The 49,399-nt window shown below is 62.7% G+C and carries 49 protein-coding genes and 1 pseudogene; 19 read left to right on the top strand and 31 right to left on the bottom strand.

Annotated elements, in window-relative coordinates:
* Positions 1-96: pseudogene (locus tag HKD27_RS14845) on the top strand (IS5/IS1182 family transposase); the annotation flags it as partial.
* 31 nt (positions 97-127) lie between these two features.
* Here HKD27_RS14845 and HKD27_RS14850 read toward each other — a convergent pair.
* A complete protein-coding gene (locus HKD27_RS14850) occupies positions 128-1,147 on the bottom strand; it encodes a ribonucleotide-diphosphate reductase subunit beta (RefSeq protein WP_194690031.1) in 1,020 nt (339 codons plus the stop codon).
* Positions 1,148-1,172: 25 nt separating this feature from the next.
* Positions 1,173-3,026: a ribonucleoside-diphosphate reductase subunit alpha gene (locus HKD27_RS14855; RefSeq protein WP_228119209.1), complete on the bottom strand. Its 1,854-nt coding sequence runs from the start codon at positions 3,024-3,026 to the stop codon at positions 1,173-1,175.
* A 461-nt stretch (positions 3,027-3,487) separates the two neighbouring features.
* Here HKD27_RS14855 and HKD27_RS14860 point away from each other — a divergent pair, with 461 nt between their 5' ends.
* Entirely contained in the window at positions 3,488-3,919 is a 432-nt protein-coding gene (locus HKD27_RS14860) for an OsmC family protein (protein WP_194690032.1), read from the top strand.
* Positions 3,920-3,944: 25 nt separating this feature from the next.
* Here HKD27_RS14860 and aroC read toward each other — a convergent pair whose 3' ends face one another.
* On the bottom strand, positions 3,945-5,027 hold the full coding sequence (gene aroC / locus HKD27_RS14865; protein ID WP_194690033.1) for a chorismate synthase: 1,083 nt from the start codon (positions 5,025-5,027) through the stop codon (positions 3,945-3,947).
* A gap of 1 nt (position 5,028) precedes the next feature.
* Entirely contained in the window at positions 5,029-5,880 is an 852-nt protein-coding gene (gene fabI / locus HKD27_RS14870) for an enoyl-ACP reductase FabI (protein WP_194690034.1), read from the bottom strand.
* Between the two features lie 144 nt (positions 5,881-6,024).
* Here fabI and HKD27_RS14875 point away from each other — a divergent pair, with 144 nt between their 5' ends.
* The 8 genes from HKD27_RS14875 (at position 6,025) to HKD27_RS14910 (ending at position 13,394) form a co-directional block, all read left to right on the top strand.
* The gene (locus tag HKD27_RS14875) at positions 6,025-6,567 is read left to right on the top strand and encodes a hypothetical protein (RefSeq protein ID WP_194690035.1); all 543 of its coding nucleotides are present in this window, start codon (positions 6,025-6,027) and stop codon (positions 6,565-6,567) included.
* 115 nt (positions 6,568-6,682) lie between these two features.
* On the top strand, positions 6,683-7,300 hold the full coding sequence (gene pdxH / locus HKD27_RS14880; RefSeq protein WP_194690036.1) for a pyridoxamine 5'-phosphate oxidase: 618 nt from the start codon (positions 6,683-6,685) through the stop codon (positions 7,298-7,300).
* Positions 7,301-7,348: 48 nt separating this feature from the next.
* Complete coding sequence (locus tag HKD27_RS14885; RefSeq protein ID WP_194690037.1) at positions 7,349-8,233, top strand: universal stress protein; 885 nt, start codon at positions 7,349-7,351, stop codon at positions 8,231-8,233.
* 41 nt (positions 8,234-8,274) lie between these two features.
* Positions 8,275-9,000 carry a polysaccharide lyase family 7 protein gene (locus HKD27_RS14890; RefSeq protein ID WP_194690038.1) on the top strand — a complete coding sequence of 242 codons (726 nt, stop codon included), beginning with the start codon at positions 8,275-8,277 and terminating at the stop codon, positions 8,998-9,000.
* A 73-nt stretch (positions 9,001-9,073) separates the two neighbouring features.
* Entirely contained in the window at positions 9,074-10,954 is a 1,881-nt protein-coding gene (locus tag HKD27_RS14895; protein ID WP_194690039.1) for a glycosyltransferase N-terminal domain-containing protein, read from the top strand.
* Complete coding sequence (gene lpxK / locus HKD27_RS14900; RefSeq protein WP_194690040.1) at positions 10,951-11,934, top strand: tetraacyldisaccharide 4'-kinase; 984 nt, start codon at positions 10,951-10,953, stop codon at positions 11,932-11,934. The genes HKD27_RS14895 and lpxK overlap by 4 nt, the downstream gene beginning before the upstream one ends.
* Positions 11,931-12,845: a lysophospholipid acyltransferase family protein gene (locus HKD27_RS14905; RefSeq protein WP_194690063.1), complete on the top strand. Its 915-nt coding sequence runs from the start codon at positions 11,931-11,933 to the stop codon at positions 12,843-12,845. The genes lpxK and HKD27_RS14905 overlap by 4 nt, the downstream gene beginning before the upstream one ends.
* A 165-nt stretch (positions 12,846-13,010) precedes the next feature.
* Positions 13,011-13,394 carry a hypothetical protein gene (locus HKD27_RS14910; protein ID WP_062496840.1) on the top strand — a complete coding sequence of 128 codons (384 nt, stop codon included), beginning with the start codon at positions 13,011-13,013 and terminating at the stop codon, positions 13,392-13,394.
* A gap of 86 nt (positions 13,395-13,480) precedes the next feature.
* On the opposite strand, the gene HKD27_RS14915 is transcribed toward HKD27_RS14910, so the two are convergent.
* Positions 13,481-14,803 (bottom strand): penicillin-binding protein activator, encoded by a 1,323-nt coding sequence (locus HKD27_RS14915; protein ID WP_194690041.1) that lies wholly within the window; start codon positions 14,801-14,803, stop codon positions 13,481-13,483.
* 149 nt (positions 14,804-14,952) lie between these two features.
* Here HKD27_RS14915 and rsmI point away from each other — a divergent pair, with 149 nt between their 5' ends.
* Positions 14,953-15,786: a 16S rRNA (cytidine(1402)-2'-O)-methyltransferase gene (gene rsmI, locus HKD27_RS14920; protein ID WP_194690064.1), complete on the top strand. Its 834-nt coding sequence runs from the start codon at positions 14,953-14,955 to the stop codon at positions 15,784-15,786.
* A gap of 4 nt (positions 15,787-15,790) precedes the next feature.
* Here the strand turns inward: rsmI and HKD27_RS14925 are convergent, their stop codons facing one another.
* From HKD27_RS14925 to HKD27_RS14940, 4 genes are all read right to left on the bottom strand, one after another.
* Positions 15,791-16,417: an outer membrane lipoprotein carrier protein LolA gene (locus tag HKD27_RS14925; protein WP_194264782.1), complete on the bottom strand. Its 627-nt coding sequence runs from the start codon at positions 16,415-16,417 to the stop codon at positions 15,791-15,793.
* Positions 16,418-16,420: 3 nt separating this feature from the next.
* Complete coding sequence (gene mbfA / locus HKD27_RS14930; RefSeq protein WP_062509296.1) at positions 16,421-17,377, bottom strand: iron exporter MbfA; 957 nt, start codon at positions 17,375-17,377, stop codon at positions 16,421-16,423.
* A 27-nt stretch (positions 17,378-17,404) separates the two neighbouring features.
* A complete protein-coding gene (locus HKD27_RS14935) occupies positions 17,405-18,781 on the bottom strand; it encodes a glutamate--cysteine ligase (protein ID WP_194690042.1) in 1,377 nt (458 codons plus the stop codon).
* A 67-nt stretch (positions 18,782-18,848) separates the two neighbouring features.
* Positions 18,849-19,601, bottom strand: a complete 753-nt coding sequence (locus HKD27_RS14940; protein WP_194690065.1) for a 16S rRNA (uracil(1498)-N(3))-methyltransferase — start codon at positions 19,599-19,601, stop codon at positions 18,849-18,851.
* Between the two features lie 35 nt (positions 19,602-19,636).
* On the opposite strand from HKD27_RS14940, the gene ubiA reads away from it, so the two are divergent.
* Entirely contained in the window at positions 19,637-20,554 is a 918-nt protein-coding gene (ubiA, locus tag HKD27_RS14945; protein ID WP_194690043.1) for a 4-hydroxybenzoate octaprenyltransferase, read from the top strand.
* Positions 20,551-21,219, top strand: coding sequence for a methyltransferase (locus HKD27_RS14950; protein ID WP_194690044.1), 669 nt, complete (start codon positions 20,551-20,553; stop codon positions 21,217-21,219). Before ubiA ends, HKD27_RS14950 begins: the two co-directional genes overlap by 4 nt.
* On the opposite strand, the gene HKD27_RS14955 is transcribed toward HKD27_RS14950, so the two are convergent.
* From HKD27_RS14955 to HKD27_RS14975, 5 genes are all read right to left on the bottom strand, one after another.
* Entirely contained in the window at positions 21,188-22,567 is a 1,380-nt protein-coding gene (locus HKD27_RS14955) for an MFS transporter (RefSeq protein WP_194690066.1), read from the bottom strand. The two genes, HKD27_RS14950 and HKD27_RS14955, sit on opposite strands and share 32 nt — an antisense overlap.
* A gap of 4 nt (positions 22,568-22,571) precedes the next feature.
* Positions 22,572-23,984 carry a sugar porter family MFS transporter gene (locus HKD27_RS14960; protein WP_194690045.1) on the bottom strand — a complete coding sequence of 471 codons (1,413 nt, stop codon included), beginning with the start codon at positions 23,982-23,984 and terminating at the stop codon, positions 22,572-22,574.
* Positions 23,985-24,114: 130 nt separating this feature from the next.
* Positions 24,115-25,494: a ribosome biogenesis GTPase Der gene (der, locus tag HKD27_RS14965; RefSeq protein ID WP_034953656.1), complete on the bottom strand. Its 1,380-nt coding sequence runs from the start codon at positions 25,492-25,494 to the stop codon at positions 24,115-24,117.
* 4 nt (positions 25,495-25,498) lie between these two features.
* Positions 25,499-26,911: a PQQ-binding-like beta-propeller repeat protein gene (locus HKD27_RS14970; protein WP_062496858.1), complete on the bottom strand. Its 1,413-nt coding sequence runs from the start codon at positions 26,909-26,911 to the stop codon at positions 25,499-25,501.
* A complete protein-coding gene (locus HKD27_RS14975) occupies positions 26,911-27,591 on the bottom strand; it encodes a tetratricopeptide repeat protein (RefSeq protein WP_370544284.1) in 681 nt (226 codons plus the stop codon). Before HKD27_RS14975 ends, HKD27_RS14970 begins: the two co-directional genes overlap by 1 nt.
* A 187-nt stretch (positions 27,592-27,778) precedes the next feature.
* On the opposite strand from HKD27_RS14975, the gene HKD27_RS14980 reads away from it, so the two are divergent.
* A complete protein-coding gene (locus HKD27_RS14980) occupies positions 27,779-28,081 on the top strand; it encodes a hypothetical protein (RefSeq protein WP_194690047.1) in 303 nt (100 codons plus the stop codon).
* A 25-nt stretch (positions 28,082-28,106) separates the two neighbouring features.
* Here the strand turns inward: HKD27_RS14980 and HKD27_RS14985 are convergent, their stop codons facing one another.
* The 12 genes from HKD27_RS14985 to HKD27_RS15040 are packed head-to-tail and all read right to left on the bottom strand — an operon-like array spanning position 28,107 to position 38,449.
* Positions 28,107-28,502, bottom strand: a complete 396-nt coding sequence (locus HKD27_RS14985; RefSeq protein ID WP_228518575.1) for a hypothetical protein — start codon at positions 28,500-28,502, stop codon at positions 28,107-28,109.
* Positions 28,503-28,547: 45 nt separating this feature from the next.
* Entirely contained in the window at positions 28,548-29,867 is a 1,320-nt protein-coding gene (locus tag HKD27_RS14990; RefSeq protein WP_194690048.1) for a dihydroorotase, read from the bottom strand.
* 28 nt (positions 29,868-29,895) lie between these two features.
* On the bottom strand, positions 29,896-31,656 hold the full coding sequence (gene asnB, locus HKD27_RS14995) for an asparagine synthase (glutamine-hydrolyzing) (protein WP_194690068.1): 1,761 nt from the start codon (positions 31,654-31,656) through the stop codon (positions 29,896-29,898).
* On the bottom strand, positions 31,656-32,705 hold the full coding sequence (locus HKD27_RS15000) for a glycosyltransferase (RefSeq protein WP_194690049.1): 1,050 nt from the start codon (positions 32,703-32,705) through the stop codon (positions 31,656-31,658). The genes asnB and HKD27_RS15000 overlap by 1 nt, the downstream gene beginning before the upstream one ends.
* 36 nt (positions 32,706-32,741) lie before the next feature.
* Positions 32,742-33,662 carry a glycosyltransferase family 9 protein gene (locus HKD27_RS15005; protein ID WP_194690069.1) on the bottom strand — a complete coding sequence of 307 codons (921 nt, stop codon included), beginning with the start codon at positions 33,660-33,662 and terminating at the stop codon, positions 32,742-32,744.
* Positions 33,662-34,348: a DNA polymerase III subunit epsilon gene (gene dnaQ / locus HKD27_RS15010; protein ID WP_194690050.1), complete on the bottom strand. Its 687-nt coding sequence runs from the start codon at positions 34,346-34,348 to the stop codon at positions 33,662-33,664. The genes HKD27_RS15005 and dnaQ overlap by 1 nt, the downstream gene beginning before the upstream one ends.
* A complete protein-coding gene (gene coaE / locus HKD27_RS15015; protein WP_194690051.1) occupies positions 34,345-34,950 on the bottom strand; it encodes a dephospho-CoA kinase in 606 nt (201 codons plus the stop codon). The genes dnaQ and coaE overlap by 4 nt, the downstream gene beginning before the upstream one ends.
* Positions 34,947-35,786, bottom strand: a complete 840-nt coding sequence (locus HKD27_RS15020; RefSeq protein WP_194690052.1) for a shikimate dehydrogenase — start codon at positions 35,784-35,786, stop codon at positions 34,947-34,949. Before HKD27_RS15020 ends, coaE begins: the two co-directional genes overlap by 4 nt.
* Complete coding sequence (locus tag HKD27_RS15025; protein ID WP_041112177.1) at positions 35,783-36,559, bottom strand: N-formylglutamate amidohydrolase; 777 nt, start codon at positions 36,557-36,559, stop codon at positions 35,783-35,785. Before HKD27_RS15025 ends, HKD27_RS15020 begins: the two co-directional genes overlap by 4 nt.
* Positions 36,560-36,577: 18 nt before the next feature.
* The gene (locus tag HKD27_RS15030; RefSeq protein ID WP_194690053.1) at positions 36,578-37,225 is read right to left on the bottom strand and encodes a TlpA disulfide reductase family protein; all 648 of its coding nucleotides are present in this window, start codon (positions 37,223-37,225) and stop codon (positions 36,578-36,580) included.
* A 46-nt stretch (positions 37,226-37,271) separates the two neighbouring features.
* Positions 37,272-37,853: a TlpA disulfide reductase family protein gene (locus tag HKD27_RS15035; protein WP_194690054.1), complete on the bottom strand. Its 582-nt coding sequence runs from the start codon at positions 37,851-37,853 to the stop codon at positions 37,272-37,274.
* On the bottom strand, positions 37,850-38,449 hold the full coding sequence (locus HKD27_RS15040; protein WP_194690055.1) for a TlpA disulfide reductase family protein: 600 nt from the start codon (positions 38,447-38,449) through the stop codon (positions 37,850-37,852). The genes HKD27_RS15035 and HKD27_RS15040 overlap by 4 nt, the downstream gene beginning before the upstream one ends.
* A 15-nt stretch (positions 38,450-38,464) precedes the next feature.
* On the opposite strand from HKD27_RS15040, the gene argH reads away from it, so the two are divergent.
* Both argH and HKD27_RS16535 read left to right on the top strand, forming a co-directional pair.
* Positions 38,465-39,910: an argininosuccinate lyase gene (argH, locus tag HKD27_RS15045; RefSeq protein ID WP_194690056.1), complete on the top strand. Its 1,446-nt coding sequence runs from the start codon at positions 38,465-38,467 to the stop codon at positions 39,908-39,910.
* On the top strand, positions 39,907-40,038 hold the full coding sequence (locus tag HKD27_RS16535) for a lipoprotein (RefSeq protein ID WP_228119200.1): 132 nt from the start codon (positions 39,907-39,909) through the stop codon (positions 40,036-40,038). Before argH ends, HKD27_RS16535 begins: the two co-directional genes overlap by 4 nt.
* Here the strand turns inward: HKD27_RS16535 and gluQRS are convergent.
* Entirely contained in the window at positions 40,023-40,886 is an 864-nt protein-coding gene (gene gluQRS, locus HKD27_RS15050; RefSeq protein WP_194690057.1) for a tRNA glutamyl-Q(34) synthetase GluQRS, read from the bottom strand. The genes HKD27_RS16535 and gluQRS overlap by 16 nt on opposite strands.
* Before the next feature lie 144 nt (positions 40,887-41,030).
* Here gluQRS and HKD27_RS15055 point away from each other — a divergent pair, with 144 nt between their 5' ends.
* Together HKD27_RS15055 and HKD27_RS15060 are read left to right on the top strand one after the other, a co-directional pair.
* Entirely contained in the window at positions 41,031-41,603 is a 573-nt protein-coding gene (locus HKD27_RS15055; RefSeq protein ID WP_194690058.1) for an HNH endonuclease, read from the top strand.
* A gap of 42 nt (positions 41,604-41,645) precedes the next feature.
* On the top strand, positions 41,646-42,092 hold the full coding sequence (locus tag HKD27_RS15060; protein WP_041112172.1) for a CHRD domain-containing protein: 447 nt from the start codon (positions 41,646-41,648) through the stop codon (positions 42,090-42,092).
* A 71-nt stretch (positions 42,093-42,163) separates the two neighbouring features.
* On the opposite strand, the gene HKD27_RS15065 is transcribed toward HKD27_RS15060, so the two are convergent.
* The gene (locus HKD27_RS15065; protein ID WP_194690059.1) at positions 42,164-42,577 is read right to left on the bottom strand and encodes a hypothetical protein; all 414 of its coding nucleotides are present in this window, start codon (positions 42,575-42,577) and stop codon (positions 42,164-42,166) included.
* 908 nt (positions 42,578-43,485) lie between these two features.
* Here HKD27_RS15065 and HKD27_RS15070 point away from each other — a divergent pair.
* On the top strand, positions 43,486-45,780 hold the full coding sequence (locus tag HKD27_RS15070) for an AAA family ATPase (protein ID WP_194690060.1): 2,295 nt from the start codon (positions 43,486-43,488) through the stop codon (positions 45,778-45,780).
* 204 nt (positions 45,781-45,984) lie between these two features.
* Here HKD27_RS15070 and HKD27_RS15075 read toward each other — a convergent pair whose 3' ends face one another.
* From HKD27_RS15075 to HKD27_RS15085, 3 genes are read right to left on the bottom strand one after another with little or no spacing between them, the layout of a single operon-like run.
* On the bottom strand, positions 45,985-47,049 hold the full coding sequence (locus tag HKD27_RS15075) for a BsuBI/PstI family type II restriction endonuclease (RefSeq protein WP_194690061.1): 1,065 nt from the start codon (positions 47,047-47,049) through the stop codon (positions 45,985-45,987).
* Complete coding sequence (locus HKD27_RS15080; RefSeq protein WP_197436623.1) at positions 47,046-48,842, bottom strand: Eco57I restriction-modification methylase domain-containing protein; 1,797 nt, start codon at positions 48,840-48,842, stop codon at positions 47,046-47,048. Before HKD27_RS15080 ends, HKD27_RS15075 begins: the two co-directional genes overlap by 4 nt.
* Positions 48,839-49,168, bottom strand: a complete 330-nt coding sequence (locus HKD27_RS15085; RefSeq protein ID WP_194690062.1) for a HigA family addiction module antitoxin — start codon at positions 49,166-49,168, stop codon at positions 48,839-48,841. The genes HKD27_RS15080 and HKD27_RS15085 overlap by 4 nt, the downstream gene beginning before the upstream one ends.
* Positions 49,169-49,399: the final 231 nt, after the last annotated feature.

Below are 49,399 nucleotides of genomic sequence, written 5' to 3' on the forward strand. Positions count from 1 at the left end.
AAGCAGTTCCGCGCTATTGCAACCCGCTACGACAAACTGAAATCCACCTTCCTCGCGGCGGTTCAGTTCGCCTCAATCATCATCCTGCTTAACTGACGACACGCCGTAGGATTCTCCGTCTCAGATCTCAGCTGAAGACGTTGCCTTCGAACGCCTCTTCCCAAGTCCCGGACGTGGACGCACGGGAATATTCGGTCGAACGGTTCTCGAAGAAGTTGGCATGTTCGACAGCATTCAGCATGTCGTCGATCCACGGCAGCGGGTTGTTTTCCTGCCCATAGATCGGGTCCAGGCCCAGCTGCGTCAGGCGGCGATCCGCGATGAAGCGGATGTACTTCTTCACGTCTTCGGACGACATGCCCTCGACCGGCCCCATCTCGAACGCCAGATCGATGAACGCATCTTCATGCTCGACCGTCGTGCGGCAGACCTGCGTCAGTTCCTCACGGAAGTCAGCGGTCCACAGTTCCGGATTCTCACGGATGAACGTCCGGAACAGTCGAATCATGGACAGGCAGTGCAGCGTCTCGTCACGCACCGACCAGGACACGATCTGCCCCATGCCCTTGAGCTTGTTGAAGCGCGGGAAGTTCAGCAGGATCGCAAAGGATGCGAAAAGCTGGAGCCCTTCCATGAACGCCCCGAAAGCCGCCATGGTCTTGGCGATTTCACGCTTGTTGTCGATGTTGAACGACTGCATGAAATCGTATTTGTCCTTCATCTCCTTGTATTTCAGGAAGGCCGAATACTCGGTCTCGGGCATCCCGATGGTATCAAGAAGATGGGAATACGCGGCGATGTGGATCGTCTCGATATTCGAGAACGCGGACAGCATCATCAGCACTTCGGTCGGTTTGAAAACCTGGCTGTAATACTTCATATACGCGGAATTCACTTCCACGTCGGCCTGCGTAAAGAAGCGGAAAATCTGCGTCACCAGATGCTGTTCGGCTTCCGTCAGCGTCCGGTGCCAGTCCTTCACGTCATCGGCCAGCGGCACTTCCTCGGGCAGCCAGTGGACGCGCTGCTGCGTCAGCCAGGCGTCATAGGCCCAGGGGTAGCGGAAGGGCTTGTAGACCGGGTTGGCGGTCATCAGGTCGAAATGCTGCTCGCCCTGATGACCGGTGGTCGGGGTCGTGTCGCTCATGATTGCGTCCTTTCACATCCCGCCATTACTGGCAGGACAGGCACTCTTCGTAATCGCCGCTGCTCATCTCACCGCGCGGAGCGGCCTGAGCCGTGGCTTCGTATTTTTCGTCTTCCAGAATGTCGCTCTTTACCGCGAGATTGGACACGGCATCCGCGCGCTGCACGGACAGGGAGCGGCAGTAATAGAGGGACTTCAGGCCCTTCTTCCACGCCTGGAAATGGATCTGATGCAGGTCGCGCTTGTGAACGTCGGCCGGCAGGAACAGGTTCACCGACTGCGCCTGACAAATGAACGGCGCACGGTCGGCGGCATGTTCGACGACCCAGCGCTGGTCGAGTTCGAACGCCGTCTTGAACACGTCCTTCTCGTCCTGCGTCAGGAAGTCGAGGTTCTGCACGGAGCCCTTGTTCAGCGTGATCGCCGACCAGACTTCGTCCGTATCATAGCCGCGCTCTTCCAGAATCTTCTTCAGATGGCGGTTGCGGACCGAGAACGAACCCGAAAGCGTCTTCTGCAGGAACACATTCGCGCTGATCGGCTCGATGCCGGGGCTGGCATTGCCCGTGATGATGGAGATCGAGGCCGTCGGGGCAATGGCGAGCTTATGCGAGAAGCGCTCCATGAAGCCATATTCCGCGGCATCCGGGCACGGACCGCGCACTTCCGCCAGATGCTTGGACGCAGCATCGGCCTGCTTGCGGATATGTTCGAAAATTTTCCGGTTCCAGACCTTCGCCATCACGGACTCGAATGGAATCATCCGGGCCTGAAGGAAGGAATGGAAGCCCATCACGCCCAGACCAACCGAACGCTCACGCGCAGCGGCATACTTCGCCCGCGCCATATCGTCCGGCGCGCGGTCAATGAAGTCCTGCAGCACGTTGTCGAGGAACAGCATCACGTCCTCGATGAACTGCGGATCATCCTTCCACTCGTCCCAGGTCTCAAGATTGAGCGAAGACAGACAGCAAACGGCCGTACGGTTCTTGCCGTGATGGTCAATGCCGGTTGGCAGCGTGATCTCGGCGCAGAGATTGGAGGTCTTCACTTCCAGCCCGGCCAGCTTGTGATGCTCCGGACGGGCGCGGTTCACATGATCGGAATAGATGATGTAGGGCTCGCCCTGCTCCATCCGCGCCGTCAGGATCCGGATCCACAGACCACGCGCCGAAACCTTGCGGATCGTGCTGTGATCCTTCGGGGACAGCAGCGCCCATTCCTCGTCATTCTCGACCGCACGCATGAACGCGTCCGTCACGAGCACGCCGTGATGCAGGTTCAGAGCCTTGCGGTTCGGATCGCCACCTGTCGGGCGGCGCATTTCGACGAACTCTTCCACTTCCGGATGCCAGACCGGCAGATACACCGCAGCCGAGCCACGACGCAGGGAGCCCTGCGAAATCGCCAGCGTCAGGCTGTCCATAACGCGGATGAAGGGAATGACGCCGGATGTCTTGCCGTTGCGGCCGATATTTTCGCCGATGGAGCGCAGATTGCCCCAGTAGGAGCCAATGCCACCGCCCTTGGAGGCCAGCCACACGTTCTCGTTCCACAGTCCCACGATTCCCGAGAGACTGTCCTCGGCCTCATTCAGGAAGCAGGAGATCGGCAGACCGCGCTCGGTGCCACCATTGGACAGAACGGGCGTGGCCGGCATGAACCAGTGGCGGGAAATGTAGTCGTAGATCCGCTGGGCATGGCCCGCATCGGCGCCGTAATAGGAGGCCACACGCGCAAAAAGAGCCTGATAGTCCTCACCCGGAAGCAGGTAGCGGTTGTTCAGCGTCGCCTTGCCGAAATCCGTCAGCAGGGAGTCGCGCGAACGGTCCACCCGCACGGCATGATGGCCCGGAAGCTGCACGACATCGTCGAACATATCTGCGGAATCGGCATCACCCGGTAGCGGCGCTTCACCGATGGGATGATCGACAGGCGGACGCACATCATGGGCGCGATCAGCCTTGTCGGACACGTCCATTGTCACGTCATGAAGGGTCATCGCTCTCTCCGCCGGGCATCTATTTCTGGTATCTCGAGCACTCATTTCCATCACTCCGAACCCGATCGCAAGCACGAAGTTCGCTTGCAATCTCGGAAGAGCTGTGAATTGGAACCATCCCATATCTAGGGCACGAAATGGTTAATGTCCCTATATATAGTGCTGATCGCAGAAAACTGCCGCTACCTCACTGTTATCCCCAGACTTCTCCTCTCCCTTCGCCCTTGGGTGTGTGCCGTGGGTCACAGAATGGAGAAATTTCGTGATCGCCAGTCCGGGCAACGATCCGTAACGGACCACGTTTGAGAGAAGGACCCAACATTCCGGAGCATTGATCCATGACCATCAAGAAGACAGCCTCAGCCCACTGGACCGGCGGCCTCAAGGACGGCAAAGGCACGATTTCCACACAGAGTGGCGCCTTGCACAACCAGCCCTATGGCTTCAACACCCGTTTCGAAGACAAGCCCGGGACGAATCCGGAAGAGCTGCTCGGCGCGGCCCATGCCGGCTGTTTCACCATGGCGCTGTCCATGATGCTCGAACAGGCGGGCTTCAAAGCCGAATCCCTGGAAACGAAAGCCACGGTGTCTCTGGACAAGTCCGGCGAAGGCTTTGCCATCACGCAGTCTCACCTGACCTTGCGTGGCAAGGTTCCCGGCGCATCGGAAGCGCAGTTTCTGGAAATTGCCAACAAGGCCAAGGAAGGCTGCCCGCTGTCGCAGGTCATCAAGGCCAGGATCACCCTGGACGCCACGTTCGAAAGCTGAGGCATCCGGTATCGAAGGCTGGGGCCTAGCGCCCCCAGCCACATTGCGCATGATCGCGCAGCAGGTGATCGGCCAGCACACAGGCCATCATCGCTTCAGCGACCGGCACAGCCCGAATGCCAATGCAGGGATCGTGCCGCCCCTTCGTCATCACCTCGACAGACTCGCCATCGCGCGTGATGCTCGGGACAGGCGTGAGGATCGAGCTGGTCGGCTTGATCGCAAAGTGCGCCACTATGGGCTGCCCCGTCGAAATCCCGCCCAGAATACCGCCGGCATGGTTGGACGCGAACTCCGGCCCCGGCGCAATCGGATCGGCGTTCTGCTCACCGCGCAGGGCGGCTACGGCAAAACCGTCCCCGATCTCAACGCCCTTCACACCATTGATACCCATCATGGCACCGGCCAGATCGGCATCGAGTTTTCCATAAACCGGTGCACCGAGTCCGGCAGGCAGACCCTCCGCCACGACTTCGACAGTCGCGCCGATCGACGATCCATCCTTGCGAATGGAATCGAGCAGCGCTTCCCATGGCCCCACGGATTCCGCATCCGGACACCACAACGGATTGCGCTCGACTTCGTCCCAATCCCAGCGGGACGGATCGATGGTCTGGCCACCGATTCCCGTCAGGGCCGCACGAATCTTCACGCCCTCACCCACCAGCGTTTTGAGCAGCACACGCGCCACGGCTCCCGCCGCAACCCGCATGGCGGTCTCGCGCGCCGAGGACCGTCCGCCCCCGCGATAGTCGCGAATGCCGTATTTCATGTCGTAAGCAATGTCGGCATGACCGGGGCGATAGCGGGTTGCGATATCACCATAATCCTTCGACCGTTGATCGGTATTCTCGATCATCAGCGAAATGGGAGTGCCGGTCGTCTGGCCTTCAAACACGCCCGAAAGGATCCGGACCTGATCCGGCTCCCGGCGCTGCGTGGTAAAGCGGGACTGCCCCGGACGACGACGGTCGAGCCAGGGCTGGATGTCCTCTTCGGACAGCTTCAGGCGGGGTGGACAGCCATCAATGACGCAGCCAATGGCCGGTCCGTGACTTTCACCCCAGGTGGTGACGCGAAAGAGCTTCCCGAAGCTGTTGTCCGACATGTCAGTTCCCGGAGCCGACCGCTGCGATGTCCGGCGCGTCCGGGTTCTTCATGCCGACCGTGTGGTAGCCGCAGTCCACATGATGGATCTCGCCCGTGACACCACTGGACAGGTCGGAAAGCAGATACATGCCCGAACCGCCAACATCCTTGAGGGTCACGTTGCGCTCCATGGGAGAATTGAGCTGGTTCCAGCGCAGGATGTAGCGGAAATCGCTGATCCCGTTGGCAGCCAGTGTCATGATCGGACCAGCGGAGATCCCATTCACGCGGATATCGTCGCGGCCCAGATCGGCAGCCATGTAGCGCACAGAGGCTTCCAGAGCCGCCTTGGCCACGCCCATCACATTGTAATGCGGCATGACGCGCTCGGCGCCGAGATAGGTCATGCTCAGGAACGACCCGCCCGGATTCATCATTGCGGATGCACGGCGTGCAACAGCCACGAAGGAATAGCAGGAGATGTCCATGGCCTGCAGGAAGGCATCGCGCGGCGTGTCGATATAGCGGCCGCGGAGATACTGCTTGTCGGCGAAAGCGATGGCATGGAGCACGAAATCGATCTTGCCCCAGACCTTCTCGATTTCATCGAACGTGGTGTTGATGGCATCGTCGTTGCTGACATCACAGGGAATGACGAGTTCAGACCCGACGCTCTCTGCCAGCGGACGGACGCGCTTGCCCAGCGCCTCGCCCTGATAGGTGAAAGCAAGTTCTGCGCCCTGTGCAGCACAGGCACTGGCAATGGCCCAGGCAATGGAGTGCTTGTTGGCAACACCCATGATCACACCGCGCTTGCCCTTCATGAGCGTGCCGGTCACTGGAGCCGGGATATTGTCTTCCGTTTCAGACATGGTGATTTCCTGAATCGCGTTGGCGTATTGAGGGCCGTGGTTGCACAAGCGCCCGTTACAGACAAGACTTTGCGACGATTGCGCCGTTTTTTGCCCCCTGACAGGGCATTAAGGCATCACTCCGGCGCTAAGGAATTTCTGCCCATGTGTTCGAAATCCGCCTACGCCACCACAGAACCGTTCGATTTTTCCGAACATCATTCCATCCTGATCCGCGCTCGGCCCGGCGCCATCCTGAACTCCGTGCGGCACTACCGCCTGGGTGATGATCCGCTCTTCCGTCCGGCCCTTTACCTGCGTGAACTGCCCGCCCGCCTGCTGCGCGCGCGCCCTCCGCCGCCTCTGGACCTTCAGGACTTCACGCTTCTTTCCCAGACCAATCGCAGTCTGGTCTACGGGCTGAAAGGCGCTTTCTGGCAGACGGATTACGGCCTGCGCCGTTTTGACACACCCATGGAGTTTCTCGGTAACAGGGATGCGTCCGTTGCAACCCTGATCCTGTCCTTTATGACAGGGCCAGCCACGCCGAAACGGACGCGCCTTGTCACGCAGACACATGTCCTGTGTCCCACTTCCCAGGTCCGGCGGCGCTTCCTGCCTTACTGGCTCGTGATCCGCCCCGTCAGTGGCCTGCTGCGGCGACGCATGCTGTCCCAGATCAAGGCGCGATGTGAGCGAAGCGCGTAAACTGTTCCCATAGCGGGCCGGATGGCTGGAACGTGCCATCCGCGTTATGATCATCACACTGGCGAGCCGGTCTGCGTCGCTCCTGTTCCGCCAATCCAGTTCCAAGGAGAGTCCCATGTCCGACATCCCCCTGATTGACCTCAAGGCCGATCCCTTCGCCCTGTTTGCGGCCTGGATGTCGGATGCCGAGACGTCCGAGCCGAACGATCCCAACGCCATGGCCGTGGCAACCGCGACGCCTGACGGGCGACCTTCCGTCCGGATGCTCCTGCTCAAGGGCGTGGATGAGCGCGGCTTCGTCTTCTATACCAATCTGGAAAGCCGCAAGGGACGCGAACTGCTGGCCAACCCGCATGTCGCCCTGCTCTTCCACTGGAAATCCCTCCGCCGCCAGATCCGGATCGAAGGCCCGGTCGAAGCCGTCAGCGCCGCCGAAGCCGATGCATATTTCGCAAGCCGCTCGCGCATGTCCCGCCTTGGCGCCATTGCGTCCGACCAGTCACGCCCTCTGGATGACCGCAGCACCTTCGAGGAACGCCTGAAGGCCGTGGACGAGAAATACGGCGACGGTCCGATCCCCCGCCCCGCCAACTGGTCGGGCTTTCGCGTTCTGCCCGAAGCCATCGAATTCTGGCAGGATCGCCCCTACCGCCTGCATGACAGAGCCGTGTGGACCCGTGACGGAAACATCCATGACGGAAACGGATGGAACGTCACACGACTTTATCCGTAAATACATCATAATGACGTTCTGCAGATTTTGGCCGGGGAGCCCTGACCCATGCTTATCGACATCAAGAATATCCTTCTCCCCCTGAACGGCTCCGGTGACCTCGAAGCCGTCATGTCGGTCGCGCTTGATTTCGCGCGCCGTTTCGATGCCCATCTGTCCGCTGTCGTGGTCGGCTCGGACCCGTCCGAAGTCGCGACGCTGGCCGGTGAAGGCATCTCGGCCGGCATGGTCAATGAAATGATCGACACAGCCACGACCGAAGCGCAGCGCCGCGCGATCGCGATCCGCAAAGCCTTTGATGCCTTCATCCGTGAGCATGACATCCGTCGTGTCGAGCCTTCGAAGATCGGCTCCTCCGCGGGCGATGGCGTCAGCGCCAGCCTTGATGTCCTCAACGGGACCGAGCACGATTCCCTGACATGGCGCTCGCGTCTGGCCGACATGACTCTGGTCCCGAACCTCGCCAAGGACGGCGATCCGCGCGCCTCCGAAACGCTGCATGCCATCCTGTTCGACAGCGGACGCCCGCTCGTGATCGCCCCGCCCGCCCCGCCGAAAACGGTTGGCAAGCGCATCACTATCGCCTGGAACGGCACGCCCGAGGCCTCGCTGGCCCTGCGCTGCATCCTGCCCTGGGCCCACAAGGCCGAAGCCGTGCAGGTCCTGACCTGTCAGGACTACCAGCGTCGCGGACCGGGCGCGGACGAAGTCGTGACCTATCTGCGGATGCATGGCATTTCCGCCACCGCCCGCGAGTTCGAAGCCGTGAACCGTGACATCGGCGCGGGGCTCCTGAAAGCGGCTACCGAGTTCAACGCCGACATGCTCTGCATGGGCGCCTATTCCCACTCGCGTCTGCGTCAGATGATCCTGGGCGGTGTCACCCGTCACATTCTGGAACAGGCGCAACTCACCGTTCTCATGAGCCGCTGAAACGCCTTTTCATGCCTGCCTGCCGATCTGAAGGAACCGTCATGTCCCTGTCCCGCCTCCTCTGCGCAACCTGCCTGACCCTCACTCTGGCAGGAACCGCGCTGGTCCCCGCCTCGGCCATGGACACACGGTCTCCGCCACAGGCAGGCGGCTTCACTCTGCAGGAACCGCAGGCGCGGCTGAAACTGCGCCTCGTTCCGGGCACGACGCTCGCAACCGGCTATCACAGCCCGTTCTATCAGCAGAATCCCGCAACAGGCGCCCTCACCCTGCGGACGGACGGCCTTCAGCCGTCCATCCGCGGACAGACGGCCCCCGCAACCGTCCTGCGTGAAGGCACGGCCTGGTATTTCCAGCAGACCCCGGCCGACATGAACGCGAGCCTGCATATCGACACCTGGCCCAGCGACCAGCGCGTCATCATCGGCCGCATCCAGAGCCCGCACGGTCCCGTCGTGGAACTGGTCGCAAACGGCCATCGCTCGCAGGTGACCGTCACCGTCCACGATGGCAGTTCGACCCACAACATCGTCGCCGGTACGATCTATCCGGACCGCAACGTCAGCTATACCATCTCCTCACGTCCCAACGGAACGCTCGTCGTTGTCGTCAACGGCAGTCGCAGCGTACTCGCCATGCCCGCTGCCGCGACTGCGCCTGTCATGTGGTTCGAGGCCGTTGCGGGCCAGACCGGATGGCATATGCCCTGTCATGGCGACATGGCGCAGGTAACCTTCACGTCCCTTGAGGTCCGTCATCCGGAGTAGTGAGGACCAGGACTGTACGGGAAAGCCTTTCCAACCTTTGCCGCCTGTAACGCCGCGTGCTACCCGACACGGCATGACCCTGTTTCCGCGCCTCCTGCGCCTGTGGCTGGGAACCTGCCTGCACACCACACGCTGGCAGGTCAGTGGCTCACCCCGCGCCCTCGAAACCCTGACAACCCCGGCGAAGGGTACGGTCGTCGCCTTCTGGCACCGCTCGCTGACACTCAGCCCGGCCCTGTGGTTCTGGGCGCGGACGCTGGAACCCCGCCTGGAACTGCGGGTACTGATTTCCCGCAATCCGGACGGAATGCTGATCGCAGACGTCGTCCGTCCATGGGGCATCATCGGCATCCACGGCTCCTCCAGCAAGAAGGGCAAGAACAAGGGTGGAGCGGCCGTTCTGCGCACTGCTCTGAAGGAACTTGAAAAAGGCTCACTGGTCGGAATCACACCGGACGGCCCCCGCGGCCCGGCGGAACAGGTGCAGCCCGGAGCCGTCGCGCTCTCCCGCCTTGCGGCCTGCGCAGTCGTCCCCGTCGGGATGGCCAGCACGAGTCTGCGCCTGCCCTCATGGGACGGGCTGGCTTTCCCGCTACCGTTCGGACGCGGCGCCCTCATCATGGGCGAGCCGCTCTTCCAGCCCGACGCCACCATCCTTCAGAATGCCCTGAACGACGTCTCGCTCCGTGCCGAGAGCGTGGTGCGGCACCGGCAATCCAATCTGGCGGACCGTCTGTGGCGCCTGGCTGGAACCCTCATGGCCCCGGCGCTGACGGTCATGCTGCGCATCCGCCTGCATCGCGGGCGTGAACTCCCTGACCGCCTGCGCGAACGCATGGGACTGGAGCGCGCGGGCCCGCGCCGGGGCCACCGCCCCACGGGGCAGCTTCTGTGGATCCATGCCGCCAGCGTCGGCGAGACCCTCTGCGCCCTGCCGCTCGCCGAGGCCCTGCTCGAAGCCCGGCCCGAAATGCGCATCCTCTTTACGACCGCGACAGTCACCGGCAGCGAGATCGTGGCCCGGCATCCGCTCTACGGGCAGCGGATCATCCACCGCTTCATTCCCCATGACGTGCCACGCTGGCTCAGGCGCTTCCTGAACCTCTGGCAGCCGGAAGGCGCCATATTCGTGGAAAGCGAACTCTGGCCAGGCATCATCGCAGCCTGTTCACGCCGCGACATCCCGGTCATGCTCGTCAACGGGCGCCTGTCAGACCGTTCAGCCCGTCTGTGGACCCGTCTGGGAGACCCCGCACGCCGCATGATGAAGCGCTTGTCCTGGGTAGCAGCCCGTGGTCCCGAAGACGCCGCCCGCTTCCGGGCACTGGGAGCGCTCCCGGTCTATGAAGATGGCGACCTCAAGCAGGACGCACCGCCTCTGGCCTATGACGAGGCGGAATATGCCCGGCTGAGGAGCCTGATCGGCGACCGTCCTGTCTTCGTCGCCGCATCCACCCATCCGGGCGAGGAAGAACTTGTCCTGCAGGCCGCGGAAAAAGCCCGCAGGCTCCAGTCTGATCTGCTGACCATCATCGTCCCGCGCCACCCGGCCCGTGGCGCGGAGCTGGCAGCCCGCTTTGACCTGCCCCGCCGAACGACAGGTCTGGATCCGACGCCGCAGACACAAATCTGGCTGGCTGACACGCTGGGCGAACTGGGCCTGTTCTACCGTCTGGCGGATCGCTGTTTTCTGGGCAATTCCCTTGCCGGAAAGGGCGGCGGCCACAACCCGTTCGAGCCGCTCCGTCTGGGCGTTCCCACGGCTACGGGGCCGAAAATGGAGAACTGGCGGGAGGCAATGGCCACCGTTTCTGATACAATCCATGTCGTGAACGATGTGGAGTGTCTGACACGATGGCTCGAATCCCCTCTCCCGCCTGTCAGGACAACGGGATTGCAGCGCTCCGTGGTGAGCGTCCTGCGAGACCGCATCCTGAAAACGGTTGAGCGATGACCCGTCGCCCACCCCGTTTCTGGCTGCGCCCCACCCGCAGCATCGCCGCCCGTCTCCTGCGGCCGTTTTCCTTCATCGCCACAACACTCACCCGCCGCCGCCTCAGACAGCCGACCTTTCATGCCTCCGTTCCGGTCCTGTGCTGCGGCAACATCACCACAGGCGGCGCCGGCAAGACCCCCCTCACCCTTGATCTGGTCCAGCGCCTCAGGGACCGGGGCCATCATCCCCATATCCTGAGCCGGGGTCATGGCGGCCGCGAGCGCGGCCCGATCGGCGTCAATCCGAGCCGCAGCACGCCCCGCGACGTGGGCGACGAACCGCTTCTCCTCGCACAGAGCGCCCCGACCTGGATCGGAGCCAACCGCGCCGAAACCGCCCGTCTCGCCATCTCCCAGGGCGCGGACTGCCTCGTCATGGATGATGGCTTCCAGAACCCTACACTGTATCAGGACGTCTCCGTTCTTGTCGTGGACGGCGCGACCGGCTTCGGCAACGGATGCGTCCTCCCCGCAGGCCCCCTGCGCGAACCGGTCGCCGACGCCCTAGCGCGCGCCCAGGCTGTCGTCGTCATGGGCGACGATCGACACAACCTGATCCCGACATTCCCCCCCCATCTCCTGACCGCGCAGGCCAGACTGGTGCCCGGCCCCGAAATCCGGACCCTTCAGGGACGGCGCATTGTGGCCTTTGCAGGCATTGGCCGACCGGAAAAGTTCTTCGACATGCTCCGGGACGCCGGCGTGGCCCCCATCCGCGCGCTTCCCTTCCCCGATCATCATTTCTATACGCCCCGTGACATCCAGCGCCTCGAAGCCCTCAGCCGGGAATCGGGAACCACGCTGGTCACGACCGCCAAGGACGCCGTGAAACTCCCATTCCCATTCCGTACGCAGGTGAAGGTCATCGGCGTAGAGCTGCTCTGGGCCGACCCGAAATTCCCCGAATGCCTCCTCGATCTGCTGTTTTCCGCCTCGTGACCTCTTTCCTGTACCGCGCGGAAACCCTTCTGGTCCGTGCCCTTCTGGCCGCGATCCGCACCCTCCCGCCCGCAGCCTCTTCCAGTCTGGGTGGCTTTGTGGCGCGCACAATCGGACCACTTCTGCCCGTCTCGAAGATCGCAGACCGGAACCTCCAGCTCGCCCTGCCGGAATATGACGCCCCCGCCCGTCGCCGCATCGTCCGCGACTGCTGGGAAAATCTGGGACGCACGGTTGGCGAGTTTCCCCATATCAGCCGCCTGAAACAGAACACACCTTCCGGCGCGGGATGGAGTGTCGAAGGCGCGGAACATCTCGAAGTGGCCAAAGCATCAGGCCGGCCAGTCATTTTCTTCTCGGGTCATATCGGCAACTGGGAACTCATGCCGCCTGTCGTGGCGCGCTATGGCATGCCGTTTGCGTCCTTCTACCGCGCAGCCAGCAATCCCGGCGTTGACCGCCTGATCCACAGGCTCCGGCAGGACGCGATGGGACAGGACGTGCCCATGTTTCCCAAAGGCGCAAAAGGCGCGCGCGCAGCTCTGAAATACCTGTCCAAAGGCGGGAATCTGGGCGTTCTGGGCGATCAGAAAATGAATGACGGGATCGAGGCCAGGCTCTTCGGTCGCCCCGCCATGACAGCCTCCGCCGCAGCCGTGTTCGCCCTGAGACATGATGCCCTGATCGTGACCGGACATGTCCGCCGCGATGGTCCAGCCAGACTCGTGCTGGTCGTGGATGCGCCCTTCATGCCGGAAAAAACGGACGACCGCACCCAAGACGTCCTCGCCCTCACGCAGCTGTTCAATGACCGTCTCGAATCATGGATCCGCGACATTCCGGGGTCCTGGCTCTGGCTGCACCGCCGCTGGGGCAAATCCCTGTACCGGAATATGACAACACAGTGTTAAGCTATGCACTGAGAGCATGGCAGATTTGTCACAGTAGGGATAGTTTGTGTCGCAAAACCGTCTCCAGACGTTATTAAAGATTGTGAAACGTACCTTTCGGCCCCTAGCCTGAACTCATCACCACGACCCGGGTGCCCTGCCCGGCTTTATGATGAGGACTTCCTGATGGCGCAGGTGGCTCACCTTCACGACCTCTCTCATGGCCGCAACGCGAGCAACATCGTACCTCTGCGCCAGGGCCTTCTCCCCCGTCACCGCGAGTACCTGCTGCGCTGGCTGGAAGCCGGGCAGCGCATGGGCGTTTTCGATGCGGAAATCGCACCGGCCGCCCATGACACCGTCAATGTGGACGGCACTGTCCCCGTTGATCATGTTCTGGTCTGGGTCCGCGAAAATCCCGATCCCGCCTATATGCTGCGGCCCCAAGGTATGCGCTGGGTACTGATTGACCAGATCCGCGAGCATGAGCTTGGCAGCTATGCCAGCTTCGAGCTCGCCCTGCATGTCATCCGCCCGGTCCTGCCGCTCGCCGAGACCTGCGCCGCCTGATCCTGCGCCCGGATTTCCTCGACCAGACATAAAAAAAGCGCGCCGTTCGAAAAAACGGACGCGCTTTCTTTTGAAAAAATACCGTATCAGCTCGGACGGATCGCCACATCCCGCGAAGCTGGTACAACGATGCGGGCACCACCGCCACGCTGGATCTGATAGATCGCCAGTGCCCGCGTGACATGCCCGTCCGGCCGCAGGCGGAACAGCCCGTCCACACCCATGTAACCATCCGGCCGCGTCAGGGCCTGCGTCGTCACGCCACCCTGACGGATCAGGCTTCCGGCCAGAGCCGCGGCGTCATAGGCGAAATCCGTGACGGGTGACGGCGCCTGTTTGTACAAAGCCCGGTACTGCGCGACATAGCCCATGCGGTCATGCGCATCGGACGCTGCATACCAGGCCCCATGCAGCGCACCGAGCTTGCCATCAAACGCCTTCCACAGCGCCGGCCCCATGATCTGGACCTGCGACGAATCGATATGATCCGTCTGGAGCGTCGTAATGACACGTCCCAGTTCCAGCCCCGTATCGGCCAGCACCAGCGCATCGAATGGCGGCGGCGGAACCGGTACGGCCTGAGGCGCCGGAGCCGGAGTGGCCGCTGGCGTGGCTGGCGGCGTAGCGCCCGTTTCTGCCGTCCCTGCCGGGTTGGCCGCAGTCTCGCCCGTCGGATCGATCGCGGATGGTCCGGCCGGGACATCTGTCGGCGCAGGCGCCGGAGCGGCGGGCTGGCGCGTCTCGATGGCGGAGAGCGTCTTCAGGCCGTCATCGATATTCTGCGCGTCCATCGTATGGAACACGATCTGCGGATCCTTCAGCCCCGCATCGCGGCAGGCCCGTGCCAAACCATCACCCATCGCATGTCCGAAGGCATTGTCCGGCAGGAAGGCCGCGAAAGTCCGGCGTCCCGTCGCCCGGGCGGCATCCACCATCCGGCGCACCTGCTGCTCCGGTGTCAGACCCATGACCCAGACGCCCGGACGGGCCTGCGTAGAGTCGCTGGTAAAGGCCAGCTCCGGCTTGCCCGCATTGACGGCGAGCGGTGCCGCGGCAGACGTTTCCGTTGCGGTCAGAGGCCCCAGCAGGATGGCGTCACCACGCGACAGCGCATCGCGCGCAGCCTGCTCAGCACCACCCGGGGCATTGGTGTCATGCACGTCCAGCGCAGGCGATCCCTTGGCAGAAAGAGCCAGCTTCGCAGCATCGCGCATCCGCAGTCCATAAGCGGCATTGCGCCCCGTCAGCGGCAGGATCAGCCCGACATCATGCGCGCCCGGACCTTCCGAAACACCCGGAACGCCGCCCACACCCGGCACGGAAGACGACCCACCACCCGAGCAGGCGGCAAGGGTCAGGAAGGTTCCTGCGGCGAGGCCGGTGCTTACACCCTTGCGCAGACGGCTCAACGGGCGACAATGCGCCCCTGAGTTTGTCACCGAGGATGCAGATGTCCGAAAAGTCATGTTCCGCTGAAACTCCCTTGAGCGATGCGGCTGAAACGTTACCGGCCGCCCCCCTGCCAGCGCAGGGCCAGGCCGAAGGTGGATGTCTGATATTGGTTGCAACGCCGATCGGCAACCTGGCCGATATCAGCGAACGCGCGATCGAGGCGCTGAACACCGTGGACGCGATCCTCTGCGAGGACACGCGCGTCACGGCAAAGCTCCTGCTTTCGCGCAATATTGCCACACCAACCCGGACACTGCACGACCATAACGAACAGGACCGCACTCCGTTCCTGATCGAAAAACTGCAGGACGGCGCGCGCTATGCCGTCGTCTCCGACGCAGGCACGCCCCTGGTCTCCGATCCCGGATACCGGTTAGTCCGCGCCGCCATCGCGGCCGGTATCCATGTTACGGCCATTCCCGGTCCGAACGCCGTCGTCACGGCCCTGACGCTGTCAGGCCTACCGCCTCTGCCCTTCATGTTCCTGGGCTTTCCGGCCCCCCGAAGCGAAGCCCGCAAGACCGGCTTTGCCACCCTGCGCGCCGCCGAACAAGCAGGACTGCACTCCACCCTGGTCTGGTACGAAGCCCCGCACCGCCTGATCGAAACACTGGAAGACCTGATCGACGTTTTTGGTCCGGACCGCGAAGCCGCCGTCGGCCGCGAACTCACCAAGCGCTTCGAGGAAATGGTGCGCGGCACCCTGACAGAGGTTCTGGAACATTTCCGCACAACCGCCCCACGCGGCGAAATCACGCTCCTGATCGGACCGTCTGCCGAAGATGACAGCGGCGCTGCCGATCTGGACACGCATCTGCGCGAGGCCCTGACAACCCATTCAGTCAAGGACGCCGCAGCTCTCGTGGCGGGAATCGTAAAGCTGCCCAAACGCACGGTCTATGCCCGGGCGCTGGAACTCTCACGCGAACTGAAGGACTGAAGCCTCAGTCCGCTTTGGGCAGCACGAACAGGGACTGAGGCACGGTCCCGCCCAGACGCACATCGGACAGGGCGATTGTGGTCGTGCGTCCCTGCGCATCCACGACCGTCCAGCCCAAAAGACCGAGCGGCGCATCGGACAGGACGAGCGTCAGAGTGCCCTCCCCGGCGCTCTGCGTCCGCACCACCTGCACCCGGATCTGCCCGTTGCTGTGCTCGAAGCCCGTCACCGTCACATCCCCTGACAGCTTGAGTTCCGGACGCAGCAGAAGCCCGAGCGGCGTGCGGTCCAGTGGAATGGTCGTCACCTGATCGACACTGCGATCCTGAAACACCACACGCCCGTCATTGGCGACCAGCAGCAGCGGACTCGGCTTGTCGTAATCGAAACGCATCCGGCCTGGCCGGTCGAGCGTTGCTGTTCCGACCGTCGTGCTGCCATCCGCCGCCGTCTGCCTGAAGCGCGCCTGAAGCGTCGTGACCTGCCCCAGCGCGTCCTCAATCCGTGAAATCCAGCCCTGATCCGCAGGACGAAGCTGGGCGGGAGTCGCCTGCGCAAAAGCCATGGATGGCAGGGCAACGGGCAGCAGCGCCACCAGAGCGGCAGCGCGGAAAAAAGAACGGTTCATCATGTCTCAGGAACTGCCAATCAGCACACCGGTTGCAAAAACGAGAGCCCCGCCGAGGAAGACCTGCACCATGGCCGATCCGAACGGCGTGTCCTGATACCGCCAGCGCACCCAGGAAATCAGCAGAAGCTCGATCGCCACGGCGATGATTGCGACACCAAAGGCAAGACGGAAATCCGGGACAAGGAAGGGCAGCGTATGCCCGATCCCGCCCCCGAACGTCATGGCGCCGCAGATCAGGCCGCGCAATAGCGGAGCCCCACGCCCGGACAGCTTGCCATCATCCGCCAACGCTTCCGCCAGCCCCATGGAAATCCCGGCGCCCAGCGACGCCGCAAGTCCGACCAGAAAGGCGGCATGGGGGCTGTGCGTTGCAAACGCCGCGGCAAAGACGGGCGCCAGCGTCGAAACCGAGCCGTCCATGAGCCCGACCAGCCCCGGCTGCACAACCCGCAGGACAAAATCCCGGCGACTGTGCTCATCCTCGCGGTCACGGGTGTTATCATTCAGATGCGCGTCTTCAAGACGCCGCGCCTCGCGCTGATGCCGGTCTTCCTCGGTCGCCAGATCACCCAGAAGCTTGCGGATTTCCGCATCATTGGTCTGCCCGGCAGCCTGACGATAGAACCGCGCGGCCTGCCGCTCCATGTCGGCCGCCTGCGCCCGGATCGCCTCGATCCCGCGATTCTGCATCTGCCAGGCAGATTTGCGGGACGGAAACCCCTGCACATCCTGCCGGCGGACCAGCGGGATATGGTTACCGAACCGCCGGACGAACAGGTCGATCAGGGCCCGGCGATGATGGTTTTCCTCTTCCGCCATGTCCTGAAAGATGGCGGCGCTGTCGGGATAATCCTCCGCCAGCATCTGGCCGAAATCCGCGTAAATATGACCATCCTCCTCCTCGCTGGCGATGGCCAGCGCAAGGATTTCGCGTTCGGTCAGATCGGAAAGTTTCGTCACGTAGGCAGCAGATCCCGTCTCGTAAAATCAGATGGCGGCTTCGGTAAACAGCGGCTTCACGCTCTGGCCCCAGGCGCCGTTATACAGGTCCAGCCAGTACTGGGCCTGATTCGGACCGCCATCGGCAATCAGATGCAGCGGGTCGAGATACCCGGCCTCATTGCGCACACGCGCCCGCAGACCCTGCTCGGCCAGTTCAACCACACGCTTGGCAAACGGCTTCAGACCGCCCGGGAACGCGGCATCCAGTCCCAGACGCGGCACTTCGGCCCGAAGCTGCTGATACACGCTCCAGGGCTGCTCACGCACCAGCTTCTCGGCCGCTTCCAGCGTGGCGGGATCGTAAAGCAGACCGACCCACAGAGCCGACTGCGCCACCATCATTTCCAGCTTTCCGGCATCCGCACCGCGCATTTCAAGGAACTGCTTGAGACGCACATCGGGGAACACCGTCGTCAGATGATCTTCGAAATCCCCGACCGTCGGCGTCAGGCCCTTCAGCGGTTCCTGCACATCGCCCGCCAGCCAGCGCCGGAAGGAGCAGCCCGCCACATCGATGTTCTTTCCATCCCGCGAGACGAAATACATCGGCACGTCCAGCGCCCAGTCCACATACTGCTCGAAGCCGAACCCGTCCTCGAAAAATACCGAAGGCTGTCCCGAACGCTGGTTGTCCGTATCGGTCCAGATCCGCGCCCGGTTGGAGAGCAGGCCATTGGCCTTGCCCTCGACGAACGGCGAATTCGCGAACAGCGCCGTCGCCACGGGCTGAAGTGCCAGCGACACGCGCATCTTGCGGGCCATGTCGGCTTCATCGCTGAAATCAAGATTGACCTGAACCGTGCAGGTCCGCGTCATCATGTCGAGGCCGAGCGAGCCCACCTTCGGCATGTAGTTGCGCATGATCGCATAGCGGCTCTTGGGCATCCACGGCATTGCATCACGCGGCCAGAGCGGCTGAAAGCCAAACGGCAGGAAACCAAGCCCGAGTTCCGCAGCCGGACCACGGACCTGATCGAAATGCGCCTGCATTTCCGCTTCCGTTTCCTGAAGCGAAACAACCGGCGCGCCCGAAAGTTCGAACTGTCCGGCCGGCTCAAGCGAGATTGCCCGCCCGGCCTGTGCGTTCTGGCCCTTCAGACCGATCAGGTTCTCACCGTCCATGATCGGCGCCCAGTCCGGTCCCTGAAGCTTCTCCAGCAGCGCCCCGATTCCGCGCGGCTCGTAAGGCGGGGGCGACAGTGGTTCGCGTCCGTCAGCAGCATGAGGAAGAACAAAACCGAATTTTTCATGTTCGGTGCCGATCTTCCATTCCGATTGCGGTTTGCAACCACGCGCGATCGCCTCGACGAGCTGCGCCCGGCTTTCGATCGACGCAGTATTGGACGTGCCGGGATTGGACATGGCGTTTGGCCTCGGTCTGAATTCGTTGTTCGATAATGATTGAACTGTAGCAGGTCCGACGGTTCTGTCACCCTCGGGCGGCATCCTCCGCCCTGGCTGCCAGACGGGACAGCCCCGCACACACGGCCGTCTCCGCCCGCAGCACCAGTGGCCCCAGGCTGAGCGCATGAACGGCAGCATGCCGCCGCAGAAGCTCCACTTCCGCCTCGGAGAAGCCTCCCTCCGGCCCGATCAGCAGGGCCGCGGCCTGCACCGCCGCATCCTCACCCGGACGGCGCTCGAGCGCAGCAAACAGCGGACGATCGTCCGGCCACTCCGCCAACACCACCCGCAACGACTCAGGCGGCAGGATCTCTGGAACATCCAGCCGCTCGCACTGCTCCGCCGCTTCGGTCGCAATCACCGACAGCCGCTCCAGATTGAGCCGGTGCGTATTGGTCCGCTCCGTCACAACCGGCCGAAAGCGCGTCACGCCCAGTTCGGTTCCCATACGGATGACAAGTTCCGTCGCATCCCGCTTGAGCGGCGCAAACAGCAGTTCCACACCGTCCGTCGGCGCCGGAGTCCGCTCGCAGCGATACAGCAGAACACTTCCCTTGTCCTTTTTCAGGGCCGCGATCTCTGCCGCCCATTCGCCGTCACGCTCATTGAACACACGGACAGCGCTGCCCACGCCCTGTCGCATGACGTTGCCCAGATAATGCGCCTGCCCGGGAGGAAGCGGGATGGTCTGGCCTTCCGCGAAGGCTGTTTCAGACGCAGGGACATAAAGACGGGGGTCGGATCGGCTCATCCTTTTCCGATAGCGCGCCTCGCCCATTGACGGAAGCATGTCCGCACAGCATCACATCTCCCATGAGCCAGACCCGCGCCCATACCGATATCCAGTTAACCGGCCGCATTGCGCGCCTGCCCGAGCCATGGCGCTCCTACGCCCTGCTCGCCCGTCTCGACCGCCCGGTCGGAACATGGCTCCTGTTCCTGCCCGGCGTGTGGGGCCTGTTCCTTGCGCCCCATGCGTCACTACAAACGCGCCTGATCGACACGGCCCTGTTCGCCTTCGGCTCGCTCGTCATGCGCTCGGCCGGCTGCGTCGTGAATGACATCTGGGACCGCGACATCGACGCCAGGGTCGCCCGCACTGCTGGCCGCCCGCTCGCCAGCGGCGCACTGTCCCTGAAACAGGGCCTGCTCCTGCTTGCCGTCCTGCTGTTGATCGGGCTGGGCGTGCTGATCTGCCTGCCGCCCGTCTGCTGGGCGCTCGCCCCGCTCGCGCTCCTGCTCGTCGCCCTGTATCCGGCCGCCAAGCGCGTCACCTGGTGGCCGCAACTCGTCATGGGTTTCACCTTCGGATTCGGCGCTCCCATGGGCTACGCCGCAGCCGCCGGAACACTGGATGGCAACGGCCTGCTGCTCTACGGCGCCGTCATTCTCTGGCAGCTCGGATTCGACACGATCTACGGCTTTCAGGACATGGACGACGACGCCCGCATCGGCGTCCGCTCCACCTCCCGCCTGATGGAAAAGAGCGCCCGTCCGTTCATCGCCACCTGCTACAGCCTCATGCTCCTGGCGCTGGCGCTCGTCGCCATCCATGCGCATCTGCACTGGATCTTCTGGCCGTTCCTCGCCCTCGCAGCCGCAATGCTGCTCCAGCAGGTCCGCGTGCTGAACCCTTATGACGCTCCGGCCTGCCTTAAGGAGTTCCGCCGCAACGTGCCCATCGGATTCGTACTGGCCGCAGGGTTTGTCGCCGCAAGACTTTTCGGATGAGCACGCCCCTGAGCGATCCCGCCGGTTTCATCCGTGACAACACCGCCATCGCACAAGCCACGCTCGTGCCTGAGATTTCCCTGCATCTGGCGACCGAAATCACCCCCATCTGGCAGGCCAGCGAAGTCTATCTCGAACAGATCGGCATCGAACCGCCCTTCTGGGCCTTCGCATGGCCCGGCAGCCAGCTCATCGCGCGCTTCATTCTCGATAATCCCGGGCATGTCCGGGGACGCCGCGTTCTCGATGTAGCCTGCGGATGCGGTCTCGCCGCCATTGCCGCTGCCCTGTCGGGCGCGTCCGATGTGCAGGCCAACGATATCGATCCCATGGCGCTGGAAGCCACAGATCTGAATGCGCGCCTCAACAGCGTGACCATCGCTCCCGTCCCCGGAGACCTGATCGGAACGCTCCCGGACTGTGATCTGCTGGTCATCGGAGACGTCTGTTACAACGAAGCCATGGCGGCGCGGATCGTGCCCTGGCTGCTGGAATGTTCGAAAACCTGCGAAGTCTGGCTCTGTGATCCGGGCCGGCACTACGCCCCATCAATGCCGCTCGAAGTCCTGACGCGGCAGACCGTTCCTGTCACGCAGGAGCTGGAAAGCGCGGACCAGCGCGCCACCACGCTCTTCAGGCTGCGAGATATTTTCGCCCCAGACTAAGCGCAGATCCCGTCAGCGCCGCAATCATCGCAGCCCCGAGGCAGATAAAAGCCGGATGGGGAAAGACCGTGAACAGTCCTGCCACGAGCAGGGCTCCTGTCGTCTGCCCCGCCAGACGCGCAACGGAGAGCATACCACTCGCACCGCCCTCACGACCCGGAGGCGCGGTGACCATGATCGCGCGGTTATTGGGCGGCTGGAACAGCCCGAACCCGCATCCGGCAAACAGCGTCCGCCAGGCGATGGCCCAGTTGCCGGCGTCCGTCGGCAGGAACCACAGCAGACAGAATCCGCTCGCCGTAATGAACAGTCCGATCGAGGATAGCACCGACGCCGGAAACCGGTCCGCCAGACGGCTGACGACAAACGACATCGTCGCCACACCGACAGCCCAGGGCGCGATCAGAAGCCCGATCGTGCCTGCACCACGATGGAACGCAGACGCCAGTGTGAACGGCATCGCCACAATGTAGAGGTTGGAGGCCACGAACCCCAGAAACCCGACCAGACAGGCCAGCAGAAACGGTCGGCGCGCCAGCAAATCAACCGGCACGATCGGTTCGAGCCTCTCGCGCTGATAATGCAGCAGCATGGCCCAGCACAGCACGCCCGCAACTGTAACCGCCGCGCCCGACAGGAAATCGGCATGCATCAGACCGTCGAGCCCCACACCGGTCAGGGCGAAAGAAGCTACCGTCAGAAGAGAGCCAACCATATCGGTCGGAATATCGCTCCGCGGAGTCTGCGGCAGCGCGGCATGAGCCAGCGCCAGAGCCGCGAGAGCCAGCGGCAGATTGATCCAGAAAATCCAGGGCCAGCTGGCCACGGACAGGATGAGCGATCCAAGAGACGGACCAAGAGCCACTCCCAGCCCGACGAAAAGTCCGTTCAGGGCGATGCCCCGCCCCAGCTCCCTATGCGGGTAAATGAAACGCACGAGTGCAATATTCACACTCATGATACACGCCCCGCCAACACCCTGCAGCGCCCGCGCGAGCGTCAGTTCAAGCAGGTTCTGTGACAAGGCACAGGCGACAGACGCGATCAGGAAAAGGAAGATCCCAAGCTGACTCAGTCGTCCGAATCCCACACGGGCGCCAAGCGATGCCAGCGGCAGAAGGCATGACAGATTGGCGAGCTGATAGGCGTTGACGACCCAGATGGCCCGTGAAGACGACGCATGCAGGTCCTGCGCGATCAGCGGCAGGGCCACATTGGCGATCGCATAATCCAGAACTGACAGAAGCAGGGCCAGGAGTACGGCCGACATCGCCTTGAAACGCTGGACCCCGTACAGCCCGGCATGACGCTTTGGATCGTACTCTTCTTGCGGACCGTCTTCCGTCATCGTCTCAGCGTCCCAGATCACGCAGGCGGGTGCCTGCAAAAAGATTGGCCTCAAGCCTTTCGAGCGAGACGCCTTTCGTTTCCGGAACGAACCATAGGGTCACAAGAATGAAAAGACCATTGAAGACGGCAAACATCAGAAACGTCGAAGACGCCCCCATCATCGCCATGCCCAGCGGGAACATGTTGGAAATAGCCCAGTTCGCGGCCCAGTTCGTCACCGTGGAGCAGCCAATTCCAAAATCCCGCCCCCGCGTCGGCTGAACTTCCGAGCACAGCGTCCAGACCAGCGGCCCCTCGCCAATGGCAAAACCCGCGACGAACAGGAGAACGAATCCGCACAACAGAAGCTGTAGCCCAAAGCTCTGCGCACCGATGGCCAGCAATATCCCTACTCCTGCCAGCGAGAATGCCGCGATTCCGCAGCTGAGGATCAGCAATGGACGCCGCCCCCACCGATCGACACAGGCAATCGCCACCCCGGTCAGCGCCATGTTCGTCAGTCCCACGAGCGTCGTGGCCCAGATGGACGCATTCGTCCCGAAATGCGCCGCCTGAAAGACGCGCGGGGCGTAATACAGAAGCGCGTTGATGCCCGAGAGCTGCTGCATGATCTGAAGCAGCATGCCGAGGAAGACGGTCCGGCGGAAATTCGGATTGCTTTTGAAAAGCCCCATACCCGCATCGCTGCTCTTCTGCAGGCGCGACTGGATGTCGACCAGTTCCGCTTCGGCCACTTCCTCATCCGAGCGCAGGCTCTGCAAAACGCGACGCGCACGCTCCTTTTCCCCGCGCATCATCAGCCAGCGCGGGCTGTGCGGCAGGATCAGGACGATTCCAAGAAAGAAACTGGCCGGCAACGCCATGACGCCGAGCATCCAGCGCCAGTGTCCGCCCGGCGCCAGGAGGCTGTCCGAGACAAACGCGAGGAAAATCCCCAAGGACACCATGAGCTGATAGAACGAAATCATGGCGCCACGGACGGACTCAACCGTGATTTCGGAAATGTAGAGCGGGGCGGCAAAGGCAGCCACACCAACCGCAAGCCCGAGGAAAAGCCGCCCGATGATCATGACAGCAGGACCGGGCGCCAGGGCGCAGAGCAGTGTTCCAATCAGGAACAGGATCGCCGCCCCGAGCATGGCGCCCGTACGACCAAACCGGACCGAAATGCGCCCCGCAAACAGCGATCCGACCGTTGCCCCGGCCATCATCGACGAGACAATCCAGCCCTGAAGGGCATCGCCTGCATGAAAATCAGTTGCAATGAATGGAAGCGCACCGGCGACCACGCCGGTATCAAGGCCGAACATCAGTCCGGCCAGAGCCGCCAGAATACCAAGGGTTGTCGCCCGTGCCGTGCTGCGGGGCTGTTGCGTGGACAGCCCCTCACTGGAAGACGAAGCAATCCCAACCATACCCGTAGTCACCTCCCCCGAAACACACCCTTCTTCAAGGGGACAGGACCGAACGTTCCGAAACCGGAAACAGCCGGTCCTGTATTAATGATCGATCAGGGGTGTGGTCTATATCCAAACGAACAGAAAATCACTTTTCCGCGTAAGGATTTTTCGTTCCGCGCAGCTGCAGACGCACCGGAACACCCGGCATGTGGAACGTTTCACGCAGTCCGTTAACGAGATAGCGCTTGTAGGAATCCGGAAGCTGCTCCGCCCGCGTGCCGAACAGCAGGAATGTCGGCGGACGTGCCTTCACCTGCGTCATGTAACGCAGCTTGAGACGACGACCATCCACAAGCGGCGGCTGATGACGCTCGAGCGCATCCTCGAACCAGCGGTTCAGTTCACCCGTGGAGACGCGCGAGTTCCAGATCTCGTAAACTTCCCGCACGGCCGGAAGCAGGCGATGCACGCCTGCCCCCGTCAGTGCGGAGAACGTCACGACCGGAATGCCACGCACCTGGGCCAGCGAGATTTCCAGACGGTCCAGGATCGCCTTCTTGGTCGCGTTCCGGTCCTCAACGGCGTCCCACTTGTTCAGTGCAATGACGCAGGCCCGTCCCTCACGCTCGATCAGGCGGCCGATCTGGAGATCCTGCTCATGCACGCCAAGCGTCGCATCGATCACCAGCACGACCACTTCCGCCATTTTCAGGGCTTCGATGGAAGCCGAGACGGACATCTTTTCAAGATGCTGCTCAACGCGGGCGCGCTTGCGCATCCCCGCCGTATCGACCAGCTGGATGGGGCCATGCTCGTCATGCAGTTCGACCGTAATGGAATCACGTGTCAGACCTGCTTCCGGCCCCGTGATCATCCGCTCTTCGCCCAGCAGACAGTTCAGCAGCGTGGACTTGCCCGCATTCGGACGACCGATGATCGCCAGACGCAGCGGACCGGCCGGACGCTCGTCTTCCTCGCCTTCGGCCTTGGGAGCCTCACGACGACGGGATTTTTCCGCTGGCGGCAGACGCTCGGCAATCTCACCCATGAGATCGGCAATGCCCTCGCCATGCTCGGCGGACAGTGCCAGCGGCGTTCCCAGCCCGAGCGAATAGGCCTCAAGAGCCGCATTCGTCCCGGCCTGCCCTTCCGCCTTGTTGGCGATCAGCAGAACCGGACGGTTCTGACGGCGCAGCCAGCTCGCAAAATGCGCATCCGCCGGCGTGATGCCCGAACGTGCATCAATGCAGAACAGCACCAGATCCGCCATTGCAACAGCAGACTCGGACGAAGCCCGCATCCGCCCGTACAGCGTATCCGGTGCGGCTTCCTCCAGCCCGGCCGTATCAATCAGCCGGACACGACGGCCGCGCAGAAGGGCCTCGCCCTCCTTGCGATCGCGCGTAACGCCCGGCATGTCGGAGACGATCGCCTGACGGCGGCCGACAAGCCGATTGAACAGAGTGGATTTCCCGACATTCGGGCGCCCGGCAATAACAACAACGGGCAGGTTCTCAGAGGTCATTCGTTCAGCCATAGGCCCGCAGAACGGCGTCCTGGGACACGGTCAGCACATGACCGTCACAGACGATCGGCTGAACCTGACACGGGGCGACGGTCTTGCGGGTCAGTTCAAGTTTCCCGGTCACGGCATTCAGGACAGCCATGCCTTCTTTCGGAAAGGTGGAGAAGCAGATCAGCTTGCCGTTCACGAGAAGCGGGCCCACCCAGGCAATCGCATCCTTTTCCACGTCAACGCGGATGAAGCGACGCAGCTGCGTGATCCAGCGCACATGCCCGGACAGACGATCCAGGCAGGCGATCTGCTGATCCGTGGACAGGACATACATCCAGTCGCCACAGATCGCCATAGGACTCTGCCCGCTGACCTCACGTTCCCACAAGCGACGGCCCGAGCGCATGTCGATCGCCACCAGCACGCGGGACATGGACACGGCATAGGCCGTCCCGTCCATGATGACCGGCGCGCCGCGGATGCAGGAGAAGTCGAGCATGGCGCCCATGCCGTTGGAACCGCCGAGACTGTCACTCCAGACCATCTCGCCCGACGCCGCACGCAGGGCCACAAGATCGCCACTGCCAAAGCCCGCGAGAATGACGCCATCCACGAAAGCCGGGGCGGACTGCCCGAAAATCACCGTGTCGGATGCGGTCGCCTGATACGTCCAGACCTGATGACCCGTATTGGCGTTCAGCGCGATCAGGCGCTCGTCGATCGTTCCGAAGACCATGAGGCCTTCCGCGATCGTCGGCGCGGAGCGGCCCGGCGTTCCGGTGCTGACGCGCCATTTCACCTTGCCCGTCAGGGCTTCAACGGCCAGGGCCTGAGCCACACCATCCACGATGTAGAGCGTGTCCCCATCGAGGGCGAGGCCGCCGCCAATATTGGTCGAGCGGCTTCTGGCCGTGGCAGGCTGACGCGTCCAGACATGACGGCGTTCCGGCCAGGTCCAGGCCTTCACCACGCCCTGCGCATCCGTCGTGTAGATATGACCGTTACCGATGACCGGCGGTGACTGGATCGCCCCACGGTTGGTCGGCATGATCGCGATCGTCGCCAGAAAGCTGGATGGATCTGTCGGCGCGCCGACCGAATGGCTCCAGGCCAGATCCGGACCATTCCATGCCGCATTCACGGCGACATGGGATGGACGCCCCCCTTCCTGCAGCCATTCCCGCACCGGCTGGACCGGGCCGAGGCTGATCGGCGTATGATCGTCATGATCAACCGTCAGCCCGGCGCCCGTGGACAGGACGTCCACGCGATGTCCGGCCAGAGGCGGCTTCCTGTCGTCTTCGAACAGGCTGCAACCGCCCAGAACGGCCAGGGCACTGCCCGAGCAGGCCGTCCGCAGAAGACCACGGCGCCCCATGGAGCGGTTCACGGAAAGGGAAGAGCGGGAAAGAACAGGACGGCGCATCAACCGGCGTCTCCAAATGTCTCGAGCAGGGCCTGCGCACGCGCACGCACCCCTTCGGTCGCGTTTTCACTGCCAACGATCTGCGTCAGGATACGCCGGGCTTCCTTCTGCTGGTCCGCCGTCGCACCGGGACGCAGGTCAAGCGCGGCAAGACCTTCCTGAGCCAGAGGAGCCCAGGCACCACCGCCCTGCGCCAAGGCTTCATAGCCCGGGCGGAGCGTCTTCGGATCGGCCGTCGCAGTCCGGGCGTTCAGGCTCATGTAGCGCGCCATGTCCCGCAGGGCCGGATCGGCAGCGTTATCATCCGCCACACCCTGCCACGTCTTCAGCGCAGCGTCCGTCTGATGGGCCTGGCTCTGCAGATCCGCCAGACGCAGCGCGGCATAGGAGCGCACGCCCACCGGACCATGCTCCGCCAGATCCTGGAAGGTCGCGGTGGCCTTCTGGGTGGCCGCGGCGTCATGCTTGGGATCGGACAGTGCCGTCATGGCGGTAAAATACCGTGCCGATGCCGCCTGTTGTGCTGCATGGCGCGCGTGACTGTTCCAGCCCCACACGCCACCACCGATGGCTCCAATCACGGCCACGGCGCCCACCACGGCGCCAATGCGCCGTGCCATGGCCCGCAACCGCTGCGCCTGCATTTCTTCGTTCACCTGCGTGATGAAATCGTCTGCCACCTGGTCCCCTGCTGGATCGGTCTTCAAACTGTTTGCGCGACCATACAGGCGCCGCACCGTCGCGGCAAACGCTTCACACATCCGAAGGCTGGCTGAAGCAGTCCGTGACTGTGAAAAACGGTATCACGGCAGAAAATCCGGCCGACATTCAGACTTCCTTAACCGCACCGGAAGCATCCTGACGGCCATGAAAAAGCCCGTCCCGCTCCTGCTGCTTCCCCTGGTGTTCTGCGCGCTTGAAGGCTGCGCGCCGGATCGCATCGCTTCCGCCGTCACGGGGAAGGACTGCAACACGGCCTATCTGTACGATGACGAAAGTTTCTGCGCCCGGCCGACTGGGCCGCCTCCGCCGCAACCCTACTGCACCACGAGCTTCGAAGGCACGACCTGCTGGGCGCGCCCCGATCTCATGTCCAATGTCGCCCGCCAGACCTATGGCGGCCCCACATCCCTGACCCCGGCTCAGAATCAGGAACGCATGGGGCAGTAAGAATCGCAGCGGCCTTTGTAGAGCCTCAGTGATGGCCCAGTTTGCGGCTGGCAGCGGCCAGATTGGCGGACAGCGTCTGGAACGACGCCGCAATATGGGACTGAACAGCCGCGCTGCCCGCATGGACATGGGAAATTCGCGCACTTGCTTCCTGACTGATGGCCGTCTCTTCCCGGTTGGCCTGGGTCGCGACACACGCATTGTAAACGCGGGCTGCCTTTTCATAAGCCGTCACGCGATCCACGCTCTCGTTATACTGCGCGACCGTCGCGGCCTTCACCGCAGGCGCCTGCGGCTCGGCGCCACATTTTGAAGCGGTCCATGCCGCCTCGGCCGCACTGGCCGACCCGGCACCAGCGATCCCTGCAAACACCAGACCGAACAGCGCCGCCTTACGGATGGCGACAACGCAACGTCTCATACAGCTCCCTTTCCTGTTCGAAGCGTTGCGCGCCCTACGCCCAGATCAAGGCGCAAATTTGGCAGGCTCACCAGTCGGGCCGCCGGAGACCTCATTGTCCTGCATCACGACCGTTCCACGCACGATCGTCGCCATCGGCCAGCCCGTCACACGCGTTCCGTCAAACGGCGTCCAGCCTGCCGGCGTGACGATCCAGTCATTCGTGATCTCGCGCTCGGCCTTCATGTCCACGAGTGTGAAATCGGCATCGAATCCGACAGCCATACGCCCCTTCGTCTGCAACCCGTAAACCCGTGCCGGCCCTGCCGCCATCAGATCCACCAGACGCGCCAGCGACAGACGTCCCGCATTCACATGATCGAGCATGACCGGCACGATCGTCTGCGTCCCCGTCAGACCCGCCGGGCATTTCGGCCAGGGCAGCTTTTTGGCCTCAAGCGGATGCGGCGCATGATCGGACGAAACCACATCCACCCGGCCATCCCGCACGGCCCGCCAGCTCGCTTCCCAATGCGACCGGTCGCGCAGAGGCGGGTTCATGACGGCCAGACCACCGAGCTTCTCGTAACATTCCGGTGCCACCTGCGTGAGATGGTTCACCAGAACCTCGACCGTGGAAATATCGCGGTAATCCGCCAGATAATCCAGTTCCTCAGCCGTCGAGACATGCAGGATATGCGCGGGACGGTTGGTCTTGCGCGCCAGCGCCATGATGCGGCGCGTGCCGAGGAAGGCACATTCCACATCCCGCCAGACGCTGTGTGTCTCGTAAGGCTGACCTTCATGGAACATCGGCTTGCGGGCCTGAAGACGGTATTCGTCCTCGGAATGATAGGCCACACGACGATGCCCCGAGCGCATGACCGCTTCCAGCCCGGCATCGTCCTCGATCATCAGATTGCCCGTCGAAGACCCGGCAAAAACCTTCACCGCACAGACACCCGGCTGCTGCTCCAGAATCGCCAGATCCGGCGTGTTCTCCCGCGTCGCGCCGACATAGATGCCGACATCCACATGCGCCGTCTTGCGGATATGATCGCGCTTCCAGTCGATCATCGTCACATCTGTCACACTCGGCGACGTGTTGGGCATGTCGAACACCGTCGCGATACCGCCCAGAGCTGCAGCCCGCGTTCCGGTCTCAAGTGTTTCGACCTCGGGCTTGCCCGGATCGCGCAGATGAACATGCGCATCAATCAGGCCGGGCAGGACATGCAGGCCGCGCGCATCAATCACCCGGTCCGCTTCATCCGCCGATCCGACAGACAGCGACGCCACTTTCCCGTTGCGTACGCCGATATCCGCTTCCGCCTCGCCCCAGGGAAAAACGCAGATTCCGCCGCGGATGATCAGATCGTAATGCATGTTCCGTCCTTGCAAATCAGTAAGACACTCATGAAGCGCGCGAGAGAGTTTCGAACGTATCCCCGTCCACGGGAACCCCTTCGATATGATGACGGTGCCACAGCGCGAAAAACAGCAGCGTCCAGGCCTGCCGCGCCACACCGCGCTGGCTGGCCCGTGCAAAAAGACGCTCCACGTCGGCTGCGGGCATCATGGTCCGGATGCAGGGCTGACGTGCCACCAGCGGTCCCAGACGATGCGCCTGCTTCTCGATCCACGGCCCGACCGGCACGGTAAAGCCCTGCTTCGGAGCAAATGGACGCGCCTGCGGCAGCGCATCCTGAAGCCAGCGCCGCAGAAGCCATTTCCCGTAACCGTCCCGCACCTTGAAATGCTCTGGCAGCGGCCAGATCGCCTTGGCCACCACCGGATCGAGCAGCGGCGTACGCCCCTCGACCGAATGCGCCATGAGGCACCGATCCAGCTTGAGCAACAGATCGTTGGGCAGCCATTCCGCAATATCCAGCGCCTGAGCGCCTTCCAGCCCCGAAACCCCGAGAGCCAGTTCCGTCATGGCGATCCCGCGACGCCACTGCCGCCCATGCTCTGCAAAACGCTTGCCGAACGTCCCGGACCGGTACGGCGCACGACCGCCCTTCCACCAGGGCTTCATCACGCGCCGATAGCGGCCATAGCCTGCAAAAAGCTCGTCCCCGCCCTCCCCGCTGAGAATAACGGTCACGTCTTTTCGCGCCTCGCGCGCCAGAAACCATGTCGGGATGACAGCATAATCGGCGGCAGGATCATCCATGCATGCCACGATGGATGGCAGCTCACGCCAGACCATGTCTTCCGTCACGGTCAGCACGTGATGCTCGGCCCCGACAGACGCCGCCAATGCTGCGGCATCAGCGGACTCATCCGCTTTTCCCGCATCGAAACGCGCCGTCCAGGTCCGCGGATGCGGCAGCCCCAGACGATGCGCCGCCGCCAGAATAACCGAACTGTCGATCCCGCCGGACAGAAACAGCCCGAGCGGCACATCTGCCCGCAGATGCGCCGACACACTGTCGAGCAGTGCCGTATCCAGCCGTGCCAGCGCCTGCTCATCGCTCAGGCGGCCCGGAACCGTATCCCGCGCTTCATGCAGAACATGCCGCCGACGCGATTCCACGATTCGCCCATCCACGATCCGGAGCGTCTCACCGGGCAGAAGCCGGCGGATACCGTCGAAAATGATGTCCTGCCCCGTCGTGAACTGAAGCTGCATCAGCTCGTCACGCGCACCTTCCCGGACGCTGCGCTTACCGAAACCGCCCGCCAGCAGCGCCTGCGGCTCGGACGCAAACGCGATGCCGCCCTCATACGCCGCGATATAGAGCGGCTTGATGCCGAACGGATCACGCGACAGCACCATCTCATGCCGCCCATGCTCGTTTTCGACGATCGCAATGGCATACATGCCCCGCAGTTCATGCGTGTAACCTGCCCCATCATGCAGCCACAGATGCAGAGGCGGTTCGCAGTCGCTATGGGTCTGAAAACAGGTTTTGGGGAAGCGCCTGCGAATAGCCGGATCGTTATAGATTTCCCCGTTCGCAATCAGGGCCGCCGCGCCGAGCCTGAACGGCTGCGCGCCCCCCGCGATATCGACGATGGAGAGCCGACGGTGACGCAACGCCGCACCACCCAGATCCAGCCGCCCTTCCCCATCCGGGCCGCGATGGAAAATGGCCTGCGACATGCGCTCCAGCGCGTCCTGATCCGGATGATGCCCCGGCAGGCAGGAAAGACCCGCAATTCCACACATCAGGCCCGCACTCCGTCCAGAAAAGCCGACCATCGCGCCATGACAACATCCTGGGCAAACTCCCGCTCGAACCGCGCCCGCCCGTTCACGGAAAGACTCTGCCCCACAGTCTCATCATCCAGAACGCTGCCGATCTGCGCCGCAAGATCGCGCTCGTTCTCGACCTCGGCCAGCAGACCGTCCTGCGTCCCTTCAAGGATTTCCTGCGGTCCCTGAATATTGCTCGCCACAACCGGCACCCCGGCCGACAGCGCCTCGATCACAACATTACCCAGCGGCTCGATCCGGGAGGGACACACCAGAACATCACACGCCCGCAGCCAGGGCCCGCTCTGCGCGATCCAGCCGGGAAGATGCACCCGATCCGCAACATTTTCCGCCTTTGCCAGTGCCTCAAGCGCTCCACGCTCTGGCCCCTCGCCCGCAATCACCAGATGCACGCCCGGCAGATGCTTCATCGCCCGGATCAGCACATCGAAGGCCTTGTTTTCATGCAGCCGCCCCAGCGCCAGGGCAAACGGTACATCCGGCGGCAGAAAGGCGGGCCGCAGCGGCGTCACGGACGAAAAATCCGTCGCGAAATTGGGGAGATGATGCACACGATCGGCCGCCCAGCCCTCCCCCCGCATCCACTCCGCCAGACCGCGCGTATTGCCGATCAGATGATCGCAGCGGCGATAATTCGACAGATCGTAATAGCCTCCCAGACGCCCGGCAATCTGCCACGGCCCTGATGGCACCAGCCGTGCGGCCCGACTCATCCATGCGACGACCACATCCGGCCTGAACGCTTTGAGACTGCGCCGCAGCCCCGGCGTGGTCCGCAGGTCCAGCAGTCCGCCGAACCGGAAGGACTGTGTGTCAACGCCTGCTTCCTCAAGCCGTGCGACCCGGCCTTCATCCTGCCGGATCAGCGCCTGAACGGGACGTCCGTCCCGCGTCTGGGCCATTGTCAGACGTTCGAAGAACAGCTCCGCGCCCCCCCTGGGAGCCCCTGCCATCACATGGGCCACACGACCCCGGTATCCATTGGACGATGCAGACTTCATCTTTCTTCTATCGGCCATGACCGACAGGGCATCAAGTCAGTCCGAACGCCTGTCCGGAACACACACGTCTTTTTCACGCAGGATTTCTTCCGCAGCCCTCAGCACAGCCGCAACATCCAGCCCTTCGATGGGAGCATGGCCCTCCGGCCCCGGCGCCTCCACGAACCGTGCAAGCCGCCCGGCCGGCGCATATTCCGAAGCTCGCGACGGCCCGAACAGCCCAAGCGTCGGCGTCCCGGCAGCGGCGGCCAGATGCATCAGCCCGGAATCGTTGCCAACAAACAGCGCACAGCGCTGAAGAAGTGCGGCAACCTCGCCCAGCGATTTGTCTCCGCCAAGATCCAGAGCCTCCGGCAGCGCCTTCAACACCGGTTCCGCCCGCGCACGCTCCCCCTCGCCAGGGCCATAGAACACGACGGGACGCAGATTTTCCGCCCTCAGCGCCTGAGCCAGTTCCACAAAACGCTCAGGTGGCCAGATCTTCCCGTCCCAGTTCGCCGTCGGCCCCAGCGCCAGCCACTGCCCTTCGGGCAAGGCCGCAACAGCCGCCGCCCGCTGCTTTTCCGAAATCCAGACACGCGGCATGGGCGTCCTACGATATCCGAGTGCTTCTCCAAGCTGTTCGACCCGCCGCCCCGGACGACGTCCACCGCGCACAATAATCCGCCGACGTGCCCGCAGCGTCAGTCCAATCAGCGAACCGCGCAGATCCACGACCATGAACCAGCGCGTCCGGAAACAGGCGCGCCACAGATCAATCCAGTGCCGGTCATGCCGGCGCTTTTCCATGGTGATGATGCGCTCGCAACGCGGATCAGCCTCGAAAAGTCCCGCCGCCACGGGGCCACAGACCACCGTGAACATCGCCGCCGGATAACGCTTCTGCAACGCCTCCAGCACGCCCGTTGAAATGACTGCATCGCCCAGACGGTTGGACGTGATGAACAGGATCCGCATCATTCGCGAAGCCAGACCGCATCCTTGATGGTGCTCACGAACGCCTCATGCGCCTGAAGCTCTTCGGCAGTCGGAGGCGCCATTTTCCGCGGCTTGCGGTTGGCAAGCGCATTGATCCCGTCCGTCATGCTGCGACTGCGGGACGGCCCCGCCAGACCCAGTCCGCGCTGACGGCCACCCATCAATTCCACATAGACTTCGGCCAGAAGCTTGCAGTCCAGCAGCGCGTTATGGGTGCCACGCTGCGACAGGTCGATGCCGAAGCGCCGACACAGCGCATCGAGACTGGCGGGCAGACCGGGATATTTCTTCCGCGCCATTTCCACCGTATCGATGGCCCGGCTGGCATAATCGAGCGGCTCGCGACCGCACGCTTTCAGTTCGGCATTGACGAATTTGAAATCGAACCGGGCATTATGCGCGATCATCGGGCTGTCCCCGATGAACTCTAGAAACCCGTCCGCCACCTCGGCGAATTTCGGCTTTCCCTCCAGATCCTCGATCCGGAACCCGTGCACCTTGGTCGCCTCGGCCGGAATGTCGCGCTCAGGATGGATCAGGACGTGATAGGCCTCACCCGTCGGCAGATCGTCGATCAGTTCGAGCGCCGCGATCTCAATGATGCGGTCGCCCATATCCGGGTCAAAGCCCGTGGTTTCCGTATCGAACAGGATGGATCGTTTCATGACGCCTCACGAAGCCGGTGCAACAGGGCATGGACCTGCCTGACGGCCTGTCCACGCGACAGGCCGGTTCGTATCACGATGTCGGCCCGGCGTCTGCGCTCATGGTCGCTCATCTGGCGCGCCAGCAACCCTTGGGCATCCGCCACGCTCATGCGCCCCCCACTGCGACCGCGCTGCCGGATGCGGGCCAGACGCGTCCCCATCGGAGCTTCGGCCACCACCACCACATCGCAGCGGCGGTCCTCGCCAATTTCCATCAGTAGCGGAATGTCCAGCACACAGAACGGTTCATGCCGCGCCCGGCACTGCTTCAGAAACCGCTCGCGCTCGGCCCGAACCAGCGGATGCATGATGGCTTCCAGACGCTTCAGCGCATCGGGCTGCCCCCGCACGGCCTCGCGAAGCGCCGCACGATCCAGACGGCCCTCAACCACGGTTCCGGGAAAGGCCTGCCCGATCAGAGGCAGGGCTTTCCCCCGTTCATCCTGAAGCGCCCGGACACACGCATCCGCATCAAAAACCGGCACGCCCTCCCTGCGGAAAAGCGCGGCGACCCTACTTTTCCCGGCCGCCATCCCCCCGGTCAGACCAATAATCTTCACGCGTCAGTGCGCAGGCTCGCTGCCAGCAGATCGAACGTCGTCCGGTCCGCCTGAGGATCAACGCCGAACCATGCCCGAAACCCGGCCCGTGCCTGATGAACCAGCATTCCCAAACCATCCACCGTCCGCAGCCCGCGCGCCTGAGCAGCCAGCAGAAGCGGCGTCTCGCGCGGCGTATAGACGATATCCGTCACACACAGCCCCGGCGCGGCCTCCCGAAGGGCCGCATCCCAGTCCAGGCCAGCCTTACCGCCCATGCCCATCGATGTGGCATTCGCCAGAAGCGAACAGCCCGACAGCAGCGACGGCCATTCATACCAGGCCACAGCCTCACCGCCGCCGAGTGCCTCAACCAGTGCTTCCGCCCGTTCCAGGGTCCGGTTGGCAATCACGACCTCGCAGCCCCGGTCCAGAAGCGCCGCCGCCACGGCGCGCGCCGCACCACCCGCCCCGAGAACCATGGCCCGACCGGCAATCGCCACGTCATGTGCACTCAGATTATCGCAGAACCCCGTACCATCCGTACAGTCACCGATGATCCGTCCAGCCACGAAGCAGATCGTGTTCACCGCGCCCGCACGCTTGGCCGTCGGCGTGAGTTCATCACAGGCCAGCATCGCCGCTTCCTTGTGCGGGATGGTCACATTTACGCCCTGAAACCCGGCCGCTGCCAGTCCACGCAGGGCCTTATCAAAGCCGTCCGGATGGGTCGGCAGCGGCACATAAGCCCCGTTCACGCCATTCACCCGGCACCAGTGATTATGCATCAGCGGGGAACGGGAATGCTCCACCGGCCATCCCATGACGCCTGCAAGTTTCGTGTGACCGTCAATCATGCGCCCGGCCCCTCTACCAACGTCTCCCAGACCTTCGGCAGCAGCGCTGCCAGACGCCGGGCCCAGTCCCGCTGTCCGGTCTTTTCGGCAATCAGGTCCTGCCGGATCTCGATTTCAAGATAAGGCAGCCCCGCCGCTTCCGCATGCCGTGGCACCGTGTAGTCGGACGTATCCGTCAGAACGTAAGGTTCATTGTCGCCCACACACAGCGTCGTGTCCTCGCGCAGCAGGTCCAGCGCAATCGAGGCCATGCGGCTGTCCTGATTGTGCAGGATGCCGATCTGCCAGGGCCGATCCTTGCCGTTCATCTGCGGCGTAAAACTGTGCAGCGCGATCAGCGCCGTCGGGCGTGGTCCGCGCTCAACCAGAACCTCGGCAATCGTATCGTGATACGGATGCAGGATTTCCCGCTCCCGCTTTGCCCGGCACGTTTCCTGCGCGGCCTGATTGGCCGGAACCGGCGTCCCGTCACTCACAAGCGGCATGGACGTCGGATGGCCCGGCGCACGATTGCAGTCGATCACGAGACGGGAATAAACCTGCTCGATCAGCGCGGACCCCAGCAGCTCGTGCAGGACACGCCCTACGCCCACGATGCCGATATCCCAGGCGATGTGCCGCTGCCAGTCCTCGGTCTGCACCCCCATATCCCCCAGCGCATCCGGAACCGCCCGCCCCGCATGGTCGCTGACGAACACGAACGGCGACGGCGTCTTTTCAGGAAAAAGAAGGAAAGGCGCCGGATCACTGGCGCCGAGAAGGGGAGCAGACATCAGGACTTCACACTCTTACTATCCAGCCAATGCCCGCACAGTATGCCTCACGGCGTCCGCAGACCAGTCCATGTTCCCGATGGATTCTGCTACGACCTCGCCTTTGCCGTTCAGGATCAGCGAACGCGGCACACCATGCAGGGACATGACATCCGGCGTCAGTTCTTTCAGGTCAGCGGGACGTACCTGCCGGATGGACTGCACCAGAGCCGCCTGGTCCGCCGTCTCCATCATCACACCCGACACCGGATCAACAAGCACCGGCAACGTGTCGATCCCGTGGCTGTCATAGAACGCCCGAACCTTCGGAATGGTGCTGCCACGCACCGCAACGGCCACGATCTGTGGCCCATCCGCATCCAGAGCCTTGGCCGTCGCATTCACCGAAGGCAGTTCGCGGATGCAGGGCGGGCACCAGGTTGCCCAGAAATGCAGAATGAACGGATTGCCGTACCAATGCGACAGCGACACGTCCTGCCCCTGCTCGTTCTGCACGCTCAGCGGCGGCAGAACTTTCGGCGTTGCGAGCTTTCCAAAGGAATTCGGCTCGAAAGGCAGTCCCTTGCCAGCCTCTTCCTTTGCAGCCGTTGCCGCAATGGCCCGTCCCGAAACCAGAAGGGCACCGGCCCCTCCCAAAAGATGACGACGTGTCAGGAGAAAAGTCATGCTGGAAATCCGTTCTTACATTACAGCAGGTCTGTCGCATGGGAGCTCAGGCGCTCGTCGCGGCAAGAACCCGGCGCAGCGCGGCAGGCGCGCCGGGAGCCGCCCAGTCCAGCGATCCCGCCGCCGTTGCGCGAATGCACCCTGCATTATCAATCAGGAATGTTACGGGGATGGCAAGCGCCCTGTTCCCGCACCACGCCTTCAGATCCTCCCCGGCCACCGTCCAGACGGGCAGCCCGGCCACATCATTGCGCTCCAGAAATGCATGGATCTCTTCCGGCGATCCGCTTGAAACCGCTACCGGAACGACCGGACAGTCCGGCCCCCATGTCTTCATGAAAGCCACCAGCCCCGGCAGTTCATGACGGCACGGCAAGCACCACGTGGCCCAGACATGCAGCAGGAAAGGCGCGCCCCGACGCGATGTCAGGGCATATCGCACGCCCCCGGGACCCGACAGCCCGAAGCCAACAGGCCCCGAAACAGCTTTCCCCGGCATCAGACGGTCAATCGGCATACCCCGCCGTACCCCCGTCCCAGCCAGCTTCGAGGCCCCGTAACCGACCGCAACCGCGAGCCCCACCGTCCCGAAAACAACACTCCGCCGACTGAGCAGACCGGAATTCACGCCGGCTTGGATGCCTGAAGACCCGACAGGATCTTTTCCAGAGACGCCCGGCTCTCCGGTGCAGCCCAAGCCATTTCCCCTTCGACACTGGCCCGCATCCGCCCCTGCGCATCAATCACGCAGGTCATGGGCAGACTTGGCTCACCGGATGTGAACCATTGGGAAAACTCATGCTGCCCGAGCGTCCAGGGCGCGATATGCGGCAGATTGCCCTGCGCCAGAAACACCATGACTTTCGGCATCGGGCTGGCGACGGCCACCGGGATCACGGGCACGGTCGAGCCTGTTTTCTCGATGAACGTATTGAGCGCCGGCAGTTCCAGTCTGCAGGGCGGGCACCATGTCGCCCACAGATGCAGCACAAAAGGCCGCCCCCTCATCGTGGACAGGGAAAGCGCCGTCCCCCCGGGCCCCACAAGCTGGAAGTTCACGGGCTCCAGCCTGGGCGCGCCGGGCTTGAGCGACGGCAGCATCGGCTGCACACCATCCGCTGCCCGGGCAGAATTCCCCAGCCCGCAATTGCAGAGGGAAGCCGCCGCGGCTAGGCTGGCGGCTCTTCCAAGAAGGGTTCGCCGGTCGATCTGCTTCCGAATCATCTGTTTACGGTTCCCATGAAAAACGCTCCTGTCGACACACAATCAGATGCCGCTACATCCTTTGAAGGCACAGCCGCCAATCCGCAATGGGGTGGCCGCTTTGCCTCGGGTCCGGCCGCCATCATGGGCGAGATCAACGCCTCCATCGGATTTGACAAGATCCTGTGGCGACAGGACATCCGCGGCTCCCTCGCCCATGCCGCCATGCTCCAGAAAGTCGGCCTGCTGACCGAGACCGAACTGGCCGAAATCCGTCAGGGCCTGGGTGACATCGCACAAGAAATCGGCGAAGGCCGCTTCGAGTTCTCGCCGGCCCTCGAAGACATCCACATGAACATCGAGGCCCGCCTGTCCGAGCGGATCGGCGAGGCCGGCAAACGTCTGCACACGGCGCGCTCGCGCAACGATCAGGTCGCCACCGATTTCCGCCTCTGGGTCCGCGACGCCATCGACGGCCTGCAGGAGCAGACCGCCTCCCTGATGCGCTCCCTCGCCACCCGTGCGCTGGAACATGCCGCAACGCCGATGCCGGGCTTCACCCATCTTCAGGTCGCCCAGCCGGTCACGTTCGGCCACCATCTTCTGGCCTATGTCGAGATGCTGTCGCGCGATCGTGGCCGCCTGCGCGATGCCCAGGCGCGTCTGAACGAATGTCCGCTCGGCTCGGCCGCCCTTGCCGGAACGTCCTTCCCGATCGACCGTCGCATGACGGCCGCAGCGCTGGATTTCGACCGCCCGACCGCCAATTCGCTCGATGCCGTCTCGGACCGTGACTTCGCGCTCGAGTTCCTCTCCGCCCTATCGCTTCAGGCCATGCATCTGTCGCGTCTGGCCGAGGAAATCGTGATGTGGGCCTCCGCCCCCTTCGGCTTCATCACACTGTCGGACGCGTTCACGACCGGCTCCTCCATCATGCCGCAAAAGCGCAACCCGGACGCCGCTGAACTCGTCCGCGCCAAGATCGGCCGCATCATGGGCGATTTCGTGGGCCTGCTGACGGTCATGAAGGGCCTGCCCCTCGCCTATGCCAAGGACACGCAAGAAGACAAGGAACCCGTCTTTGACGCCACCGAGGCCATGACGCTCTCGCTGGCCGCCATGGACGGCATGATCCGCGACCTGAAAGCCAACACGACCCGGATGCGCGAAGTCGCGGGAATGGGCTTCTCTACCGCCACCGACCTCGCCGACTGGCTGGTCCGCGAACTGCGCGTTCCCTTCCGCACTGCCCATCACGTCACCGGTCGTCTGGTCGGCATGGCGGAACAGAAAGGCTGCGATCTGGCCGATCTGTCACTCGAAGACATGCAGTCCGTCGAACCGCAGATCAACAAGGGCGTCTTTGATGTCCTGACCGTCGAGGCGTCTCTGGCATCCCGCACCAGCGAAGGCGGCACCGCCCCGGCCAATGTGAAGCATCAGGCCGAAGCCTGGCTCGCCAAACTTGGAGAAACCGCATGAAAAAACTGCTGCTCGTCAGCATGGCAGTCATGGCCCTCGGCCTGACCGCCTGCGGCAAGAAAGGCGCCCCGCACGCTCCGGGACCGTCGCAGGACGTCACCTATCCCGGCACTTACCCGCCGGAATAAGCCCCTGTCGGCAGGCTCGCCTCCAGAGCCTGCCGCACCAGCGGGTGCTCCAGCACCTGTCTGGCCGTCCAGCCCACCTGCCGCAGAACCCGCACACCTTCCGCACCATCCCGTTTGGACAGTTTGTGCCCATCCGCATCCAGAATGAGCGTGTGATGCGCATAAGCCGGTTCCGGCCAGCCTATCAGGTCCTGCAACACACGCTGGACTGACGTCGCTTCATACAGATCCCGCCCCCGCGTGACAGTCGTCACGCCCTCAAGCGCATCGTCATGCGTGACGCACAGATGATACGACACACCCGTATCCCGCCGCGCCAGAACGATATCACCAAACGCATCGGCCTTTCCTGCAACACGCCCGTGCCCGACCTCATGCCAGCCCGGCATTTCCTGCAACACATCCAGCGCCCGTCCCATATCCAACCGCCAGACCGGCTCACGCCCCTGTCCTTTCCGCGCTGCGCCGTGCCGACAGGTCCCCGGATAAACGAAGCTCCCATCCGGCGCGACCTGCGTCGCAGCTTCGGCAATCTCCCGTCGCGTGCAGAAACACGGGTACAACAATCCCCGCTGCCGCAGGGTGTCCAGCACGACATGATACTCTGCCAGATGCTCCGACTGCTGCCGGACCAGCCCGTCTGATGTCAGTCCAAGCCAGTCCAGATCTTCACGCAACGCCTGTGTCAGTTCCGGCGTACAGCGCGTCGTATCAATATCCTCGATACGAATCAGAAACTTTCCAGCCTCTCCGGACATGATCCGCGAATACAGCCCCGAAACCACATGCCCCAGATGCAAAAATCCCGTGGGACTCGGCGCAAATCGTGTCGTGGCAGGAGGCGTCATGAATGTGTCACCAGCGTTAGCTTGCGGTCCGGGCAGTTTACTGGAATAGTTTTCTCAAAGAAGCCGACGACACGTGTTTTCCCGCTGTTTGTCCCGTTTTCATTCGGCGCCGTAATCCCCGCATGTGTCGTCCTTGCAGAAAGGATGCGTGTGGTGTCCGTCAGCAGTCAGCATTTTCCGGCTCTTGTCCTGAACGCGGATTTCCGTCCGCTGTCCTATTTCCCGCTCTCGCTCTGGTCCTGGCAGGAAGCCGTCAAGGCCGTCTTCCTAGACCGCGTCTCGGTCCTCTCCGAATATGAAGACGCCGTCGTCCACTCCCCCAGCCAGAGCATGCGCCTGCCCAGCGTCATCGCGCTGAAAGACTATATTCCAACAGCCCGCAAGCCGGCCTTCACCCGTTTCAACGTTTTCCTACGGGACAATTTCTCGTGTCAGTACTGCCATGACCGATTGCCCACGCACGAACTGACCTTCGATCACGTCATCCCCCGCGCCCGCGGAGGCCGCACAACCTGGGAAAACGTTGTCACCGCCTGCAGCCCCTGCAACCTGCTCAAGGGCTCAAAACTGCCAAGCGAACTGGGCATGCATCCGCACCGCAAACCCGTTCAACCCAGCAGCCGCCTCCTTCAGGAAAACGGCCGGACCTTTCCCCCACATTATCTTCACGAAAGCTGGCGCGATTATCTGTACTGGAATACCGAACTCGAAACCTGAGCACACGTTCAGTCAGTCCAACTTCTGCAAGGATGGACTTCCATGCGTACTGGACTTCTGCTGACGACACTGGCCCTTGGCCTGTCAGTGACCGCCCTGCCCGCTTCCGCGGAAACGCTGCATCTCTTCGGCCCGTTCAAGGGCGAACATGGTGCAACCGCCCCGATCAAGGGCTCAGCATCCGCAATGCTGGATACCACCAAGAATACCCTGACCTACCGTTTCGAAGATAACGGCTTGTCCGGTCCCGTGACGGCAGCCCATCTGCATGGCCCGGCTCCGGACGGTCAGGATGCCGGCGTCCTCGCCCCGATCAACGGCCCCTACACCACCCGCATGACCGGGACGCTCCAGCTCACACCCGATCAGGTCAAGGAAGTCCAGGCCGGACAGACCTACATCAACCTGCACACCGAAAAATACCCGGACGGTGAAGCCCGCGCCCAGCTTACGACCGACCTGACGGGTCACAAGCATCACATGGAATAAGCGCCTCTCCCCCATGAAAAAGGCCTGCCCCGCAAGGGACAGGCCTTTTTTTGTAGCGCCACAGATTGGTTTTACTGAGCTGCTGAATCGGCTTTGCTGTCCGGAGCCTTGGCGGGACTGCCCGGATCAAGCTCATGAGCCGTCTTTTTCGTCCAGGCGCCTGTAGCATGCACCGCTTCTTTGGTGCCGTTCTTGGTCGCCTTCCAGCCCTTTTCGCCTTCCTTGCCAGTCCAGTGCGCAGCGTCGGAGACACCGCTCTTCGTGGCATTCCAACCTTTGACGCTCTCCGTTTTCGTCCAGTCGGCGGCATTGGACGTCCCATGACGAACCGCAGCCCAGGACTGACGCACACTCCGACAGAGGTCCGTCTCACAGGGCTTCTCGGCGGTTCCGGCCGCCATGGCCGTCGGCGCCAGACCTGTTGGCATCAGAGCCAGACCAACAAGAAACAGCGACGATGAAAAAGCAGGAAACCGGATCGACATCGGGAGACTCCCTAAGTTTCAAAGAATGTCACACTGTCATTCCTCGAAGAACCGGACAAGCCCGACAGCAAAGGTCCGGACTTGAACAGGTAAGGCGCTATCCCCAAAACCAGAAATAGCGCTCCGGAAAAGAACACGACCAAGCTGAAAATGCATTCACCAGCCTCGGCACCAACCAACCTTGACCATATCCGGGAATGCTTTCCGAACTGCATCACCGAAGCCGCGGTGAAAACAGTACTGTGATACTTTCGGTCCTCTTCATGTTGTATTTCACGATTGAAGTTTCAAAGACGAAACTACAAGAATTAATTAAGATCTCTCTAGCGCTACAATAAGCATGGATCTCGCCATCCTGTTTCCCGACGACAATCCCCTATCCCCTCGACCAAGGGTTAAAGAAGGCCAGACCGGCTCAGCGCAGAATGTATCGCCAGCCCTGCAAGCAATAAAAAAACCCCGCATCTCTGCGGGGTTTTCAACAGGCTACAGCCTACACAAATTAACTCATACCAGACGCGGGATCATTCCCACTCGATTGTTTATGGTCACATAAACTTCATATTTATCAATCAATTACAAAATCCAAAGCTGACAATGCCATGATTGATACCATACTTCGAACGAAAGACTGGAGGCGCTCCTTTTTACAGTTCAACAACGATTCGCCACGAGTACAGGCGGACGCCGGAAATATGGCCGGCCTTGGGACAAAGCTGACGTTTGATCACATCTGGTGAACGGCGATTATCAGCATAAGCTGCCGATCGGAAGCCAAGATCGAGTCATTCTGGCTATCCACAACATTATAATGCGGCAAAGAAGGGATTTTCTGGTACTACCGTGCCTAAGCACCATACGGGCAGCCGCGACACAAAACACGATCATCAACGGTCCGGGGGGATCCATTGCTCGAACGCTTCCAGTTGCTGCGCAATATTGGTCAGTATGACTCAGTAAACGCCGGCGCACAGATACCGCTTTCAACGTTGACGCTCATCTATGGCGAGAACGGGCGCGGTAAGACCACCCTTTCTTCCGTGTTGCGCTCGCTCGGCACAGGCGAAGCGAGCCTTGTTCTAGAGCGCCACCGCCTCGGGGCGGCGAATCCGCCGCACGTCGTGTTGGGCTTCGCCGGCGGCGTCACCGCGCAGTTTCAGCATGGAGCCTGGTCCACTCCGATGCCACGCATCGCGATCTTCGACGATGCCTTTGTTGCGGCAAATGTTTGCTCGGGCGTCGAGATCGGCACCGGGCATCGCCAGAACCTTCACGAGTTGATCCTTGGCGCGCAGGGCGTGGCGCTCAATGCGGCGCTCCAGGTCCATGTCGCGCGTATCGAGGAGCACAACCGCGCCCTGACGTTGAAAGGCAACGCCATCCCCGCAGCCGCACGCGGCGGCCTGAACGTAGATAATTTCTGTGCCCTTCCCGCCGATCCCGACATCGAGGCCTCGATCGCCACGGCCGAGCGCAACCTCGCGGCTGCGCGATCCGCCGATGCGATCCGCCAGCAGGCGCCTTTCCTGCCGTTCACACTGCCCGCCTTCGACGTTGACGCCATGGGGGCGCTTCTAGCCCGCACCCTTCCAGACCTTGAGGCGGATGCGGCGGCGCAGGTGCGGGCTCACCTACGCCGCCTCGGCAAGGGTGGCGAGGGATGGGTCGGTGACGGTATGACCCGCATCGCAGGCGCTTCGGAAGGGCGGGACCACGAGGTCTGCCCCTTCTGCGCGCAGAATTTGGACGCATCGCCGCTCATCGCGCACTACCAAGCCTATTTCGGTCAGGCCTATGACGGCTTGAAATCCTCAATCACCGAGGCCGGCCAAGGCATCCATATAACCCACGGGGGCGACGTGCCGGCCGCCTTCGAGCGTGCCGTGCGCATCGCCGTACAAGGCCGGACCTTCTGGAACGCCTTTACCGATGTTCCCGAGGTTGAGCTAGATACGGCGGCGGTCCTGCGGACCTGGTCGGCTGCGCGCGATGCTGTCCTGACCGTGCTGCGCGCCAAGGCAGCCTCGCCGCTCGAAGCGATGACGCTATCCGTCGAAACGCTTGCTCTCATCCGCGACTATGACGAGCGCCGCGCTGACGTTGCCGCGCTGTCCGGAGCGCTGCAGGCTCGCAACACCCAGATCGCGGTCGTGAAGGAGCAGGCGGCGAATGCCGACGTTGCCGCGCGCGCGGCCGATCTTGCGCGGTTGCAGTCCGTGCGCGTCCGCCACAGCAATCCGGTTAGCGGCCTCTGTGCCGATTATCTTGCCGAAAAGGCGGACAAGACGGCTACGGAAGACCTGCGTACCCAGGCGCGGACCGCGCTTAACAACTATCGCGAGAATATTTTCCCAGCCTATGAGACCGCGATCAATACCTACCTGCAACGCTTCAATGCGGGTTTCCGGCTCGCATCGGTTAGCCCGCAAAATACGCGCGGTGGCTCATCCTGCACCTATAACGTCGTCATAAATAATGTTCAGGTGGCGCTGACCGCCAACGCCGGCCCTGCTTTTCGCAACACCTTGAGCGCTGGCGACCGTAACACGCTTGCGCTCGCCTTCTTCTTTGCATCGCTCGACCAAGACCCGCAGCTGGCGCATAAAATCCTCGTCATCGACGATCCCATGACCAGCCTTGACGAGCACCGCTCGCTGACGACGGTGCAGGAGATGCGCCGTATGCAGGCCCGCGTCAGCCAAGTCATCGTGCTTTCGCATTCCAAGCCTTTCCTCTGCCAGCTTTGGGAAGGCGCTGATATTGCCGCGCGGCAGGCACTCCTGATTCGGCGCGACGGGGTCGGCTCGACGCTGGCGGTCTGGGACGTAAACCATGACTGCATCACCGAACACGACCGACGGCACGCCCTCGTGCAGGGGCATCTTCAAGCGGCGAACCCGGCGGCGGAGCGCCGTGTCGCCGCTGCGCTGCGCCACATCCTCGAAGCCTTTATGCGCGTGGCCTACCCCGCAGCATTTCCACCGGGTATGCTGCTCGGGCCATTCCTCGGCATTTGCCAGCAGCGTGCCGGCCAGCAGAACCAAATATTGAGCCAGCCCGATATTGACGAATTGCGCGCGCTGCTCGCCTACGCGAACCGCTTTCACCACGACACCAACGCTGCCTATGAAACGGAAGCCATCAACGACCAGGAGCTGATGCATTTCAGCGAACGTGTGCTCACCTTCGCGCGACGCAGCTAATCCGCCGTTATCCGAGAGCGCCTTTCCTCCCCGGCCTGCTCAATGGCAATCCTGCGCCCACTGAATCAAAGGGTTGAGAGGGCAGTATTGACCGTGTTGGGTTTTCAGCCCTTCACTTCCACGAGTCCCCGGATGGTGCCCCCACTGTCGCGCGCGAGCATGTCGACAATAAGCGCCTGCTTGGTCCCCGCGTGCGGCACACCATCAGCCGCCTTCGATCTGGTGCGGCTTCCCGCTGAAGATGATGAGATTATCCGGCTCTGATGCAAACCAGGCATAGCTGCCCCAGGCAAGGCCGCTGACTGTCTTCCGGAAAGTCTGCGAGGCGCGATCAAGATAGGCCGTCACGAAGGCGACGTGCTGCGGCGCGAACCCGGCACCATCGGAAATCTGCAGGAGCGTAGTTTTTCGGGCGTCGTTGACCGGGCCGTCCGTGTGCACGACCTCGACGAAGATCAGCAAGGGGTGCTGCGGGCCGAGATCGACTAGCACGATGTCAGGAAGGCTCTTGTCGGCCGGGATCGTCAGGCCGATTGCCTTGGCCAGTTCATCATCCCGCGCCACGACCTTGTTGCCGCTTTCGCTTAAAGTGATGACGCCGGGCTTTGCCAGGAACTTCGGCGCGAAGACCTCGATGACCGCCTTTGAAATGTCGGCGCTCGGCCCGGCCCCCATGCGCCGGGTCTCGCCGTTGGGGAACGTCACTAGCTCGTAGGCACCGCCGCCGGCGGCGCCTTTGCGCACGATCGCGATGCGCGCGAGCGCGCCGGCATTAAGGTACTTTTCCCGCCAGGCTGCCGCCTTCGCGATGAACGTGGCCTCATCGAGACCGGGCGCCAGCAGCGCTGCGAAATCGCCTTGCAGGGCATAGCGTCCCGCCGGGGAGGTGGTGGGCAGGCCGGGGCGTTCGATGACGGCACCATTCTGGATCAAGGCATAGCGGATCGTGTCGTCGCGGATGGATTCCCGCGTATTCACGGCATACCAGCGGCCCGGCACATCGGCCTTGCTCGGCTTGATCGAGGCTTTCGCCCAAGCATCGCGCGCCTCGTCACACGCCTGCGCGGCCTGCTCGTCCGTCATGCGTGTGACCTGATCGGGCCTGATCCATCGATCCGCGCCATCGACCGCACCGACATAGAGCATCACGAAGATGGTCTTGGCGGCGATTTCCCAGACCGAACGCTCGCGGTTCGCGGAGCCCTCCGGGAATATCTCAGGAAGGCGGGTGTGAATGTCGTTCCAGGACAGCAGCGTAGGCAATGTCATGCTTTGAGGCCATAGAGGCCGCGCAGGACCTTCTCGATCGCCGCGCGTGTCGCGCCCTTCGCGACCAGGCGCTCGATCGGCGCCATGGCGGAGAGAGACGGAAGCGGGATGGACTCCAACTCGAACGCGGAAACGGCGACGCTTCCACTGATACAACGGAATATCTGGTCGACCACATCGCTGTTGAGCACGGCCGCGACCGCTGCGGGCGTCACCTTCGGCTTGACGATCGCGCGCACCATATTCAGGTGGTTTTCAACGACAACGCCGTCGTGCGCGTCAATAAACGCCTGCGGCAGTTCGGCCGCGATCAGGCGTCGCAGTTGCTCTTTGGCCGTCGTGCGTTGCACGAGCACGCAAGATTGATCAACGACGAGCCAGCCATCCCCAGCTTCTGTCTTGAAGTAAGGCGCATGGTTCTTCTTCTCAGCGCGGAAAATGAAGCGGCCGTCCGCCGTCACCGCTTCCGCCCAGATAAGCGGGTGTAGGCCGCGCGCCGCACGGCCGCGCATCTGCGGTTTGAATCTGTTCCAGACGAGCGGGCCGGTCGACACACCATAGCCCCAATCGGAGAGGCGTGCGGCCATGCCTTCTGCTGCCTTGATCAATCCAACATGGGCGGGTTCGCGCGGCGCAAGCCAGGGCGAACCAGCATCGTCGGGCAGGCTCACCTTGCCATTCTTGGTCAGGCGCGCTTCGCGCTCATTATCGACATGGAGGTAATGGACCTGGAAACGCCCAGGCTCCCCGCCCTTTCGGTAGAGCGCGAGCAGGGTTTCCTGCAGCACATCCTCGAAAACGCCGCGCCGGGCATGCACAAAGTCTATGGCGACCGGCGGTGCTTCGGCCGCGAGAAGCCGGCGCAAGGCGGTGTAATACTGCCCCCCCAGCACGCTCGTAGGGGTCAGATAGGCGACTAGACCGCTTGGCCGCGCCCACCGCAAGGCAATGTCGGTGAAGACGCCGTAGAGGTTGGCATGGCCGTAAAGGCCGCGTGCATAACGACTGCGTTGCGCAGCGGTTAGCGTCACACGGCCATATGGCGGGTTGCCGACCACAAGATCGAACTGCTCCGCCGGCGTTTCCTCAAGTGTGTCGCAGACCTTCAGGAACACAGGCGCATTGCGGCCGCTCGCCGCACTCAAGTCGGACAGTAGAATTTCCAGGGCCGCCTGTGATAACCCCGCCGCATGCGGATCAAGCTCAAAGCCCGAGAGACGGGTGCCGAGCTGGGCGAGGATGAAAGCCGGCTCGCTGCCGTTAAGCGCCCTGCGCATGCGCGCGGCCGCTTCAAGCAGGAAGGCGCCGCCGCCACTTGCCGGATCGAGCACGCGCGCGCTCGACCAGTCCACGCCGCCCTCGCTGGCGAGATCGAGCAGGCGCTGCGTCAATGCCGGCGGTGTATAGAAGGCGCCGAGGGCGCTGCGCTCATTGCCGGGGAGCAATGTCGTGTAGAGGCTCGTCAGGAAATGACAGCCTTCCAGCAGGGGGAGCGCAGCCGCTTCCTGTCCGATCGACTGCGCCAGCTGCAGCGCAGTTGCATCGAGCTTCCCGCGTACAGCGACAAACGGACCGCTCAGGACGAGGCCAGGCGCAACGTCGGCAGCAAAGGCTTCCATGGCCGTACGCGTAAACAACGCGGCCTGGCTGGTACGGCGCGTTTCCGCGATCGTTTCTGACCAAGCACGCGCCATGATGCGGGCGCGCGAAAGCTCGATGCGCTTTGTGTCAAGCGTCACCGCCATATCAATTGGAGCGACCTTTTTCACTTTGACTGACGATTTCAAGGTCACGAAATCCTTACCTTGCTCACGGCAGCCGATTTCGGCGTAAACCGAACAACTTTGATATCAGCTGCCCGTTTTCGTACCTGTGCAATGTCGAAGCTATTTTGCATTTGCATGAGTGTTTCTAAAGACAAGCCAAAAGCTTTCTCGATGCGCAAAGCCATTTCGGGAGAGAGATGTGCTCGACCATTTAGCAGTGCCGACAACGCTGGACGCGTAACCCCAAGCGCCTGTGCGGCTTCAGTCACAGAAAGCCCATGATTTTCGATGATTTTGCTCTTCACAAACCAGCCAGGATGGGTGGGATCTTTCGGGCGAACTTCGGCTCTCATTCACTCCCTCCTCCGAACGGCTGTCTTGAGATTGTGCACCGTAAAGAGTCACTTTACAAGCCCTTTTGTTCTCTTCATGTTCACACCGAGGGTAAGACTGTCGGGCGGGAGGCGGTCTCTCTACGGCGTGTCGTCAGTTAAGACCTGAGAGCTTGAAGTGAGGGTTGTACGTTCTGTTGCTCTGTGCTGACTGTTTTTCCGGCTTTGGAGGAGAACAACAGATGCGGCGCT

This window comes from Gluconobacter sp. R75690, assembly GCF_015244525.1.
Taxonomy (GTDB): domain Bacteria; phylum Pseudomonadota; class Alphaproteobacteria; order Acetobacterales; family Acetobacteraceae; genus Gluconobacter; species Gluconobacter potus.

What these genes read in the sequence shown, in the direction of transcription:
- HKD27_RS15085 (WP_194690062.1), bottom strand. Translation starts at nt 49,168, where the DNA reads ATGAGAGCCGAAGTTCGCCCGAAAGATCCCACCCATCCTGGCTGGTTT.
- HKD27_RS14950 (WP_194690044.1), top strand. Translation starts at nt 20,551, where the DNA reads ATGAGCACGCCCCTGAGCGATCCCGCCGGTTTCATCCGTGACAACACC.
- HKD27_RS15025 (WP_041112177.1), bottom strand. Translation starts at nt 36,559, where the DNA reads ATGTCTGCTCCCCTTCTCGGCGCCAGTGATCCGGCGCCTTTCCTTCTT.
- asnB (WP_194690068.1), bottom strand. Translation starts at nt 31,656, where the DNA reads ATGTGTGGAATTGCGGGTCTTTCCTGCCTGCCGGGGCATCATCCGGAT.
- HKD27_RS14960 (WP_194690045.1), bottom strand. Translation starts at nt 23,984, where the DNA reads ATGGTTGGGATTGCTTCGTCTTCCAGTGAGGGGCTGTCCACGCAACAG.
- HKD27_RS15030 (WP_194690053.1), bottom strand. Translation starts at nt 37,225, where the DNA reads ATGACTTTTCTCCTGACACGTCGTCATCTTTTGGGAGGGGCCGGTGCC.
- HKD27_RS14970 (WP_062496858.1), bottom strand. Translation starts at nt 26,911, where the DNA reads ATGCGCCGTCCTGTTCTTTCCCGCTCTTCCCTTTCCGTGAACCGCTCC.
- lpxK (WP_194690040.1), top strand. Translation starts at nt 10,951, where the DNA reads ATGACCCGTCGCCCACCCCGTTTCTGGCTGCGCCCCACCCGCAGCATC.
- gluQRS (WP_194690057.1), bottom strand. Translation starts at nt 40,886, where the DNA reads ATGACGCCTCCTGCCACGACACGATTTGCGCCGAGTCCCACGGGATTT.
- der (WP_034953656.1), bottom strand. Translation starts at nt 25,494, where the DNA reads ATGACCTCTGAGAACCTGCCCGTTGTTGTTATTGCCGGGCGCCCGAAT.
- argH (WP_194690056.1), top strand. Translation starts at nt 38,465, where the DNA reads ATGAAAAACGCTCCTGTCGACACACAATCAGATGCCGCTACATCCTTT.
- HKD27_RS14890 (WP_194690038.1), top strand. Translation starts at nt 8,275, where the DNA reads ATGTCCCTGTCCCGCCTCCTCTGCGCAACCTGCCTGACCCTCACTCTG.
- HKD27_RS14955 (WP_194690066.1), bottom strand. Translation starts at nt 22,567, where the DNA reads ATGACGGAAGACGGTCCGCAAGAAGAGTACGATCCAAAGCGTCATGCC.
- HKD27_RS15000 (WP_194690049.1), bottom strand. Translation starts at nt 32,705, where the DNA reads ATGAAGTCTGCATCGTCCAATGGATACCGGGGTCGTGTGGCCCATGTG.
- HKD27_RS15040 (WP_194690055.1), bottom strand. Translation starts at nt 38,449, where the DNA reads ATGATTCGGAAGCAGATCGACCGGCGAACCCTTCTTGGAAGAGCCGCC.
- HKD27_RS15055 (WP_194690058.1), top strand. Translation starts at nt 41,031, where the DNA reads ATGCGTGTGGTGTCCGTCAGCAGTCAGCATTTTCCGGCTCTTGTCCTG.
- HKD27_RS14925 (WP_194264782.1), bottom strand. Translation starts at nt 16,417, where the DNA reads ATGATGAACCGTTCTTTTTTCCGCGCTGCCGCTCTGGTGGCGCTGCTG.
- fabI (WP_194690034.1), bottom strand. Translation starts at nt 5,880, where the DNA reads ATGTCTGAAACGGAAGACAATATCCCGGCTCCAGTGACCGGCACGCTC.
- HKD27_RS14855 (WP_228119209.1), bottom strand. Translation starts at nt 3,026, where the DNA reads ATGTTCGACGATGTCGTGCAGCTTCCGGGCCATCATGCCGTGCGGGTG.
- HKD27_RS14895 (WP_194690039.1), top strand. Translation starts at nt 9,074, where the DNA reads ATGACCCTGTTTCCGCGCCTCCTGCGCCTGTGGCTGGGAACCTGCCTG.
- HKD27_RS14940 (WP_194690065.1), bottom strand. Translation starts at nt 19,601, where the DNA reads ATGGGCGAGGCGCGCTATCGGAAAAGGATGAGCCGATCCGACCCCCGT.
- HKD27_RS15065 (WP_194690059.1), bottom strand. Translation starts at nt 42,577, where the DNA reads ATGTCGATCCGGTTTCCTGCTTTTTCATCGTCGCTGTTTCTTGTTGGT.
- HKD27_RS14860 (WP_194690032.1), top strand. Translation starts at nt 3,488, where the DNA reads ATGACCATCAAGAAGACAGCCTCAGCCCACTGGACCGGCGGCCTCAAG.
- aroC (WP_194690033.1), bottom strand. Translation starts at nt 5,027, where the DNA reads ATGTCGGACAACAGCTTCGGGAAGCTCTTTCGCGTCACCACCTGGGGT.
- HKD27_RS14875 (WP_194690035.1), top strand. Translation starts at nt 6,025, where the DNA reads ATGTGTTCGAAATCCGCCTACGCCACCACAGAACCGTTCGATTTTTCC.
- HKD27_RS16535 (WP_228119200.1), top strand. Translation starts at nt 39,907, where the DNA reads ATGAAAAAACTGCTGCTCGTCAGCATGGCAGTCATGGCCCTCGGCCTG.
- HKD27_RS14910 (WP_062496840.1), top strand. Translation starts at nt 13,011, where the DNA reads ATGGCGCAGGTGGCTCACCTTCACGACCTCTCTCATGGCCGCAACGCG.
- HKD27_RS15075 (WP_194690061.1), bottom strand. Translation starts at nt 47,049, where the DNA reads ATGACATTGCCTACGCTGCTGTCCTGGAACGACATTCACACCCGCCTT.
- HKD27_RS14935 (WP_194690042.1), bottom strand. Translation starts at nt 18,781, where the DNA reads ATGTCCAATCCCGGCACGTCCAATACTGCGTCGATCGAAAGCCGGGCG.
- HKD27_RS15020 (WP_194690052.1), bottom strand. Translation starts at nt 35,786, where the DNA reads ATGATTGACGGTCACACGAAACTTGCAGGCGTCATGGGATGGCCGGTG.
- HKD27_RS14850 (WP_194690031.1), bottom strand. Translation starts at nt 1,147, where the DNA reads ATGAGCGACACGACCCCGACCACCGGTCATCAGGGCGAGCAGCATTTC.
- HKD27_RS14985 (WP_228518575.1), bottom strand. Translation starts at nt 28,502, where the DNA reads ATGAGACGTTGCGTTGTCGCCATCCGTAAGGCGGCGCTGTTCGGTCTG.
- HKD27_RS14990 (WP_194690048.1), bottom strand. Translation starts at nt 29,867, where the DNA reads ATGCATTACGATCTGATCATCCGCGGCGGAATCTGCGTTTTTCCCTGG.
- ubiA (WP_194690043.1), top strand. Translation starts at nt 19,637, where the DNA reads ATGAGCCAGACCCGCGCCCATACCGATATCCAGTTAACCGGCCGCATT.
- HKD27_RS14885 (WP_194690037.1), top strand. Translation starts at nt 7,349, where the DNA reads ATGCTTATCGACATCAAGAATATCCTTCTCCCCCTGAACGGCTCCGGT.
- HKD27_RS14980 (WP_194690047.1), top strand. Translation starts at nt 27,779, where the DNA reads ATGAAAAAGCCCGTCCCGCTCCTGCTGCTTCCCCTGGTGTTCTGCGCG.
- HKD27_RS15005 (WP_194690069.1), bottom strand. Translation starts at nt 33,662, where the DNA reads ATGCGGATCCTGTTCATCACGTCCAACCGTCTGGGCGATGCAGTCATT.
- dnaQ (WP_194690050.1), bottom strand. Translation starts at nt 34,348, where the DNA reads ATGAAACGATCCATCCTGTTCGATACGGAAACCACGGGCTTTGACCCG.
- pdxH (WP_194690036.1), top strand. Translation starts at nt 6,683, where the DNA reads ATGTCCGACATCCCCCTGATTGACCTCAAGGCCGATCCCTTCGCCCTG.
- HKD27_RS15060 (WP_041112172.1), top strand. Translation starts at nt 41,646, where the DNA reads ATGCGTACTGGACTTCTGCTGACGACACTGGCCCTTGGCCTGTCAGTG.